General features: G+C 28.5%; 49 protein-coding genes, 1 other RNA gene and 1 riboswitch (2 of these 51 cut by a window edge). Of the genes, 22 read left to right on the top strand and 28 right to left on the bottom strand.

Annotated elements, in window-relative coordinates:
* From BLT70_RS08170 to BLT70_RS08150, 5 genes are all read right to left on the bottom strand, one after another.
* Positions 1–164 carry the 5' portion of an adenosylcobinamide-GDP ribazoletransferase gene (locus BLT70_RS08170; RefSeq protein ID WP_091893395.1) on the bottom strand. 604 nt of this gene lie to the left of the window's left edge, so the window shows 164 of its 768 coding nt (coding positions 1–164); the start codon lies at positions 162–164; its stop codon lies beyond the left edge, outside the window.
* 12 nt (positions 165–176) lie between these two features.
* Entirely contained in the window at positions 177–1214 is a 1038-nt protein-coding gene (gene cobT / locus BLT70_RS08165) for a nicotinate-nucleotide--dimethylbenzimidazole phosphoribosyltransferase (RefSeq protein WP_091893393.1), read from the bottom strand.
* On the bottom strand, positions 1214–1717 hold the full coding sequence (locus BLT70_RS08160) for a bifunctional adenosylcobinamide kinase/adenosylcobinamide-phosphate guanylyltransferase (RefSeq protein WP_091893391.1): 504 nt from the start codon (positions 1715–1717) through the stop codon (positions 1214–1216). Before BLT70_RS08160 ends, cobT begins: the two co-directional genes overlap by 1 nt.
* A gap of 501 nt (positions 1718–2218) precedes the next feature.
* A complete protein-coding gene (locus BLT70_RS08155) occupies positions 2219–3067 on the bottom strand; it encodes an IS3 family transposase (RefSeq protein ID WP_231962852.1) in 849 nt (282 codons plus the stop codon).
* The gene (locus BLT70_RS08150) at positions 3013–3471 is read right to left on the bottom strand and encodes a helix-turn-helix domain-containing protein (RefSeq protein ID WP_091893387.1); all 459 of its coding nucleotides are present in this window, start codon (positions 3469–3471) and stop codon (positions 3013–3015) included. The genes BLT70_RS08155 and BLT70_RS08150 overlap by 55 nt, the downstream gene beginning before the upstream one ends.
* Before the next feature lie 308 nt (positions 3472–3779).
* Positions 3780–3971: riboswitch (cobalamin riboswitch) on the top strand.
* A gap of 34 nt (positions 3972–4005) precedes the next feature.
* Between BLT70_RS08150 and BLT70_RS08140 the strand changes: the two genes are divergently transcribed.
* The gene (locus BLT70_RS08140; RefSeq protein ID WP_091893385.1) at positions 4006–5883 is read left to right on the top strand and encodes a TonB-dependent siderophore receptor; all 1878 of its coding nucleotides are present in this window, start codon (positions 4006–4008) and stop codon (positions 5881–5883) included.
* A 5-nt stretch (positions 5884–5888) separates the two neighbouring features.
* Complete coding sequence (locus tag BLT70_RS08135) at positions 5889–6971, top strand: YncE family protein (protein ID WP_091893383.1); 1083 nt, start codon at positions 5889–5891, stop codon at positions 6969–6971.
* Between the two features lie 65 nt (positions 6972–7036).
* Here the strand turns inward: BLT70_RS08135 and BLT70_RS08130 are convergent, their stop codons facing one another.
* From BLT70_RS08130 to BLT70_RS08120, 3 genes are read right to left on the bottom strand one after another with little or no spacing between them, the layout of a single operon-like run.
* Positions 7037–7552 carry a hypothetical protein gene (locus BLT70_RS08130; RefSeq protein WP_091893381.1) on the bottom strand — a complete coding sequence of 172 codons (516 nt, stop codon included), beginning with the start codon at positions 7550–7552 and terminating at the stop codon, positions 7037–7039.
* A gap of 4 nt (positions 7553–7556) precedes the next feature.
* Positions 7557–8276 (bottom strand): DUF3307 domain-containing protein, encoded by a 720-nt coding sequence (locus tag BLT70_RS08125; protein ID WP_091893379.1) that lies wholly within the window; start codon positions 8274–8276, stop codon positions 7557–7559.
* A 2-nt stretch (positions 8277–8278) separates the two neighbouring features.
* A complete protein-coding gene (locus tag BLT70_RS08120; RefSeq protein WP_091893377.1) occupies positions 8279–8893 on the bottom strand; it encodes a SatD family protein in 615 nt (204 codons plus the stop codon).
* Positions 8894–9184: 291 nt separating this feature from the next.
* Here BLT70_RS08120 and BLT70_RS08115 point away from each other — a divergent pair, with 291 nt between their 5' ends.
* From BLT70_RS08115 to BLT70_RS08070, 10 genes are all read left to right on the top strand, one after another.
* On the top strand, positions 9185–11506 hold the full coding sequence (locus BLT70_RS08115; RefSeq protein ID WP_091893375.1) for an ATP-dependent helicase: 2322 nt from the start codon (positions 9185–9187) through the stop codon (positions 11504–11506).
* 142 nt (positions 11507–11648) lie between these two features.
* Entirely contained in the window at positions 11649–12299 is a 651-nt protein-coding gene (locus BLT70_RS08110; protein WP_091893373.1) for a DUF4290 domain-containing protein, read from the top strand.
* Positions 12300–12305: 6 nt separating this feature from the next.
* Positions 12306–13616 carry a UDP-N-acetylglucosamine 1-carboxyvinyltransferase gene (gene murA / locus BLT70_RS08105; protein ID WP_091893371.1) on the top strand — a complete coding sequence of 437 codons (1311 nt, stop codon included), beginning with the start codon at positions 12306–12308 and terminating at the stop codon, positions 13614–13616.
* 198 nt (positions 13617–13814) lie between these two features.
* Entirely contained in the window at positions 13815–14363 is a 549-nt protein-coding gene (locus tag BLT70_RS08100) for a nucleotide exchange factor GrpE (protein ID WP_091893369.1), read from the top strand.
* Between the two features lie 67 nt (positions 14364–14430).
* Positions 14431–15570 (top strand): molecular chaperone DnaJ, encoded by a 1140-nt coding sequence (gene dnaJ, locus BLT70_RS08095; RefSeq protein ID WP_091893367.1) that lies wholly within the window; start codon positions 14431–14433, stop codon positions 15568–15570.
* 191 nt (positions 15571–15761) lie between these two features.
* Positions 15762–16069, top strand: an RNA gene (gene rnpB, locus BLT70_RS08090) — RNase P RNA component class A.
* A 232-nt stretch (positions 16070–16301) separates the two neighbouring features.
* Entirely contained in the window at positions 16302–19082 is a 2781-nt protein-coding gene (locus BLT70_RS08085; RefSeq protein ID WP_091893365.1) for a bifunctional aconitate hydratase 2/2-methylisocitrate dehydratase, read from the top strand.
* Between the two features lie 144 nt (positions 19083–19226).
* Positions 19227–21494, top strand: a complete 2268-nt coding sequence (locus tag BLT70_RS08080) for an aconitate hydratase (RefSeq protein ID WP_091893363.1) — start codon at positions 19227–19229, stop codon at positions 21492–21494.
* Between the two features lie 108 nt (positions 21495–21602).
* Positions 21603–22274, top strand: coding sequence for a Crp/Fnr family transcriptional regulator (locus BLT70_RS08075; RefSeq protein WP_091893361.1), 672 nt, complete (start codon positions 21603–21605; stop codon positions 22272–22274).
* Positions 22275–22349: 75 nt separating this feature from the next.
* Positions 22350–23234, top strand: coding sequence for an anti-sigma factor (locus BLT70_RS08070; protein ID WP_091893359.1), 885 nt, complete (start codon positions 22350–22352; stop codon positions 23232–23234).
* Positions 23235–23380: 146 nt separating this feature from the next.
* Here the strand turns inward: BLT70_RS08070 and BLT70_RS08065 are convergent, their stop codons facing one another.
* The gene (locus tag BLT70_RS08065; RefSeq protein WP_091893357.1) at positions 23381–23725 is read right to left on the bottom strand and encodes a hypothetical protein; all 345 of its coding nucleotides are present in this window, start codon (positions 23723–23725) and stop codon (positions 23381–23383) included.
* A gap of 138 nt (positions 23726–23863) precedes the next feature.
* Positions 23864–26071, bottom strand: a complete 2208-nt coding sequence (locus BLT70_RS08060) for a DNA mismatch repair protein MutS (protein WP_091893355.1) — start codon at positions 26069–26071, stop codon at positions 23864–23866.
* Between the two features lie 79 nt (positions 26072–26150).
* Here BLT70_RS08060 and ung point away from each other — a divergent pair, with 79 nt between their 5' ends.
* Positions 26151–26813 carry a uracil-DNA glycosylase gene (ung, locus tag BLT70_RS08055; RefSeq protein ID WP_091893353.1) on the top strand — a complete coding sequence of 221 codons (663 nt, stop codon included), beginning with the start codon at positions 26151–26153 and terminating at the stop codon, positions 26811–26813.
* Between the two features lie 310 nt (positions 26814–27123).
* On the opposite strand, the gene BLT70_RS17130 is transcribed toward ung, so the two are convergent.
* The 9 genes from BLT70_RS17130 to BLT70_RS08015 form a co-directional block, all read right to left on the bottom strand.
* Positions 27124–27261 carry a hypothetical protein gene (locus BLT70_RS17130; protein WP_157691863.1) on the bottom strand — a complete coding sequence of 46 codons (138 nt, stop codon included), beginning with the start codon at positions 27259–27261 and terminating at the stop codon, positions 27124–27126.
* Positions 27262–27280: 19 nt separating this feature from the next.
* On the bottom strand, positions 27281–28141 hold the full coding sequence (locus BLT70_RS08050) for a substrate-binding domain-containing protein (protein WP_091893351.1): 861 nt from the start codon (positions 28139–28141) through the stop codon (positions 27281–27283).
* Positions 28142–29011: a nucleoside phosphorylase gene (locus BLT70_RS08045; protein ID WP_091893349.1), complete on the bottom strand. Its 870-nt coding sequence runs from the start codon at positions 29009–29011 to the stop codon at positions 28142–28144. It lies immediately after the preceding gene.
* Positions 29012–29956 (bottom strand): DUF1835 domain-containing protein, encoded by a 945-nt coding sequence (locus BLT70_RS08040; protein WP_091893347.1) that lies wholly within the window; start codon positions 29954–29956, stop codon positions 29012–29014.
* Positions 29957–30008: 52 nt separating this feature from the next.
* Positions 30009–30332, bottom strand: a complete 324-nt coding sequence (locus tag BLT70_RS08035) for a translation initiation factor (protein WP_091893345.1) — start codon at positions 30330–30332, stop codon at positions 30009–30011.
* Between the two features lie 69 nt (positions 30333–30401).
* Positions 30402–31349: an isopenicillin N synthase family oxygenase gene (locus BLT70_RS08030; RefSeq protein ID WP_091893343.1), complete on the bottom strand. Its 948-nt coding sequence runs from the start codon at positions 31347–31349 to the stop codon at positions 30402–30404.
* Between the two features lie 61 nt (positions 31350–31410).
* Positions 31411–32133, bottom strand: coding sequence for a DUF6048 family protein (locus BLT70_RS08025; protein WP_091893341.1), 723 nt, complete (start codon positions 32131–32133; stop codon positions 31411–31413).
* A complete protein-coding gene (locus BLT70_RS08020) occupies positions 32114–32602 on the bottom strand; it encodes a DUF6452 family protein (RefSeq protein ID WP_091893339.1) in 489 nt (162 codons plus the stop codon). Before BLT70_RS08020 ends, BLT70_RS08025 begins: the two co-directional genes overlap by 20 nt.
* A gap of 186 nt (positions 32603–32788) precedes the next feature.
* Positions 32789–33076, bottom strand: coding sequence for a 4a-hydroxytetrahydrobiopterin dehydratase (locus tag BLT70_RS08015; protein WP_091893337.1), 288 nt, complete (start codon positions 33074–33076; stop codon positions 32789–32791).
* Between the two features lie 149 nt (positions 33077–33225).
* On the opposite strand from BLT70_RS08015, the gene BLT70_RS08010 reads away from it, so the two are divergent.
* Complete coding sequence (locus tag BLT70_RS08010) at positions 33226–33570, top strand: hypothetical protein (protein WP_091893335.1); 345 nt, start codon at positions 33226–33228, stop codon at positions 33568–33570.
* Positions 33571–33578: 8 nt separating this feature from the next.
* On the opposite strand, the gene rlmD is transcribed toward BLT70_RS08010, so the two are convergent.
* From rlmD to BLT70_RS07990, 4 genes are all read right to left on the bottom strand, one after another.
* On the bottom strand, positions 33579–35030 hold the full coding sequence (gene rlmD, locus BLT70_RS08005) for a 23S rRNA (uracil(1939)-C(5))-methyltransferase RlmD (protein WP_091893333.1): 1452 nt from the start codon (positions 35028–35030) through the stop codon (positions 33579–33581).
* A gap of 196 nt (positions 35031–35226) precedes the next feature.
* Positions 35227–37530: a T9SS type A sorting domain-containing protein gene (locus tag BLT70_RS08000; protein WP_091893331.1), complete on the bottom strand. Its 2304-nt coding sequence runs from the start codon at positions 37528–37530 to the stop codon at positions 35227–35229.
* Between the two features lie 108 nt (positions 37531–37638).
* Complete coding sequence (locus BLT70_RS07995; protein WP_091893329.1) at positions 37639–39276, bottom strand: tetratricopeptide repeat protein; 1638 nt, start codon at positions 39274–39276, stop codon at positions 37639–37641.
* 358 nt (positions 39277–39634) lie between these two features.
* Complete coding sequence (locus tag BLT70_RS07990) at positions 39635–40012, bottom strand: c-type cytochrome (RefSeq protein ID WP_091893327.1); 378 nt, start codon at positions 40010–40012, stop codon at positions 39635–39637.
* 278 nt (positions 40013–40290) lie between these two features.
* Here BLT70_RS07990 and rocD point away from each other — a divergent pair, with 278 nt between their 5' ends.
* Positions 40291–41535 carry an ornithine--oxo-acid transaminase gene (rocD, locus tag BLT70_RS07985; protein ID WP_091893325.1) on the top strand — a complete coding sequence of 415 codons (1245 nt, stop codon included), beginning with the start codon at positions 40291–40293 and terminating at the stop codon, positions 41533–41535.
* 102 nt (positions 41536–41637) lie between these two features.
* Positions 41638–42081, top strand: a complete 444-nt coding sequence (locus tag BLT70_RS07980) for a DUF5362 family protein (RefSeq protein WP_231962846.1) — start codon at positions 41638–41640, stop codon at positions 42079–42081.
* 61 nt (positions 42082–42142) lie between these two features.
* Here the strand turns inward: BLT70_RS07980 and BLT70_RS07975 are convergent, their stop codons facing one another.
* From BLT70_RS07975 to BLT70_RS07960, 4 genes are all read right to left on the bottom strand, one after another.
* Positions 42143–44797: an AsmA family protein gene (locus tag BLT70_RS07975; protein ID WP_091893323.1), complete on the bottom strand. Its 2655-nt coding sequence runs from the start codon at positions 44795–44797 to the stop codon at positions 42143–42145.
* Between the two features lie 198 nt (positions 44798–44995).
* Complete coding sequence (locus tag BLT70_RS07970) at positions 44996–45328, bottom strand: CCC motif membrane protein (RefSeq protein ID WP_091893321.1); 333 nt, start codon at positions 45326–45328, stop codon at positions 44996–44998.
* Between the two features lie 10 nt (positions 45329–45338).
* Positions 45339–45632, bottom strand: coding sequence for a DUF2752 domain-containing protein (locus BLT70_RS07965; protein WP_231962845.1), 294 nt, complete (start codon positions 45630–45632; stop codon positions 45339–45341).
* A 47-nt stretch (positions 45633–45679) separates the two neighbouring features.
* On the bottom strand, positions 45680–46003 hold the full coding sequence (locus BLT70_RS07960) for a YbaB/EbfC family nucleoid-associated protein (protein WP_091893317.1): 324 nt from the start codon (positions 46001–46003) through the stop codon (positions 45680–45682).
* A 143-nt stretch (positions 46004–46146) separates the two neighbouring features.
* On the opposite strand from BLT70_RS07960, the gene BLT70_RS07955 reads away from it, so the two are divergent.
* The 3 genes from BLT70_RS07955 to BLT70_RS07945 all read left to right on the top strand — a co-directional run bounded on the left by BLT70_RS07955 (position 46147) and on the right by BLT70_RS07945 (position 50791).
* Complete coding sequence (locus BLT70_RS07955; RefSeq protein WP_091893315.1) at positions 46147–48246, top strand: S9 family peptidase; 2100 nt, start codon at positions 46147–46149, stop codon at positions 48244–48246.
* A 228-nt stretch (positions 48247–48474) separates the two neighbouring features.
* Positions 48475–49470, top strand: a complete 996-nt coding sequence (locus BLT70_RS07950) for a PLP-dependent cysteine synthase family protein (RefSeq protein ID WP_091893314.1) — start codon at positions 48475–48477, stop codon at positions 49468–49470.
* A gap of 73 nt (positions 49471–49543) precedes the next feature.
* Positions 49544–50791 carry a pyridoxal phosphate-dependent aminotransferase family protein gene (locus BLT70_RS07945; RefSeq protein ID WP_091893312.1) on the top strand — a complete coding sequence of 416 codons (1248 nt, stop codon included), beginning with the start codon at positions 49544–49546 and terminating at the stop codon, positions 50789–50791.
* A gap of 123 nt (positions 50792–50914) precedes the next feature.
* Here the strand turns inward: BLT70_RS07945 and BLT70_RS07940 are convergent, their stop codons facing one another.
* Complete coding sequence (locus BLT70_RS07940; protein WP_091893309.1) at positions 50915–52867, bottom strand: ATP-binding protein; 1953 nt, start codon at positions 52865–52867, stop codon at positions 50915–50917.
* Positions 52868–53210: 343 nt separating this feature from the next.
* Between BLT70_RS07940 and BLT70_RS07935 the strand changes: the two genes are divergently transcribed.
* The 3 genes from BLT70_RS07935 to BLT70_RS07925 all read left to right on the top strand — a co-directional run.
* Positions 53211–55220, top strand: a complete 2010-nt coding sequence (locus BLT70_RS07935; protein ID WP_091893308.1) for a M13 family metallopeptidase — start codon at positions 53211–53213, stop codon at positions 55218–55220.
* 156 nt (positions 55221–55376) lie between these two features.
* Positions 55377–56705 carry a TolC family protein gene (locus BLT70_RS07930; RefSeq protein WP_091893306.1) on the top strand — a complete coding sequence of 443 codons (1329 nt, stop codon included), beginning with the start codon at positions 55377–55379 and terminating at the stop codon, positions 56703–56705.
* Positions 56706–56716: 11 nt separating this feature from the next.
* Positions 56717–57671: the 5' portion of an efflux RND transporter periplasmic adaptor subunit gene (locus BLT70_RS07925; RefSeq protein ID WP_091893304.1), read on the top strand. Its footprint extends 254 nt past the window's final position; the window shows 955 of its 1209 coding nt (coding positions 1–955); it begins with the start codon at positions 56717–56719; the stop codon falls past the right edge of the window.

Here is a 57671-nt window from a genome sequence, read left to right as displayed (position 1 = left end):
AAGTAGTATATAAACGCAGCAATAAATCCTATTAAAATACCTACTAAAGAAAAGTAACGATTGCTTTTATTTAGCATTTCTGATGAATGTCCTACCCATTTTGGGCATGGAATTCTGGTAAAGAATAATATGGCAGTTAAAAAATAATGGACTTCTTTTTTCATAGATTTAAATACTTAAGCTTCGCTTATATTGGCACTTTCAAAAGTTGCCATTTCGTTTAAAAATAATGTTGCAGATTCTATAATTGGTAGCGCAATTGCAGCGCCAGTTCCTTCTCCTAAACGTAAACCTAAATTTAAAACAGGTTTTACGTTTAAATAATCCAATATTTTTTGATGCCCTTGTTCGCCAGACGAATGTGTAAAAATACAATAATCTAATACGTTTTTATCAATAGCATTTGCAGCTAATAATGCAGATGTTACAATAAAACCATCTATTAAAATAGTCATTTTTAAAGCAGCAGCTTCTAAAATAGCACCAGCCATCATTACAATTTCGAAACCACCAAAAGTTGCGAGGGCTTCTGTTGGTGAGTCTATGTTTTTTATATGTTTTTCGTAAACTTCTTTTAAAATTGTCTTTTTTTGTTGAAGACCTTTATCATCTAAACCTGTTCCTTTTCCAACACAATTTTCTATATTAATTGATGTAAAATAGCTCATTAAAAGTGCCGCAGAAGAAGTGTTTCCAATTCCCATTTCTCCAAAACCAATCGTATTACAATTTTTATGAAACAAAGTGTTTACAATTTCTTTTCCTTTTTCTAAAGCTAAATTACATTGTGCAGTTGTCATGGCTTTTCCTAAAGAAAAATCCTTTGTCCCTTTAGCAATTTTTAGAGAAATTAAATCATTATTTTGATCAAAATCTGCATTTACACCAGCATCGACAATTTTTAAATTGATGTTATTTTGTTTACAAAAAACATTAATTGCTGCTCCTCCGTTTAAGAAATTAAACACCATTTGTTGTGTTACTTCTTGTGGATATGGACTTACACCTTTCGTCTTTGTAATACCATGATCTCCTGCAAACACAACAATTGTTGGTTCTATAATTTTTGGTGTTAGTGTGTTTTGAATGCTTCCTATTTTAATTGCAATTGTTTCTAAAAGCCCTAAAGAACCTAAAGGTTTTGTTTTAAAATCTATTTTTTTTTGAAGCGCTATTTGTATTTCTTTACAAAGAGGTTTAATTGTTGAAGTCATTATTTTAATTTTAGGGGTAATCCAGAAACCATAAAAGTAGCCTTGTTAGCTTTTTTTGCAATAAATTGATTTACCCAACCTTGTAGTTCTGTAAATTTTCTTCCAGATTCTGTGGTAGCATGCAGTCCCATGCCTATTTCATTAGAAATAATGATGATATTGGCATCAATTTCTACTAGTTTTTCTATTTCTTGTTTGGCTAATTTTAAAGATTCTTGTATGTCGTATTTTGTATCAACATAAAAATTTGTTAACCATAATGTTACGCAATCAACCACTACAGTTGATTTATCAGCAATAACAGCACTAATATTTTTTTCCTCTTCAAGGGTCGTCCAACAATCATCTCTATCAGAAATATGTTTGTCTACTCTTGCTCTAAAATCTTCATCCCAAATTCTAGATGTTGCCAAATAAATAGGTGTTTTAGAAATGTTTTCCGCCATTTTTTGAGCGTAACTACTCTTACCAGATCTTTCACCTCCAGAAATATAATGAATCATAATTTTAAGAAATTTTAGAATTACAAAGGTTAAAAACATTTTTTTAAAAAGGAAAGAATTTCTAAAATAAGTATTTAAGTTTGTTTTTTAAAATATATAAAAATGATTGCTTTTTCTTTTATGCCAGCAGTTACCCGAATGATTTATGATATTGGGTTTACAAAAATATTTTAATCGGATTTATTTTTGAACGCTTAAAATTGAGTTGAAAAAAAGTAAGTTGCAGTACGTTATTAGTAATGTGGATCTATGTCTTATTTAATTGTAGTCGTTGGATTTCTCATCTAATTGGGGGCAGGCGGTATAGATCTTTTATCATATCCGTCGGGGGATAGTATTGTTATTTCTTGGGGTAAAATTATAAAGTACAATCCAAAAATATTAATTATGGGGTTGTATTATACTGATATAGGTTGACCTTTTTTTTTATTAATTTACCCGTTCAAACTATTTTTTTTAGCCGTTTAGAAGGCAAAAAAATAATTTGAACTAGCTTTTAGATTAAATTTTAAGTTCAGGTAAATTTACTTTATTTTTTCGATATGATTTGTATTTGATGTTAGGATTTAAATGTACGTCAGCAGGATTTCTTAAATCTAGGCTAAAATGCTTTCTCAAATTATTGTATATATCTACAGCTTGTTTTGTGATTTCTTGAGCAATAGCAGTGTTTTTAATACAGTTTCTAAGTCCATATTCATATTTTAAAGTTCTATTAATTCTCTCAGCGATTGCATTTTCGTAAGGATCATATTGTTCTGTCATACTCATTATCATTCCATTTTCTTCGGCAAATGCTGTGTATTTAGGATTACAGTATTGAAAACCTCTATCGGAATGATGAATTAGTTTTTCATTAGGATATTTTCTGTTTTTAATAGCCATAGCAAGAGCTTCTGTACAAAGAGATGTTTTCATGTTGTTATCTAATTTATAGCCCATAATTTGCTTGGAATAAGCATCTGTTACGATTGCTAGATAATTGTGTCCATTTTCTGTTTTAATGTATGTTATATCGGTTACCCAGAGTTGTTCTGGTCTATTAGGCACTTGGTCTTTAATCAGGTTTTTATATTTTCTAAATTGATGATTCGAATCTGTTGTTGTCACGTAATTTTTAAGCTTAGGGACGAGCAAATTATGGAGCCTTAAAAAGTCGTAAAATTTATCTCTTCCCATCTTTATGTTTTGTTTTATGAAGTCAGATTTTAGTTCATCATACAGCTTAATACCACCAGTTCTCATGCCTACTTTTTTGCGATAATCTAGTACCATTACAATAAGTTTATCATAATTTATTTGTTTGATTTCTTGCTCTTTACATCTTTTGTAGAAGGCTTGTTTACTAATCCCAAAACATTCATAGAACCACTTTCTTTTAAACGGTTTTTCTTTTTTAGCTCTATCTCTTTTACTAATGTTTTGGGCAGCGACTTTTTTGATAAATCGACTCCTGTAATGATTTCCATATCGGCAATAATATCTTGCTGAAAGTCTTTGATAAACTCAAGGGCTTCAATACGTTCCTTTAATTTTTTTATTTCGTTTATTTTGCTCATTCCTGTATTTTGTTGCACTAAAGTACTATATTTTTTAATCCAATAGCCAATGGTAGTTCTAGGAATGTCATATTTTTTAGAAGCGAAGTTGGTTGAGATCTGACCATTTTGAATTTGGTCAACGACTAATAATTTAAGCTCTAAAGTTACTTTTTCGTAAGTTTTTTTTCGGCAGTGTTCATTTTGTGTTTTCATAAGTGACTATAATTAAGTGTTTAATTTTTAGTCAACCTATTTCAGGAAAGTATAGGTTATGGAATTTCTAGAACTTTAGAGGATATGAAGTTTTTAGAAAGTAAACCAGAATGAAAAACATTTAAAGCAGTAAAAAAGGGAAATGTATTTATTGCAGATTTAGATATGTTAACGCAATCTTCTGCAAATGCTTTAGTAAACGGAATAGAATGTTTGGCTAAAATGATTCATCCAGAGTATTTTGAAATTTTAATGAATTAGCTCAAAAATTTATAAATTTTAAGTATTGTAATACTTAAAAATAATCTACATTTACCGAAAATTAAGGTTTTGTTCTTTTTGAGAACAAATTAAAAGGGAATTCGGATAAATACCGAAGCTGTTCCCGCAACTGTAAGCTATTAGCTTGTAATTAATCTTTATGTCACTGTCTTTATTTAGATGGGAAGGCCAATTACAAGACGCAAGCCAGGAGACCTGCCTAGATTTAAAACATTATAACAATTAAAACTTTCGGGATAAAAGTTATATATTATGAAGAGAGGCGTACTTTTTACTGTATTTTTTATTATTACCCATACTGTTTTGTCTCAAAATGATTCGATAAGAAATATTTTGAAAGAGATTGTTGTGGTAACTAAAATAGAAGAAGCAAATAAAGTAATTGGCCAAAAAAAAATAGAATTAGGATCAATTCAAATTATTAAAAACCCTATAAACTTTACTAATTTATTAAGATTTAACAGCCCTATTTCTTTTAGAGATTATGGAAACGGAGGTGTTAGTACTGCGCGCTTTAGAGGTACTTCTGCATCTAATACGGCTGTTTTATGGAACGGGATTTCTATTAACGCAATGGGTAGTGGTCAAACAGATTTTAACTCATTATCTGCAAGTATTTCAGATGAAATTATTGTTAATAGTGGAGGTGGAAGTGTAGATTATGGTTCTGGTGCTATTGGTGGTACGGTACATTTGAACGACAATTTATCGTTTAAAAAACATAAAGATTTTAATTTATTTTCTTCTTACGGCAGTTTTAATACTACTTCTAATTTCTTTAAAGCACATATTGGTACTGGTAAATGGGCTGTTAAATTTGCAGCAACTTTAAATTATTCTGATAACGATTATACTTTTATAGACACTCGTTATAAAAATAATGACGGTAGTTTTTTGAAAAATGAAAATGGAGTTTATAAAAATTATGGAGTAAACTTTAGTGTAGGATATAAATTCTCTAATAAAAATAAGCTTTATTTTTATACAACGGGTTATTATGGAGATCGTTTGTTTTCTGATGGATTACCAAATCCATCCGCTGGAAGCGAAAGAAATGAAGATTTTAACCAGAGAAATTTATTAAAATGGACATCTTCTTTTTCTAATTTTACACAGACGTTAAATGTTGCTTATTTAACACAAGAATATAGATATTATGATGATAAAAATGCATCAGATTTTGTTTTTGGAAAATCAAAAAACTATAACTTTAATTATAATTTAAAATATCGATTTTCTAATTATTTTAAAGTACTTACTTCTTTTATTTATGATGAAAACATAGGTACTACTAATGATATTTTATCCAAAAAAAGAACATTTTTTGCTGCTTTAGCAAAAGTAACATATAAACCAACTGAAAAATTAACAACAGCAGTTAGTTTTAGAAAAGAATCTAATTCAGATTTTGAAGTTCCTTTATTAGTTTCGGTTGCTGCAGAACAAGAATTAAGTAATAGTTTACTGTTAAAAGCAAATTTATCTACAAATTATAGAATACCTACTTTTAATGAATTGTATTGGCCGGTGGTAGGTAATTTAGATTTAATACCAGAGGAATCTGTTCAGGGAGAACTAGGCGCTACTTTTAAGAAAAAGAATCTAAAAATTACTTCTTCACTTTTTTATATTCATTTAAAAAATAAAATTTTATGGTTACCTACTGTGTTTTCTAACTTATGGAGACCAAAAAATGTAGGAGATGTTACACATAGTGGAGTTGAAACTGCCATAAAATTATCTAAAAAAATTAATAAGCATTCTTTTAATTTTTCTACAAATTATACGTTTACGATGGCAAAAAATAAAGAAACGGATACTTTTTTGCCCTATGCGCCAAAACATCTGTTAAATTTCAATTTTGAGTATGACTATAAAAAAATGTCTTTTTTTATGCAGCATTTATATCAAAGTAAAGTATATACAAATGAAATTAATTTAGACTTTTATTCATTAGAATCTTTAAATGTTACCAATTTTGGTAGTGATTTAAAGGTGTTTGAAAATAAAAAAAATACAATAAAAATAGGTTTTAAAGTAAATAATATATTTAATAATGTGTATTATTTTTCAAATTTACGTCCTATGCCTGGAAGAAATTATAATATTAATTTAAACTATAAATTTTAATACAAATGAAGATTACAAAATCAATTTTTAAACTATTCTTAATTAGTTTAGTTTTTACATCATGTTCAAATAATGAAGAAGAATTCCCAGAAATATCGGGTAATTATAAAGACGGAGTTATTGTTAGTGCAGAAGGTAGTTTTGGTAATAAAGATGGTTCTATTTCTTATGTAAATGAGAACTTAAATAGATTGGCAACTAATTTTATGTATACAGGTGTAAATGAAGCACAATTAGGTGGTTTAATTCAGTCTATGGCTTTTAGTGATGATGAAGCATTAATTGTTTTAAATGACGTTAATACTATTGTAGTTGTAGATAGAATTACTTTTGAAAAAAAGTATGAAATAACATCTGGTTTAGATAACCCAAGATATATAGCAATTGTTGACGATAAAGCATATGTTACAAATTGGGGACCTGATACTTTTAATACAAATGATGATTATTTAGCTGTTATTAACTTAACTACAGGTACTTTAGAAGCGTCAACTATTTCTTTAAGTTATGGTGTAGAGCAAATAGTAGCTAATAACAATAAGTTATATGTTACTCACACAGGTGCATGGTCTTCTAATAATATTGTTTCTGTTGTAGATTTATCAGCAGGAAATGCAGTTACTGAAATAGAAGTAAATGATAATCCAGATGATATTATTGTAGATAATTCTGGTAATTTAATTGTTTTATGTGAAGGAAACACGCTTTATAATGCAGATTGGTCAGTAGCAGGTATCACTACTTCTTCAATTTCATTCATAAACACATCAACAAATACAGTTACAAATAAAATAGAGTTTGCCGATCAAGAAAAAGCATCTTTATTGTCTTATGAAAACGGTACTATATACTATTATAAAGGTGCTGATAGTACTGTATATTCTATTAATGAATCTGCTACTACTTTAGCAACATCTGGTATAAATACTGGTAGTATTTATGGTATGTCTGTTAAAGATAATAAGTTATTTACTACAAGTTATAGTTTTACAGCTTTAAGTAAATTAATGGTTACAGATTTATCTACAAAAGAAGCAATATATACATCACCAGTAGGTTTAGGTGCTTCAAAAATCTATTTTAATTAAGTTAAATCTTTTGAAAAGTAAATTTAATAAAAAACTCTTCTTAGAATTTTCTAAGAAGAGTTTTTTTATTTTAATAATTTTTTAACTTCATTTTTTATAAATGAAATAGCAGTTTCTGTTTGTGGTAATGTTTTAGTGTATTCCATTAAAACATTTTCTCTCAACTCATTGGCAGAATTAGAATTTTCTGCAACTTGTTTTAATTTATTGGTAATAGCATTTTTTGCAGCAACTATAGAAAGCCAAGTGTTATTAGATAAGTAGATTTGTTGCACCAAATTATGCTCAAACTCTTGTTCTATATTTGCAATTAAAAGTTGTAAATAATCATCTGTTTTATCAGTAAGCGGTTTAATTCTTAATAACATTTTTACAGGATTAATACGCTCGCAAAATAGCAACATTCTTTCATAAGCTTGTAATTTTATTGGCAAAGATTCTTTCTTGTTTTGCGCCAAAAGTTCTAATTTCTTTTCAGAATTTTGATTGTTTAAAAATCTGTTAAACATATAATAAGCTACGATTCCTGTAACAGTAGCAGGTAAAATATATGCAATACTTTCTAATAATTTATCTTCCATTTAATTACAATGCGTTTAAAACATACAAATATAGAACTCCTAAAAGTATAGCAAACCCAAAACTTAATAAAGTTCCTATTAAAATATATTCTGTTAGTTTTCTATCTTTTGATGACGTTAAATCTCCAAATCTAAAAACAGATTTAGCAGCTAACAAGAAACCAATGGCTTCCCAGTGATTTGTAATCACAAAAATAAAGACAAATAACCGTTCTAAAATACCTATATAACGACCTGCTTTAGCAAGAGAATCATCATTTTCTGTTTTCTTTTCAGGATTCCATTGTGTAATAATTATTTTGATGATAATTGCTGATACAGAGCTTGCTAGTAGAATAAAAATGAATAATAATAGAAGTTTATCAGTAAAGAAGTTTTCTATGGATATTGAAAAATCAGTATATAAAGTACTTATTAAAAATAAGGTTAAAAGATGTAAAATTTGATCAACAAAAAACCAAATTCGTTTTGTTTTCTTTTTCTGAAGATACAGTTTTAGTACATCAATTATATAATGAGAAGTAATGATTAGCAGAAATCCTAACCAATATTCCTTTAAATTAAATTGAAGAATTAGTAATAATAAAAAAGCGTGAACAGCAATATGAACGTACAATTTTACTGATTTCACTTTCATTTCTTCTTTGTTTTTTACCCATTTTTCTGATTGAAAAACAAAATCGCCTAAGATATGTGCCAATAAAAATTTCAAAAATAGAATCATATTTATTCATTTTTATTTTGAATGATTAATTTTCTAAAGCGTTTTTCTAATTTCATAATGGATTCAAAACCAGATCTTTTATAACGTTCACTTACGCTACCTTGAGTAATTCCTAAAATTTCTGCTATTTCTTTTTGAGTTCTATTTTTTGATTCTAAAGACAGTTTAAAAACTTCTGCAGAATTTTTTGTCCAAGAATCCATAGTTAATAAAGCTAAGTCGAATTCAATATTTAATTCCTCATCAACTTCTTGCCAAGGAGTTTTTATGGCAATTGTTTGCTTCTTTAAATAGTTGTCAAAAGCGTAACCCGAATTTATAAATGCTTCGCCATTCGATTCTGTAATTTTATCAACATTAAACTCTTTTTTACCAATTCCGATGCCAATTCTAACATCAATATTTTCTGATGATTTTAAATGAGATTTTAATTTTAAAGCAGCATAAAAAGCATTTTCACAATTTTCTATTTCTAATTGAAAACTATCACCTCTGTAAATCTGCCAATATTTAGGAGATTCTCCAAAAGTATCTAAGGTTCCTTTTAAGGTTTTCATCCAAAAAAGTTCATCATTTTTTCTAGAATTGATAATATCACCTGTTAAAATGCTAGTCATTAGTAATTATAATTTTTAGCGAATATATAATTTATTCTTATTAATAACAATAATATCTGCTTAAAAACCTATATTTTAAATTATAGGCTTAAAGACCTATATTGTGCATTATCTGTTTAAGAGCAGATAATTTAGAATGTAATAGTTTACACTAAAGCATTCATTAAAATAGAGAAGTAAGTATAATAAATTTATAAAATAATAAGTTGTGAATAAAAAAAAGACAATCAATCTTTTAAAAGGAATAGAATTCTTAATTTCACACTTTCAAATTTTTACAAAACAAATCTATTGAATACGTATTTAAATACTTTAAATGAAGCGCAGAAACAAGCTGTAATTCAGAAAGATGGACCAATGATAATTATTGCTGGTGCAGGTTCTGGAAAAACACGAGTTTTAACATACAGAATTGCACATTTAATGCAGCAAGGTGTAGATTCTTTTAATATTCTATCATTAACATTTACCAACAAAGCTGCCAAAGAAATGAAAGCAAGAATTGCAGGTGTTGTTGGTGCAAGCGAAGCTAAAAATTTATGGATGGGAACTTTCCACTCCGTTTTTGCTAGAATTTTACGTTCTGAAGCAGATAAATTAGGCTTTCCATCAAACTTTACAATTTACGATTCGCAAGATTCGGTTCGTTTAATAACTGCAATTATTAAAGAAATGAATTTGGATAAAGAGCGATATAAAGCGAAACAAATTTTAGGTAGAATTTCATCCTTTAAAAATAGCTTAATTACAGTAAGAGCGTATTTTAATAATTCTGATTTACAAGAAGCAGATCTACATGCAAGCAGACCAAAAGTTGGTGATATTTACAAAGAATATGTAGACAGATGTTTTAAATCTGGCGCAATGGATTTTGATGATTTATTACTAAGAACTAACGAGTTATTGGCGCGTTTTCCAGATGTTTTGGCAAAATATCAAGATCGTTTTAGATATATTATGGTCGATGAGTATCAAGATACAAACCACTCGCAATATATAATTGTAAGATCTTTGGCAGATAAATTTGGAAATATTTGTGTGGTTGGTGATGATTCTCAAAGTATTTATAGCTTTAGGGGGGCAAATATTCAGAATATTTTAAATTTTCAAAAAGATTATCCTGATGTAAAAACCTTTAAACTAGAACAAAATTATCGTTCAACAAAAAACATTGTAAACGCAGCAAATTCTGTTATAGAAAGAAATAAAACTAAATTAGATAAAGAAGTTTGGACAAGTAATGATGATGGAGATTCTATAAACGTAATGCGCACAATTTCTGATGGAGAAGAAGGGCGTTTTGTGGCACAATCTATTTGGGAAAACCAAATGAATCATCAATTAAGTTCAGATGATTTTTGTGTTTTATATAGAACAAATTCGCAATCTAGAGCTATTGAAGATGCTTTGCGTAAAAAAGGAATCGATTATAAAATTTATGGTGGAATTTCTTTTTATCAGCGTAAAGAAATTAAAGATATTTTATCTTATTTACGAATTTTAATCAACCCGAATGATGAAGAAGCTTTTAAAAGAATTATCAATTATCCGGCAAGAGGAATTGGTGCAACAACTATAGATAAGCTAACAATAGCTGCGAATCATTATAAAAAATCTATTTTCGAAATTATAAAATATATTAATAAAATAGATATCAGTATCAATTCTGGAACAAAAAATAAGCTTCAGAATTTTATGAATATGATGTTGCGTTTGCAAATAGAATCGCAAACAAAAAATGCTTTCGAAATTGCAGAAACTGTTGTAAAAGAAACTAAGTTAATTAAAGATTTAGAAAAAGATGGAACTCCAGAAAGTGTTAGTAAAGTAGAAAATGTTCAAGAACTTTTAAACGGAATTAAAGATTTTATTACGGATAAAATTGAACAAGGAGAAGATGCATCTTTAACTACGTTTTTAGAAGATGTTGCACTAGCTACAGATTTTGATGCTAAAACAGATGATGATAAACCAACCGTGTCTTTAATGACCATTCATCAATCTAAAGGATTAGAATACATGTATGTTTATATTGTTGGTTTAGAAGAAAATTTATTTCCATCAGCAATGAGCATGAATACCAGAAGTGAGTTAGAAGAGGAGCGAAGGTTGTTTTATGTGGCGTTAACAAGAGCAGAAAAAGTGGCATATTTAACCTATGCGCAAACACGTTATAGATGGGGTAAATTAGTAGATGCTGAGCCAAGTAGATTTTTAGAAGAAATCGATGATCAATATTTAAATTATATTACGCCTAAATCTACAAATCCAACAATAAATAATTTTATTGATAAAAGTATTTTTGATGATGCTCCTAAAGGAATTCGTTTTCAAAAACCAATTCAGCGTAAAAAAATGGAACGTGATTTGGTTAAAAAGAAAGAAATTGTCATTCCAAAAAACATGAAAAAAGTTTCTCAAACATCAGCTAAAGCTAATTTGTTTGATGGTAAAGTTGTAGTTGGTAATATTGTAGAACATAATAGATTTGGTACTGGAGAAGTACTTTCTTTAGAAGGAAATGGGCCAAATAAAAAAGCAGAAATTAAATTTGGTACAGTTGGTAAAAAGAAATTATTACTACAATTTGCCAAATTAAGAGTTATTGGTTAAAAATCTTGTATAAAACAAAAAATAAATCGTTATTTTGCAACGTTTAATAACTACAAGTAACAAATTATCAGTTCGGGTATTTTCTATTAATTATAAGTAAAAAGAAAATGTATCGAGAACATACTTCACAAAAAATAAATAAATGACATTCGATTTAGAATATAACTCAGAAAGACCACTAATGATAATTCCAGAATATGGTAGACATGTTCAAAAATTAGTAAATCATTGTGTAGCATTAAAAACCATTGAAGAACGAAATGAAATGGCGAAAGCTATTGTAGATGTTATGGGAAATTTACAACCACATTTACGCGATGTTCCAGATTTTAAGCACAAACTTTGGGATCAATTATATATAATGTCTGATTTTAAATTGGATGTAAAATCTCCTTATCCGCAGCCATCAAAAGAAGAATTACAAGAAAAACCAGAACCATTAGCATATCCAAAATCTGCTTCTAAGTATCGTTATTATGGTAAAAATATACAAACCATGATAAATGTAGCTTTAAGTTGGGAAGAAGGCGAAATGAAAGAAGCATTGGTTTTTTCAATTGCAAATCACATGAAAAAATGTTATTTAAATTGGAATAAAGATACGGTTGATGATGCTGTAATTTTTAAACATTTATTCGATTTATCTGATGGAAAATTAGATTTAAGAAACTCTAATGAAGAACTTTCTGAAACGAAAAATTTATTAAAGAAAAGAAATTCTCAAGGTCAGAATTCATCAAAAAATAATTATAAGAAGCCACATAACAATCAACATAAAAATAGAAAAAGATAATAAAGAATGGCATCATTTAAGATTGAAGGCGGACATAAATTAAGCGGGACAATAACTCCACAAGGAGCAAAAAATGAAGTTTTACAAATACTTTGTGCAGTTTTATTAACTCCAGAAAAAGTTGTAATTAATAATGTTCCAGATATAATAGATGTAAATAAACTAATTTTTATTTTAGGAGAATTAGGTGTTAAAATAGAAAAATTAAGTAGAAATTCTTATTCTTTTCAAGCAGATGAAGTTAATTTAGAATATTTAGAATCTAAAGATTTTAAAAAAGATGGAAGTTCTTTAAGAGGTTCTATTATGATTGTTGGTCCTTTATTAGCCCGTTTTGGAAAAGGATATATTCCACGTCCAGGAGGTGATAAAATAGGAAGAAGAAGATTAGATACCCATTTTGAAGGTTTTATTAGACTTGGCGCAAAATTTAGATATAATAGAGAAGAACATTTTTATGGCGTAGAAGCTGATGAGCTAATTGGCACAAAAATGCTGCTAGACGAAGCTTCTGTAACTGGTACAGCAAATATTTTAATGGCATCTGTTATGGCAACAGGAACTACAGAAATTTATAATGCAGCTTGTGAACCTTATATTCAACAATTATGTAAAATGTTGAACTCTATGGGGGCAAAAATTTCTGGAGTTGGTTCTAATTTATTAATTATAGAAGGTGTCAAATATTTAGGAGGATGCGAACATAAAGTCCTTCCAGATATGATTGAAATTGGTTCTTGGATTGGTGTTGCGGTAATGACACAATCAGAATTAACCATTAAAGATGTAAGCTGGGAAAACCTTGGGCAAATACCAAATGTGTTTAGAAAGTTAGGTATTAAATTTGAAAAAAGAAACGATGATATTTACATTCCAGCACAAAAATCATACGAAATACAAAACTATATAGACGGTTCTGTTTTAACGGTTGCAGATGCGCCTTGGCCAGGTTTTACGCCAGATTTATTAAGCATCGTTTTAGTAATTGCTACACAAGCAAACGGAACTGTTTTAATACATCAAAAAATGTTTGAAAGCCGTTTGTTTTTTGTTGATAAATTAATTGATATGGGAGCAAAAATTATTTTGTGCGATCCTCATAGAGCAACAGTAATAGGGTTAAATCATAAGTCAAATTTAAAAGCAACTAAAATGACTTCACCAGATATTAGAGCAGGTATTTCTTTATTAATTGCCGCATTATCAGCAAAAGGAACAAGCATAATTAATAATATAGAACAAATAGACAGAGGTTACGAAAACATAGAAGCTCGTTTAAAATCTATAGGGGCTAAAATTCAAAGAATAGAAGATTAAAAACTGGTTTTTTAGAAGCTATTTCCCGCTTTACACTATATCTTTTTTCCGAAAAAGAAAAAAGGATGTCGTTTCAATCGGGGCTAGGCTAATTTACAAGCCAATTAATAACATAAAAAATAGTGTCAGTTTGACACTATTTTTTTGTTGGCAACATTTTTGCAAATAAAGAAGAGATAATTTAACGGTTACAAAGAAATGAGTCAGAAAGAAAATATAAAAGAGGAAGAGTTGAATAACGAACAAGAAAACGCTCAAGTTGATGAAAATCAAGAAATTGAAGCAGAAGTTGTAAAAGAAGAACCAACAACAGAAGAATTAGTTCAAGCAGAAAAAGATAAATTTTTACGTTTATTCGCAGAGTTTGAAAACTATAAAAAAAGAACTTCTAGAGAAAGAATAGAGTTATTTAAAACTGCTGGTCAGGAATTAATGACATCTTTACTGCCAATTGTAGACGATTTTGAACGTGCTTTGGCACATATTGAAGATGATAAAGAGGCCGAAGAGTTAAGAAAAGGAGTTTTACTAATCTATCAAAAGTTCTATAATACTTTAGAACAAAAAGGGTTATCAAAAGTAGAAACCAAAGAAGGTGACGTTTTTGATGCAGAAATTCACGAAGCAATTACACAAATTCCTGCTCCATCACCAGATCTAAAAGGAAAAGTAATAGATTGTGTAGAAAACGGATACAAATTAGGAGATAAAATTATACGTTATCCAAAAGTAGTAATAGGACAGTAAATTACAATTAACAATGTACAATTACCAATAATCATTGATTGTTGGTAATTGATAATTGAAATAAAGAATGGCAAAACAAGACTTTTACGAAGTATTAGGAATTTCTAAATCTGCTTCTCAAGCAGAAATAAAGAAAGGATATAGAAAAATGGCAATTAAATATCATCCAGATAAAAACCCTGATGATAAAACAGCTGAGGAAAACTTTAAAAAAGCTGCTGAAGCTTACGAAGTTTTAAGCGACGAAAATAAAAAAGCACGTTATGATCAATATGGTCATGCAGCTTTTGATGGTCCTCAAGGCGGTGGTGGCTTTGGCGGAGGCGGTATGAATATGGATGATATTTTCAGTCAGTTTGGAGATATTTTTGGTGGCGGTGCTGGTGGTTTCGGCGGCGGTTTTGGTGGTTTTGGCGGTGGAGGCCAAAGACAAGCTAGAGTAAAAGGAAGTAATATGCGTATTCGCGTAAAACTTACTTTAGAAGAAATTGCAAAAGGAGTAGAGAAGAAAGTTAAAGTTCGTAGAAAAGTACAAGCTGATGGTGTAAAATATAAAACTTGTACAACTTGTAATGGTTCTGGGCAAGTAATGAGAGTTACCAATACCATTTTAGGTAGAATGCAAACAGCAACTACTTGTAGTACTTGTTCTGGATCTGGAGAAATTATAAGTTCAAAACCAAGTAATGCAGATGCACAAGGTTTAATTGTTAAAGAAGAAACAGTTTCAATAAATATTCCTGCTGGTGTTACAGAAGGTGTTCAATTAAAAGTTGGCGGAAAAGGAAATGATGCTCCTGGAAATAATTCTATTTCTGGGGATTTATTAGTTTTAATAGAAGAAGTGCCACACGAAACTTTAAAAAGAGAAGGAACTAATATTCATTATGATTTATATATTAATTTTTCTGAAGCTGTATTAGGAACTAGTAAAGAGGTTGATACAGTTACAGGAAAAGTTAAAATTAAAATAGATGCAGGAACTCAATCTGGAAAAATTTTAAGATTAAAAGGAAAAGGTTTGCCAAGTATAGAACGTTACGGAACAGGAGATTTTTTAATTCATACAAATGTTTGGACACCACAAGAGTTAAATAAAGAACAAAAAGCATTTTTTGATAAAATGTCTGATAATGAGAATTTTACACCAAATCCAAATAAATCAGATAAATCATTTTTTGAGAAAGTAAAAGATATGTTTTCTTAAAAAAAATCTTAATATTCACAAATTACTGTTAATTTTTAACATAAAATTATAAATAATATTTTTTTTAATATATCTTTGAAGTGTTGTTGAGAAATCAATAACACTTTTTCTTTTTCATAGCAATTTTTCCCACTCAAAATTTAATTTTGAGTGGGTTTTTTATAAAAATAAAGTTCTTTAATAAAATAATAGTAGCAGACTTATCTTATCGCCCTAAACTTGATTTAGGGAGGAAAGTCCGGACACCAAAGAGTACTCATAGCGGATAACATCCGTCCAGCGTAAGTTGAGGACAAGTGCAACAGAAAGCAAGTACAGTTAGGCTGTAGTGAAACCAGGTAAACTCTATGAGGTGCAATGCCATGTATATTAGAGCTTGAGAGCTACTCGCTCGATTCTAAAGGGTAGGCAGATTGATTCTAAAGGCAATTTTAGAACTAGATAAATGATAAGAGCCTTTTATAAGGTACAGAATTCGGCTTATTAGTCTGCTATTTTTATTTTTAAAAATTTCTTGCAAATAACTTAAAATGCTTCTTTTTATTGAATTATATTCACAAATATTTAAAATAAGTTTTATTTATTCATTAATTCGAGCAATCTATTATTTTTAGTTTAAAGTTGATATAAAAAATGTAAGTTTGTCTTTAAAATAAAATAAAAACTTATACAGTATTACTTTTTTGATTTTTATAGAATTAAAAGTTTTACGCTAACTAAAGATTTCTTTCATGAGTATGTATCAAGATTACCTTAAGCAGATAGAAGACAGAAAGGTTCAAGGCCTTCATCCGCAACCAATTGATGGCGCTGAATTATTAAGTGAAATCATTGCACAAATTAAAGATTTAGAAAATCAGTATAGAGAAGAATCTCTTAACTTTTTTATCTATAATGTATTGCCAGGAACCACCAGTGCTGCTGGTGTAAAAGCTAAATTTTTAAAAGAAATTATTTTAGGAGAATCAATTGTTAAAGAAATTACTCCATCTTTTGCTTTTGAACAATTATCTCACATGAAAGGCGGGCCTTCTGTAGAAGTTTTATTAGATTTAGCTTTAGGAGATGATGCAGCAATAGCTAAAGAAGCTGCAGAAGTTTTAAAAACACAAGTTTTTCTTTATGAGGCAGATACTGCACGATTAGAAAAAGCATATAAAAATGGAAGTGAAATAGCTAAAGAACTTATAGAAAGTTACGCTAAAGCTGAGTTTTTTACGAAACTTCCAGAAATTGATGAAGAAATTAAGATTGTTACTTTTGTAGCAGGAATTGGAGATATTTCTACAGATTTATTATCTCCAGGAGGTGATGCACACTCTAGATCAGATAGAGAATTACACGGTCAGTGTTTATTTGAACATAACAAAGAACAACAAAAAGAATTATTAGAATTGCAAAAGCAACATCCAGATAAAAGAGTGATGCTAATTGCAGAGAAAGGTACAATGGGTGTTGGTTCTTCTAGAATGTCTGGTGTAAATAATGTTGCTTTATGGACAGGAGTAAAATCTAGTCCATATGTTCCTTTTATTAATATTGCTCCGATTATTGCTGGGACAAACGGAATTTCTCCAATTTTCTTAACAACTGTTGGGGTAACAGGTGGTATTGGTATTGATCTTAAAAACTGGGTAAAAGTTAAAGATGCAGAAGGAAATACAGTAAGAGATGAAGCTGGTGATCCTGTTTTAGAAGAAGCGTATTCTGTAGCAACAGGAACGGTACTTACAGTAAATACAAAAGAGAAAAAATTATATAATGGAGATGTAGAATTAATGGATATTTCTGCTTCATTAACACCTCAAAAAGCAGAATTTATAAAAGCTAAAGGTTCTTATGCAGTTGTATTTGGTAAAAAATTACAAACTTTTGCTTCAAAAGTTTTAGGAATTGATGTAGTCCCAGTTTATGCACCATCAAAAGAAATTTCTATTGAAGGGCAAGGATTAACTGCTGTTGAAAAAATATTTAATAAAAATGCTGTTGGTACAACTCCAGGTAAAGTTCTGCATGCTGGTTCAGATGTTCGTGTAGAGGTAAACATTGTAGGTTCTCAAGATACTACAGGTTTAATGACTTCTCAAGAGTTAGAAATGATGGCAGCTACAGTTATATCTCCAATAGTAGATGGAGCTTATCAATCAGGTTGTCATACAGCTTCTGTTTGGGATAATAAATCGAAAGCAAACATTCCTAGATTAATGAAATTTATGAATGATTTCGGATTAATTACAGCAAGAGATCCAGAAAACAAATACAAGCCAATGACCGATGTAATTCATAAAGTTTTAAATGATATTACTATTGATGATTGGGCAATAATTATTGGAGGAGATTCTCATACAAGAATGTCTAAAGGTGTTGCTTTTGGTGCAGATTCTGGAACAGTTGCTTTAGCACTTGCTACTGGAGAAGCTTCAATGCCAATTCCACAATCGGTAAAAGTAACATTTAAAGGAAATATGGCTAGCTATATGGATTTCCGTGATGTGGTTCATGCAACTCAGCAACAAATGCTTACTCAGTTTGGTGGAGATAACGTATTTCAAGGAAGAATTATTGAAGTTCATATAGGAACATTAACTGCAGATCAAGCTTTTACATTTACAGATTGGACTGCAGAAATGAAAGCAAAAGCTTCTATTTGTATTTCTGAAGATGCTACTTTAATTGAGTCTTTAGAGATTGCAAAAGGTAGAATCCAAATTATGATTGATAAAGGAATGGACAATCATTTAAATGTTCTTCAAGGATTAATTGCTATAGCTGATAAAAGAATTGCTGAAATTAAATCTGGCGAAAAACCAGCATTAACTCCAGATGCAAATGCTAAGTATGCTGCAGAAGTTGTTATTGATTTAGATTTAATTGAAGAGCCAATGATAGCAGATCCAGACGTAAATAATGCAGATGTTTCTAAGAGATATACACACGATATTATTAGACAATTGTCTTATTATGGCGGTACAAAACAAGTAGATCTTGGTTTCGTAGGATCTTGTATGGTACATAAAGGTGATATGAAAATATTGGCTCAAATGCTTAAAAATGTAGAAGCAGAATATGGTAAAGTTGAATTTAAAGCACCTCTTGTAGTTGCGCCACCAACTTATAATATTGTTGATGAATTGAAAGCAGAAGGAGATTGGGATGTTTTAGTAAAATACTCAGGTTTTGAATTTGATGACAGTGCGCCTAAAGCAGTTGCACGTACAGGATATGAAAATATGTTATATTTAGAGCGTCCCGGTTGTAACCTTTGTATGGGAAATCAAGAAAAAGCAGAACCAGGAGACACTGTAATGGCAACTTCAACACGTTTATTTCAAGGAAGAGTTGTAAAAGATTCTGGAGAGAAAAAAGGAGAATCTTTACTTTCATCAACTCCAGTTGTTGTATTATCTACAATATTAGGAAGAACTCCTAATTTGACAGAATACAAAGTTGCAGTAAAAGGTATTAACCTTACTCAATTTACTCCACCTCACAAATTATTAGTTAGAGCTTAAAAGATAATTTAATTATAATTAGAAAGCCTGAATTTATACTCAGGCTTTTTTTTATGCCCTTAAAGAATGAAAAAATTTCTTATAATTATTCTAATTTTTGTACATTAGTGTACTTAATATAAATAACAAAAAAAAATAAATCTTATGGCTTTTGATATTGAAATGATTAAGCAAGTTTATGCTTCTATGTCGGAACGTGTAGACGCTGCTCGTAAAATCACAGGTAAACCTTTAACGCTAGCTGAGAAAATTTTATACTCGCATTTATGGGATGTAACTCCAGAAAAGGCATATGTTCGAGGTAAAGATTATGTGGATTTTGCTCCAGACAGAATAGCTCTCCAGGATGCAACTGCACAAATGGCATTATTACAATTTATGCAAGCTGGTAAAAGCAAAGTAGCTGTTCCTACAACTACTCATTGTGATCATTTAATTCAAGCTAAAAACGGAGCATCTTCAGATTTACAAACTGCTTTAAATACAAGTAATGAAGTTTTTAATTTCTTAGAATCAGTTTCTAATAAATATGGATTAGGTTTCTGGAAACCAGGAGCAGGAATTATACATCAAGTTGTTTTAGAAAATTATGCATTTCCGGGAGGAATGATGATAGGTACAGATTCTCATACAGTAAATGCTGGTGGTTTAGGTATGGTTGCAATTGGTGTTGGTGGTGCTGATGCTGTTGATGTAATGGCAGGAATGGCATGGGAATTAAAGTTTCCAAAACTAATAGGAGTTAAGTTAACAGGTAAACTTTCTGGTTGGACAGCACCAAAAGATGTTATTTTAAAAGTTGCTGGTATTGTTTCTGCTAAAGGAGGAACCGGAGCAATTGTTGAATATTTTGGACCTGGAGCAACCTCTATGTCTTGTACAGGAAAAGGCACAATTTGTAATATGGGAGCAGAAATTGGTGCAACAACTTCTACTTTTGGTTATGATGAATCTATGGAGCGTTATTTGCGTGCTACAGATAGAAGTGATGTTGCAGATGAAGCAAATAAAGTAAAAGAGTATTTAACTGGTGATGCTGAAGTATATGCAAATCCAGAGCAATATTTTGATGAAGTTATAGAAATAGATTTATCAGAATTAGGTCCTTTATTAAATGGTCCTTTTACACCAGATTTATCTACAAAAGCTGGTTCTGATATGACTGAAATTGCTAATAAAAATTCTTGGCCATTAAAAGTAGAATGGGGCTTAATTGGTTCTTGTACAAATTCATCTTATGAAGATTTATCAAGAGCATCTTCGATTGCACAACAAGCTATTGATAAAGGTTTAGGAATTAAAGCTAAATTTGGAATTAATCCTGGTTCTGAAAAAGTAAGATATACTACAGAAAGAGATGGAATTTTAGAAACATTTAAAGCATTAGGAGCAACTATTTTTACAAATGCTTGTGGTCCTTGTATTGGTCAATGGGCACGTTATGAAGATCCAAAAAATGCACCAAAAAATTCAATAATACATTCATTTAATAGAAACTTTGCTAAACGTGCAGATGGTAATCCTAATACACATGCGTTTGTTGCATCACCAGAATTAGTTGCTGCAGTTACTATTGCTGGTCGATTAGATTTTAATCCGATGAAGGATAAATTAATCAATAAAAATGGAGAAGAAGTAATGTTAGATGAACCTACTGGATGGGAATTACCTCCAAAAGGTTTTGAAGTTAAAGATGATGGATATTTAGCGCCAGAAGAAGATGGAAGTGGTGTTTTAATTAAAGTTAATGAAACTTCAGATAGATTACAATTATTAGATCCATTTACTCCAATAGGAAGTGATATTTCTGGAGCAAAACTTTTGATAAAAGCGCACGGAAAATGTACAACAGATCATATTTCTATGGCAGGACCTTGGTTGCGTTATAGGGGGCATTTAGATAATATTTCTAATAATTGTTTAATTGGTGCAGTAAATGCTTTTGGCATGAAAACTAATTTTGTTAAAAATCAATTAACGGATGAATTTGGAGGTGTGCCAGATACCGCAAGAGCTTATAAAGCTGCAGGTGTAAAATCTATAGTTGTTGGTGATCATAATTATGGTGAAGGTTCTTCTAGAGAACACGCGGCAATGGAGCCAAGACATTTAGGTGTTGTAGCTGTTTTAGTAAAATCTTTTGCTAGAATACATGAAACAAACCTTAAAAAACAAGGAATGTTAGGTTTAACATTTGATAACGAAGCTGATTATGATTTAATTCAAGAAGATGATACCTTTAATTTTATTGATTTAAATGAATTTGCTCCTGGTAAACCTTTAACCATTGAAGCTGTTCATGCTGATGGGACTAAAGATTTAATTATTGCAAACCATACTTATAATCAAGGACAAATTGAATGGTATAATGAAGGTTCTGCTTTAAACTTAATTAAAAAGCAAAACGCATAAAATAAAAGTTGTTTAAAAGGAAACTCTCGAAGAAATTCGGGAGTTTTTTTTGTAAGCTATAGTTGCCTTTTTAGACTTTTATAATAAATAACTTTAAAGCAATTTTTTATGACAAACTTATGGTTCTTTGATAATGTAAATTTATTTAATCTTCTTTGTCCTCATAAATTTAAAGATTATAAAAAATATCACTCTTTTCATGCTTATAAAAAAAGCGATTATATTTATTTTGAAGAAGATGCTGCTAGTAAAGTTTATTTAATTGAAAAAGGAAAAGTAAAACTTGGGTATTATAATGAAGATGGTACCGAAATTGTAAAAGCTATTTTAACTAAAGGAGAATTGTTTGGAGAAAAAGCTATTTTAGGACAAGAATTAAGAAATGAATTTGCTCAATCTGTAGATGTATCAACATCTATTTGCCCTATAGGAGTAGAAACGATGCATGATTTAATGCGTGATAATAAAACTTTTAGTTTAAAAATTTATAAATTCTTAGGACTTCGTTTTAAAAAGTTAGAAAGAAGATTACAATTAATATTATTTAAAGATACTAGAACTCGATTTTTAGAATTTACAAAAGAATTATGTGAAGAATATGGTAAAGATTGTGAAAAAACGGGAGATAAAGTAATTGAACATCCTTATACACAAAAAGATATTGCTTCATTAATTGGTACTTCTAGATCTAATTTAAATGTACTTATGAATGAGTTAAAAGAGGAAAACATCATTAATTTTAATAGAAAAGAGATAAGATTACTTCAAAAAATAATATAAGTGTTAGCTAGCTAACACTTCATGATTCTTAATGCTTATAACTTTGTCATCAACATTAACATAAATATTAATAAGATGAAAAAAGTTTTAAATTTAGCATTTGCTTTTACAATTGCAACATTCTTTGTTGCTTGTAGCGACGACGAGAACACATTAGCAACAACAGGAGATTTAACCGTAGATTTAACAGGTTTAGAAGAGTTAGGATCAGATTTCGTTTACGAAGGATGGTTAATTGTAAATGAAAATCCAGTAAGTACAGGTACTTTTACAAGTGTCTCTTTTCCTCAAACGTATACTGTAGGAATTAATGATTTACAAACTGCAAGTAAATTTGTATTATCTATTGAACCTGCAGGAGAAACAGGAGAAGCAGCTTTAGAACCAGCAGCAACAAAAATTTTAGAAGGAGATTTTTCTGGTAATTCTGCAAATGTATCTTCAACAGGAATAGTAGGAGACTTTAGTACTTCTTGGGGAAAATATATTTTAGCAACACCAACAGATGCTGATGATACAAATGAAGCAAGTGGAATTTGGTTTTTAGATAATTCTGAAACAGCAACAGTAGCTGGTTTATCTTTACCAACTTTAACAGATGGATGGAAATATGAAGGATGGGTTGTTTTAAACGGAACACCAGTTAGTACCGGTACATTTTCTGCCGTTGATTTAGCAGATGATAATGCAGCGATTTCACCTTATAAAGGAACAACTGGTAATGGACCAAGTTATCCTGGAGAAGATTATCTTATGGGTTCTGCAGCAGGCGTTAATTTTCCTACAGATTTAAAAGGTGCAACTGTTGTAATTTCAGTAGAACCAAGTCCAGATAATAGTGCTGCACCTTTTACTTTAAAGCCTTTAGCTCATGTTGTTCCTGCTGATGCAATGAACCATACTGTAATTTCAATGGGAGCAGGACCATTAGCAGTTTTATCAGGAAGTGTTTCAAGATAACAGAAAAGAATACAATCTACTATTATGTTAATGGTTGATTTATATGAAGGGCAATTATGTGTTTATAATTGCTCTTTTCTGTATATAAAAATACCCAATACAGTATAAAACTAATATTGGGTAACAACTAACCGAAAAGTTGTATTTTATTTAGTATTTATTTTTAAAGGCATAATATAAATCTCTCCTTTTTTAGCTCCTTTTACTATTACTTTTTTGTAATTCAATTTATGTTTAATAATAGATTTTAATTCATTAATTTTAGAATCTACAGAAACAATAACTATTTCATTTTCATTATTAATTATAAATGAAATTTCAGCAGAACTAGCTTCATCTAATTCTAAATACAATTCAGAACCTAACATAGAAACAATTTCTGTTCTAATCTCTTTGGTAATTTCTGATGGCTTTTTTTTTGATGCTGTAGTTGAAAATGTTGTTGCTAAAGTAATCGCTAAAATTGCTGCAAAAGTTTTTAAATTTCTCATAATAAGTTTGTTATTTAAGTTTATATATGAGTAAGACTACTAAGTTTTAAAAAGGTTTCATTTAAAAAGGCACTTTAATAAATTCTTAACAAGATTTAACTAAAATTAAGAATATAAAAAAATAGATAAAAAAGAGAGTTATTTTTTTGCTTTTTCTACCAGTTCTAATTTATCTACGGATGTTTTTGTTGTAAAAAAACCATAGTTAATAGTAACTTTTTTTCTGTCAATTTTATCAATTGTGCCAACAGAATTAGAATCTATAATTCTTACTCTATCATTAACTTTATAGTTGTATTCAGATTTTTCTTTGGCAATTTTAATGGCTTCAATTTTCTTTTCTTTTCTAACTTCTACTACTTTTTCTAAAACCTCTTTTTCTATAGTTTTAATAATTTCTTGTTGCTTTTTTTCTACAACTTTTGCTTTTTGCTTTTGAGCTTTTGTTTTAGGTTTTTGAGGATTTTTCTTTAAATGTTTTACTTTTTCATCTGTAACCCATTTATTAAAATTACTAGTTAATTCTTTTTTATTGTTAGTTTGAAAGTATTTATTTATCAATTCGTTCATCTTTCTACCTAGAGAAAGCATTTTTTGATTACTATCATACAACTCTTGAAAACCAGCTAATTTATCTTGAATTTTTTGTTCTTTTTCTTGTAAATTATCTAAATGCCTTTGTCCTTTTGTTTTTTGTTTTTCTAAATTATCAGAGTTTTTTTGAAGTCTATTTCTTTCTTTCTGAAGATTAGAAATTGTTTTATCTAAACGAACCTTTTCTGTTTCAACTCGTTTTTTTGCTTTGTTGATAATATTAAAAGGAATTCCGTTTTTTTGTGCAACTTCAAAAGTAAAAGAACTTCCTGCTTGACCAACAAATAATTTATATAAAGGCTCTAAAGTTCGCTCATCAAATTGCATGTTTGCATTTGTAACATTTTCTAATTCGTTTTCCAAAACTTTTAGGTTAGAATAATGAGTTGTTATAATTCCGAATGCTTTATTATGATAAAATTCTTCTAAGAAAATCTCTGCCAAAGCCCCACCTAATTCAGGGTCAGAACCGGTACCAAATTCATCAATTAAAAACAATGTGTTTTCATTACATTTTCGTAAAAAATTACGCATGTTTTTTAAACGATAACTATAAGTGCTTAGTTGATTTTCTATTGATTGATTATCTCCAATATCAGTTAAAACAGTACCGAAAATATAAGTTTGACTGCGTTCATCAACAGGAATTAAAATTCCACTTTGCAACATAATTTGCAATAAACCAATCGTTTTTAAAGTAATACTTTTTCCGCCAGCATTAGGACCAGAAATAACAATAATTTGTTGTTTTTCATTTAGTTCTATTGTTTGAGCAACAGTATCTATTTTTTGTTTCTTATTCTTTTTCCATAAAATGGGATGATATGCATTCTTAAAAAATATCTTTTTTTCTTTTGATATTTTAGGCAATATAGCATTCATTTCTAATGCATATTTTGCTTTTGCACCAATTGCATCTGTATGAATTAAAAAAGTAATATATTCTTTTAATAAATAAACAAAAGGGCGAATTGTTGTTGCTAAAGCGCGTAAAATTTTTACAATTTCTTGCTTTTCTTCATAAATTAAATTCTGATATTCTCTGCTATAAGAAAGTGTTGCTTGCGGAGCAATATAAACGATGTTTCCAGATTTTGAAGCACCGAGTAAACTACCAGCAACTTTTCTTCTGTGCATAGCAGAAACAGCTAAAACTCGTTGATTATCAACAACGGTTTCTTTAATATCATCTAAATGTCCTGCAGAAATTGCTTTGGTTAAAGCACTTGTAAAACTAGCACCAATTTTTCCGCGAACATTATTAATATCTTTTCTAATTTGTTTTAAATCAGATGAAGCATTGTTTTTTACTTCGCCAGAAATATCAATAATTTTCTTAATTTCATCATCAATAAAAGTGGTAAACTCAATTTTTTGAGAAAGTTCAAAAAAAGTTGGAAACTGAATTTGAAATTTTTTAAAAAATTTTATCAGCTCATTTACAGTAAGTGAAGTAGTTGCTATTTTTAAAAAAGCGTCTGTTTCTATAAAACTATTTTCAATAGCTAATCGTTTTACACTTTCTGTAATATTGTCAAAGTTATGATTAGGAACCCTGTTTTCACTTGTAAATGAAGTTACATATTCATCTACTAAATGAAGTTCTTTAATTAAAACTTTTTTATTGTGAATAGGTTTAATTTCTAAAACTTTTTCTTTTCCTAAGCCCGAAAGACAAAACTCTGAAATGTGTTGTAAAACCGTTGAAAATTCTAAATCTTGTAATGTTTTATCTGATATGTTCGTCCTCAAATTTGTATTTTTGAATTATACAAGACCTATAAAAATTAAAAATATAAAAGGTCTATTTTAACAACAAAAATAAGAAACTATGCAAGTAAAAATAGCTGATACTTGGAAAAATATTTTACAGCCTCAATTTGAGAAACCTTATTTTAAAGAACTCATAGATTTTGTGAAATCAGAATATCAAAAACATACTTGTTACCCACAAGAAAATGACATTTTTGCTGCTTTTGATTTTTGTGCTTTTGATGATTTAAAAGTGGTAATTATTGGTCAAGATCCTTATCATGGAGAAAATCAGGCAAATGGTTTGTGCTTTTCTGTTAAAGATGAAATTAAACATCCACCGTCATTAGTTAATATTTTTAAAGAAATTTCCACGGATTTAAATCAAGAAATTCCACAAAGTGGGAATTTAGAAGAATGGGCAAAACAAGGCGTTTTATTACTAAATGCAACGCTAACTGTGAGAGCTCATGAAGCTGGAAGTCATCAGAAAAAAGGTTGGGAAACTTTTACCGATGCTGTTATCAAAAAGATTTCTGATGAAAAAGAAAATATTGTTTTTTTGCTTTGGGGAAAATTTGCAGAAAGTAAAACGAAACTTATCAATATAGAAAAACATACAATTTTCACAGCTCCACATCCTTCTCCTTTAGGTGCTTGGAGAGGTTGGTTTGGAAGTAAACATTTTTCTAAAACAAACAAGTTTTTAAAATCTATTGGTAAAAAGGAAATTAATTGGTAATTAAAAAAGAAAAGATAAGAATTTACGAATTTTAATGAAACAAAAGTTCTCGATACAATTTTCTCCTAAAGTCGAAAATCACTCGAACTGACAGTATGTTTAAACTCTGTGTAAAATAATAAAATATATTTGTACTCGAACTCACATACTGTCAGTTCGAGTGAAATTCTTTTTTTAAGAATTTTGTATCGAGAACACAGTCATAAAATTTAATTCGTGTGGTAATAAAAGATACTGAAACAAGTTTAGTCCAAAAAAAAATCCGCTAAAACGCGGATTCATTGAATTTGAAATTAAGAAACAAGTTAATTTATGTTAAATCAACTTGTTGTAATGTTATTTGGTTTGTTTCATTATCAGCTAAACCACAAGATTGAGATGTGCTTCTGCAAGAAGATAAACAACTGATTCCTAAAATACAAACTACAATAAATACTGCTTTCTTCATGGATTTAATTTTTTAGAATTTAAATGTACATATTTTTTATGAATTCTCCTGAGTTTTTCTTCTTTTCAATAACGTTAAACTTTACCATTTTATTTTGAATACGTGTAATTAAATTTTTGGTAATTGTTTTTCCGGCATTCCATTCTGTTATTTTAAGCCATTTTTGGATGTCATCAATCTTTTGCTCGTATCTTTCAGCTAAAATTTCATCAAGATTATCTATTTTTTTAAAGTCTTTAGTTTCTGCATTTATAATGTCTAAAACTTTTTTAACTTCCTCAAAATTATTTTCTAAAACTTCATTTCTAACGGCAACAACAAAACATGGCCAAGGAGTAGGGCAGTCGTCAATTCTTCTAAAAGTTCCATTATCTACCAAAGGTTTTGTAGTAAAATGTTCCCACATAAAATATTCGGCATCTCCATTTGTAAGCGCATCAATACCACCTTGTAAATTACCAACAACCTTAAATTTTAATTTTTGTATATCCCAATTTTGATTGTAAGCATTTACAATTGCCATTAAATGCGAGCCAGAACCAAATCTACTAATTGCAATTGTAGCGTTTTCTAAATCTTCAATTTTATTAAACTTCGATTTTGATCCTACATGAATTCCCCAAATTAAAGGAGATTTTACAAAGGTTTGCACAATTTTAGAAGGATTTCCGTCGGCAATATCTTTAATAATTCCTTCTGTTAAAACAATAGCAATATCAACATCTCCATTTCTTAACGCCTTGCACATTTGTCCAGTACCACCAGGAAAATCTTGCCAGCGTAAATTAATATTATGTTTGTTGTATTCTTTATTTTTAAGAGTGATATACCAAGGATAATTAAAATGCTCTGGAACACCACCAACTTTTAAGTTGGTCATTTACTGTATTAATTTTTCTAATGTATAAATAATTAAATCTGCAATTACTTTTCCAGGGTTTTTACTAAAAGTTCCGTTAGCTCTATTTGCAATAATTGCATTTATAGAGCAGGCATTATGCCCTAATAATTTAGATAAACCATAAATGGCAGAAGTTTCCATTTCTAAATTAGTAATTCTATGACCGTTAAAATTAAAGCTATCAATTTTATGATTTAATTCTGCATCTTGAATTGCTAATCTTAAAACTCTTCCTTGTGGTCCATAAAAACCACCAGCAGTTGCTGTAATACCAGTATATGTTTTTTCTGATGTAATTTTTGTCTCTAATTCTTTAGAATTTTTAATAATTACAGGATAAGATTTTTTATCGCTCCAATTTGTGTGAGAAACAAAAGCTTTTTCTATATCTGGGTTTGATATTTCATCAATTAGATAGGAGTGAAGAAGCCCATTTAAATCTAAACCATGAGAACCTATTACAAAAGAATCTACAGGAATATCTGCTTGTAAAGAGCCAGAAGTACCAATTCTAACAATGTTTAATTTAGTTAATTTTTCTTTAGGTTCTCTAGTTTTTAAATCGATATTTACTAAAGCATCTAATTCATTTAAAACAATATCTATGTTATCTGGCCCAATACCAGTAGAAATAACAGTAAATTGTTTGTTTTTATAGGTTCCTGTTGTTGTTTTAAATTCACGTTTTTGTGTAGTAAATTCAATAGTATCAAAATGTTTAGAAATTTTATCTACTCGATCTTGATCACCAACAAAAATAATAGTTGTTGCAATATTTTCAGGTCTTAAATTTAGATGATAAATACTTCCATCAGGATTTAAGATTAATTCAGATTGTTTTATACTCATTTATGATGTAATTTGAAGTAGTTTATTTGTTTCATTATGAAACAAAAAACTGTATTTTTTTGAGCCTCCAAGATATGAAATGTCATTTCTTAACTGGCCATAAAAATTTATTTGATTGTCTAAAACTTCTTTTCCTTTTTTAGAAAGCTTTACTGGATTAAAAGAAGAAAATAATTTATCGAGTGTTTTTATACTATACTCGTATTGTAAATCTCCAAAGCCGTAAACTTCTTGATCATTTATTAATTGATGAACTAATTCTTTTTTTGATGTTAGATTGTTTTTCTCAGCAGTTTTTAAAATAGTATTTTCAATTTTGTTTAATCCGTTTTCTATGGATGGAAAACGTTGTAAATGTGCCTCTATTGCAGATGCTAAATGTTGAAAAGGCGACATAGGATTAAATTTGTACACCGTTTCTAAACGTAAAGGAGAATCTGAACAATACAATTGCCAAATATAATCTGCATATTCAATATCGTCTTGGTTAAGTGTAACTCTATTTTTAAAATGTTGTAGAATTTCTTTTTTATTTAATTGAGACAAACCTAATAATTTGTTTGAACCTTTGACTTTACCACTAGAAACCAAGGTAATTTGATGTCCTTTTCTATAGCGTTTTAACCAACTTATTACTGCTAGCATGTTAATTTGACAAAACAAATCATGTTCAAACCATAATACAATTTCATCTTGTTCTTTTTGACTACAAAGATTTCTATATTCTTTTAAAGTATAATCTATAAATTTCTTTTTGCTGATATTATAAGACGATTTTAAAAAATCAAACCTAGTTTTCCAGAAATTTTCGCTACCAATATCTGAGGTTGTTTTTCCTTCAGAAAGCATTTCTCTCCAAGTAATAAACTCACCAGAAAATTTTAATTTTTTGAGATAATTAGTAGTAATATCTCCATTAGTGATGTGTAAAATAGATGCCCCCATAATTTTTACAAAACGTTTAAATATTTATTTTATTATACTGATTTAAAAGTGATTATCCTCCAACTCTTTTTACATTAAATCCTTTGTTTTTTAGCATTGTCATTATTTTATCTCTAAAATCTCCCTGAATTATAATTTTATCATCTTTAAAACTACCACCAACAGAAAGTTTAGTTTTTATTTCTTTAGCAAGCATTTTAAAATCTTTGGTTGCACCAGTATAACCTTCTAAAATAGTAATTGGCTTTCCTTTTCTTTTTTCATACTTACAAATTATTGGATCATCTTGTAACCAAATTGTCGATTTTTCAACTACTGGTTCTTCAGATTCAATATGTTCTGGAAATAAATTTTTTAATTGATCTTTAAAATTCATTTTTTTGTTTGAAGTTAGTAGTGGCAATAACCAATGAGTTTATAACTGTAAACTAAGCTAACTGAATACTTATTTTTTTAATCCTAATTCTCTTAAACGTTCATCTAAAAATTCACCTGCTGTAATATCACTAAATTGTTTAGGGTTATTTTCGTCTATACAGTTTTCTAAAACATTTAATTTCATATCAGAAATTGGATGCATAAAAAACGGAATTGAATAACGAGAAGTTCCCCACATTTCTTTTGGAGGGTTTGTAACTCTATGAATTGTAGATTTTAGTTTATTGTTACTGTGTCTAGACAACATATCACCAACGTTAATCATTAATTCATCTTCTTCTGCTACAGCATCAATCCAATCTCCTTTATGATTTTGAACTTGTAAACCTTTACCTTGGGCGCCCATTAATAAAGTAATTAAATTAATGTCTCCATGTGCAGCAGCTCTTTCGGCTCCTTTTGGTTCTGTTTTTATTGGTGGATAATGAATAGGGCGTAAAATACTATTTCCGTTTTTAATATAATTATCAAAATAAGTTTCTTCTAAACCTAAATGTAAAGCCAACGAACGTAATACATATTTGGCTGTTTTTTCTAACATTTGGTATGTTTCCTTACCAACTTCATTAAATTTAGGTAATTCTTCTACAATTACATTTGCAGGATATTCATCTGCATATTTAGAAGTTTTGTCTACATATTGTCCAAAATGCCAAAATTCTTTTAAATCTCCTTCTTTTTTTCCTTTTGCAGATTCTTTTCCAAAAGAAACATATCCTCTTTGACCTCCAATTCCTGGAATTTCATATTTTTCTTTTATATCAGTAGGTAATTCAAAAAAGTTTTTAATTTCTGAATATAAACTTTCTACTAATTCTGTATTTAAAAAATGACCTTTTAAAGCTACAAATCCTATGTTTTCATAAGCATGACCAATTTCATCAATAAATTTTTGTTTTCGGGTTTTATCGTCTGATAAAAAGTCTGCTAAATTTACACTAGGTATTTTATTCATATTTAATAATTTAAAAAAGAGGGATAAATTTACTAAAAAATAAGTAACAAAAGACTTATTTTTATTTTTTCTTAAAAGGTATCAAGTAACTAATGGTATAATTGAACCCAAAACCAGTACTTGTTTCATAGATTGTATTAAAACCTGGCGCGTATAAAGTTTTAAAATTTTCTGGTTCTTTTGTACTCATCATAACTTTATAAGAAATACTTGCACTAACAAACAAATTATTAAAAGTTTCTACTTTTAATCCGAATAAAAACTCTGTCCAATGTGCATTTAAACTTGATGCTGTAACTGGTGTATCTATTAAATCTGCAGGAAAATAAGTGCTATTAACATTTGGAGTATAACTATTTAAAGTCTGATCAAAAAGGCTAAAACCATATCTAAAACCCACAAAGATTTCGTTATTCATATCTAACCAATTTTCATAAGCATTATAGTTAATACCAAGTCTTGCATAACTTCCTTTTACGGTTGAGTTTGTATAATCTTCATCTGTAGTTTCTTCTTCATAACCTAATTCTGCAGCCACAAAAAAACGTTTAGAAATTCGGTAATCTCCAACAACCTCAAAGCCACTATAAGAACTACTAATACTTGATAATATAGGTTTACTAATATCCATTCCTAAACGAAATCCATAGGCAGATTTGTAAACAATAGTGTCTTTTTTAGGTTCTTTAATTTCACTTTTTGGTTTTTCTGGCTTTCTAGGATTTTGAGAAAATCCATCAACTAAAACAAATAAAAAGAAAATACTAATGAAATATTTGTACATGTGCTGAATTTTGATCTTCTATTATTGTTAATGTTTCTGGTGTAAATTCTTTAATCCAATTTGTATTATCAGATGAAAAAGTAACGTCATTAAAGATCACTTTATAACCACAAGATCTTGAAACGTATACATCTTCTGGAGTATAATTTATTGTGAATGTCGTATAAAGATTATCAGCTTTCGCACCATCTTCTTCATTTATTTTTAGATGATAAATAGTTTCTGTTGTTAACGAATTTAAAGGAATAGCAATACTATCTGTAGTTATACTTGTGTAATCATCTATAGTATCTTTTCCTTCTGCCCAAACGGATAAAAGCTTCGCCGTTTTTAATGTTTCTTGATTTGTTTCATCATAAAAACGTAAAACTAAATTTGGAGTAATTGGGTTTTTAACACAAAAATCATCTTTTTCACAAGTAGAAAAAATGATCGTAATTAGAATTAAAATAGGAATGATTTTTTTCATTAATAAAATTAAAAAATAAATTCAAAAGTAGTAAATAAACTCAATTAAAAAGCGAATTCATGAAATATTTAAAAGTTAAAAAATGCCAATTCTTAGGTAAATATTAGAAAGTCAGTGTTTGACTATATCCGAAGAAGGGATTCATAAAACTTTTAGAAAAAATAAATGAGTTTAAAAAACAGCTAATTATTCTACTTCTACAATTTTATTGATAGCTTCTGCTAAAGCAAAATCTAGTTCTGTAACACCTTGTGCATCATGTGTTTTTAGCGTAATATCTAAAGTATTGTACACATTTGTCCATTCTGGATGATGATTTAAAGCCTCACATTCAAACGCAATTCTGTTCATGGCAGACATGCAATCTTTAAAACTACCAAACTCTAAATCTGTGTGCAAAGCTTCATCATAATATTCCCAATCTGGTAAAGATTCTAATTTTAATTCTATTTCGAATTCTGTGAGTTTTTTCATCTGACAAAAAATAATTTAATTGATTTTTTAAAAGTAAAGATAATCTTTTTAGTCTTTGTTTTACATTGAAATATACCTACATCTAGGTATTTTAATAAAGTTTTTTTTTAAATATTTTTGATTTTATTAATTTATAAAAATTTTATTTTATGAAATCTATAAAAAAAACAATTTTATTATTTACTCTCTTGACACTTTATAATTGTTCAGAATTAAATTCTGCACTCTCAAACGTAAATAGAGGTATGGGAGGAAAGTGCAGGGTTTACATAGCAGAAAATTATCTTTATGACAGTTCAAGTGATAAATGGTTGTCTGGAAAATATTATACTAAAGATAGAGACGGTAACGACATTGATTATAAAGAAGATAGTTGGATTTCTAGTTGTGGAAAATATTATGCAAATAAAGGCGTTTTTAGCACCTATTACAGAACTAGTCCTTATTCTAATGGTAAATATAAGTTTGTAGTTTCGTGTTCTAGCTGGTATTAATAATTTAATTATCTCTCAAATAAAACCACAGTTTCTATATGACTTGTGTGTGGAAATTGATCTACTAAACTAATTTTTTTAATTTGATAACCAGCTTCAGCCAATAATTCTGTATCTCTTGCTTGTGTTGCTGGGTTACAAGAAACATACACCATTCTGTCTGCATTTAAATTGATTATCTTTTGTAATGTTTTTGGTGCAATTCCTGCTCTGGCTGGATCTAAAATAATTGTTTTTATTTTATCTTTATATTCAGGGTGTGCAACTAAGAATTTACCAACATCTGCAGCATAAAACTGTAACCCTTCAATATTATTTCTTTTGGCATTTTTTTGTGCATCTTTTATTGCTGATGCAACAATATCTACCCCAACAATTTTTGCGTTTTCACTTCTAGAAGCCACAATTTGACCAATAGTTCCTGTTCCGCAAAATAAATCCATTACAACAGTATTATCTACTTTAGATTTATCTTCTAAAACATATTCAACAACTTTAGAATACAATTTTTCTGCACATTTAGGATTTGTCTGAAAGAAGCTTTTCATGCTAATTTCAAAATTTAAACCTAACAATTCTTCCACAATTTTATCTTTTCCGTACACTAAATTGATGCTGCCAGAAGTTGCAATGGTTCTATCTCCAGTTTCATCATTAATTGTATGTAACAAACCAGCAACTCTATTGCCAAATAATTCAACCAAATAATTTGCGAATTTTTTTAAATCGAAATTTGGTAATTCAGGTGAAGTTGTCACTAAATTGAATAACAATTCATTGGTTTTGTAAGATTTTCTAACCACAAAATATCTAAAAAAACCAGTTTTTTTTGGTCCATGCCAAGGTTCTAAACCTGTTTCTAAACAATAGTGTCTAATGTTTTTTAGATTGTCTTCCATTTGTTTATCAAATAAACCAGAATCTTTCTCTAAATTATCTCCCATCCACCAAACACCACGTCTTTTAAAACCTAGTGTAAATTCATCTTTATCAGTTTTATTAATACGATCGTAACCAATTGCAGAAAAACCATATTCCATTTTATTTCTATAATGAAATACGTTTGGAGACACTACTAATTCGTCAAATAAATCTTCGATATTTTCAACTTTACCAATTCTTTTAAATAAAGATAAAGTGCTTTCTTTTTTATACTGATGTTGTAATTCTATGGGTAATTGAATGTAAGGTGCGCCAGGAATGTCTTGAAACGGAACTTCAACTTCATTTTCTGATGGTTCTAAAACATCAATTAATTTTGCTTCTGCATATTTTTTACTAGACTTGCTTATTTGTGCTTTCACCAATTGTCCTGGTAACGTATTAGGAACAAAAATAACAAAACTGCCTTCATCAGATTTTATTCTGGCAATTCCTTTTCCGCCAAAAGCGTAATCTTCAATTCTAAGTTCTAAAACTTGATTCTTCTTTACAAATTTATTTCGTTCTCTACGTGGCATATTTCAAAATTATAGGATTGCAAAATTAGGAAAAGAAATTTGATTGAACTCTTTTAAAAGTATGAAAGAAGAAGTAACTATTTATACTTTTTGTAAAACCTTAATTTTGATAGAATTTTACCTTAAAGTTTTAATAATAAAAAGCCCTTAAAAATAGAAATTTTAAGGGCTTTTATTGTTTTAAATATTAATTAACTTATTGTTTTATTATTCGTTTAAAGAATATAGTATTATTGTTGTCTTTTATTCTTAAAGAATAAATTCCGGCAGCTAAACCAGAAACATTAATGCTTTCTTTATTTTTAAATTCTAAAACTTTTTTTCCTGTTAATGAATAAATGCTAGCATAAATAACTTTTGAGTTATTTAATTTAATATTTAAAACATTCTGAAAAGGGTTGGGGAAAATAGTTATTAAACTTGTGCTGTTTATCGGATCAAGAACTGATAAACTACTAAGGTCAATAATATATTTTAAAAGGCCTAAATCGCTACTACCAATATAAGCTGTTATAGTATCTTTTTCAAAATGAAAAGCAGAAGAATAAGCTTGTATACCTAATAATTGTTCGTTATTAATTGTTTCCCAATTAGCTCCATAATCTACTGAATAGTATAAAGTGAACTTGGTGTATAAAGAATTATAAGTTGATGCAATTATAGCACCACTTGTTTCTGAAGAAAATTCGACTTTGTTTACTAAATCTTTGGTTTTTTTTACCCAATTTTCTCCATTATCCTCAGAAATAAAAATACCTTTTGAAGTTGCTAATGCTAAAAAATCATTGTTTTTTGGATCTTGTTTTAAATCAAAAATGATATCAGATTCGTCTAATTCATCTAAACCTTTACTATTGTTTTCCCAAGTTTCTCCCTCATCAATTGAAGAATATACTTCGTTTCCAATAGACAATGTTATTTTACCTGTGTTGTCTATAATAATTCCGTAAATAAAATTTAAAGTAGGAAGTTTAATGTCTATTTGTTCTACTTTATTAATATCGGTAAAATCTATTTTTTTTAAAACAGTTTCACTTGCTTCATAACCAGCAAAAGCAGCAAAAATTGTTTCTGTATGATTAGGGAAAGTTGCTTGAGCTGTAAATTTATTTTTAAATAAACTTAACAATTGATTCTTTGTAGCCCCATTATCATTACTTACATAAAGTGCTGATCCAAAAAAACTTGAACTAAAACTATAAATACGATTTGGGATGATTTGATCTACTAAAGTTTGACTTTCTCCACCACTAGAAAAATTATTAAGAGGCAAAATATTATAAGCAGTTTCTTTACCTGAGTTTAAGTCTCTGTGAATATGACCCTTTTGAACTCCATAATACAAGTTTGTATTAGTTTCATTTTTAAAAATAGCAGTGCTACCAGTACTAGTAAAATATGGTGAATAAATTTTGCTAACTGTTTGACCTCCCTCGCTTGAAAATAATGGAATGTAATTTGAACTTATAATTACTTCTTGATTATTTTGTGGATTGTAGCTTGCATTTAACCCGTAGTAATAACTATCTGTGTTATCATCTGGGTAAACTGTATTTTCAAAAGTATTTCCACCATCTTCTGAAATAGCAATCTCATTTTCTTCTAAAACAATAATTTGAGAAGGGTTGTTCTCATTAAATTCTATAACGGTAATATTGTTTAATGTGCTAGTTGTCCATCTTATAGAAATAATATCAAATGTATTACCATTATCAACAGATTTGTATAAGTTTTCTTCATTACCACCAAAACTAATACCTGTTCCTAAAAAAATAGTTTCATCGTTTGAAGGATCAAAAGCAATAGGATCTAGAACAATTCCTGGTAATTTTTCTGTAAAATTTCTACCAGCGTCATCAGAAATAAAAAGACCTCCGTCAACTTCAAGTTTTCCATTACCTCTTGTTAAAAATATTTTATCAGGATTATTAGGGCTAATAGCAACTTTATTAATAAAAACGAAATCATTATCATTTGTATAATAAATCATCTCCCAATTAGCACCTCCATCTGCTGTATAAAAAGTTTTACCTTCTGTTTCAAAACCAACAGGAAATTTTGTAGCCACAATTAATACGTCCATATCATTGTCATAAAAATCATAAGATACTAAATAACCTAAATCTTTTTGGTTGGGCAAAGGATAAGTTTTAATAATAGATGCAGATGAAATTTCATAAACCATTACAGCATTTACTTCAGTATTAGGTAAATGTGCTGAAAACGTTAATGATTTTCCATCAGAAGAAAGTTTCATGTCTTTTATACTAGCTCCATAATAAATAAGTGAGTACAATACTTGCCAATTTTTACCATTATCTTCTGATACTATAATGTGGTTGCCAAGAGTTACAGCATATACTTTATTTGGGATAGTTGCATCGTAAGTAACATTAAATATTCTTCCAAATTCATCAGATCCATCAACTTCAAGTTGCCCAAAAACAGACTGAAATGTTAAACATAAAATAAATAATAAAAGAGTAATTTTTATTTTCATAATTAAAGTGATTTTAGTGAATGACAATATTGAAATATAAAATTCATATAAACTAAAATTACAGAATAATTACCGTGACAAGAAAAAGAATTAATGTGACAATTAACATTAAATACTTGATATGTAGGTATATAGGTCTAAATTGTATTTTAACTCCATTTTAGAGCTAATTCGTTCTTTTCTTTTTCTTGAAGCTTCAATAGTTATATTAAATAAAGAAGCTATTTCTTTATTTGTTAAATTCATATAAAGATAACTGATATATCTAATATCATTTGCAGTAAGTTTTGGGTGTTGCTTTTTTAATTTGGATATGAATGTATGATTCACTTGTTCAAAATGAGTTAAAAAACTTTCCCATTCAGTATCACTCTTTAAAAGATTTTTTAATTCAGTTACTTTTCTTGAAAGAAAAACATTTTTAGAAACTTCTGTTTGGCTAGATAAAGAGTTTATTACTTCTTTTAATAATTCATTTCTAGCTGAAACTTGTAGCGCTTTTGCGGCTAACTTTTGGTTGCGTTTTTCTATTTCATTTTTTAATCGTTCTTGTTCTAAAAGAGAAAAAGCTTCTTTGGCATAAAGTTGTTTTTCTAACACTAAATTGTCACTTTTCTTTTTCTGAAGTTCTAATTGAATTATTTCTTTACTTCTATCATCAAGTATTTTTCTTTGTTTATTTTTTATAGAGCTATTTCTAAGCGCCCAAGTAATTAAGCAAATAATGAGAAGTAAAATAGTTAACAATCCGTAAAATAAAAAGCGATCTTCTTTTTGTTTTTCTTGATTTTTCTTTAGTTCTTGTTTGTAGTTTGCAATTTCAAACTTTACTTTATTGGTTTCAAATAGATGACCATTTTTAATCTTATTTAAAGAATTTGTTAGTGCAATTACAGAGTCTTTAGCTTCTATTGCTTTATCAATTATGTTGCTTGCTTTGTAAACTTCTGCCAATTGATTAAATGCCGATATTCTATTTTCAGAATTTAGAGAAGCCTCTAATGCAGCTTTAGCATAGCTTGTGGCTAGTGATAATTTTCTTGATTCTTTATAAATGTTAGAAAGTAAAATTAATATAGATATTCTTTCTTCTGAGTATGAAATACCTTTTAAATTCGGTAGAATTTTAGTTGCTAAAACTTTAGCTTTTTCAAACTCTTTTCTTTTATAATAATTATCTACTATTGCAGTTTCTGCTAATATTAAAAGAGAAGGTTTGTTTTTAAATATTTTTTTTCCATTTTCTAAATAATTTAAAGCAACATCTAATTTATTTTGTTGGTTAGTAACAATACCTAAATTAATTGAATACAATCCTTTTTTAGTCTCTAGATTATTTTCTAACGCAAGTTTATAGGCTTTGCCAAAATATTCTTCTGCTTTTTTAAACTCATTTTCTTTACTATATAAAATTGCTATATTATTTAAAACAATCATTTCTTCATTTTCATCAAGATGTTTAAGAGCTATAGTATATGCGTCAAGATAATTGTTTAAAGCTTCCCCATAATCTAACATTGAGTAATAATTAGCACCAATGTTATTTATCGCTAAGAATTGTTGTTTATACCAATGTTTTTCTTCAGCTATAGAATTAGCTTTAGTTAATAGTTCTAATGACAAAGAATACTCTTTATTATTCATTGCTTTTACTCCTTTAACTAGTAAACTATCTAAACTTGCTTTATTCTGAGCAAAAAAAGTGGTACTTAAAAGAATTAAAAGATATTTAAAAATAGACTTCATACAAATAAGAAATAATTGCTAAATTAACTTTTATTAAAAAAAAACATAATTAATAATGTGTTTTATTTTAAAGAATATTTAATGTTATTGCTGTTTTTGTAGATATAATGTTTGTTTTAAGTGAATCAATTGGTTTTTATAGATAAAACCATAATTTATTTTTAAAAATTATATTCCTTTCAACAATCTCTAAGTTTTTTAAAATTTTAAGATATCAATAAGTGCTAAATGATAATTACTATTAAAATAATTTGAAACTTTTATAATAGTTGTTCGGTTGTGTTATGTAGATGATTATAAACAAAAAAGAGTTTCTCCCTTTATAGAAGAAACTCTTATTATTCAGTTAAATATTTTGCTATTTAATACTCATTATGTAATCATACAGAGCTTTTAAATCTACTGCTTTCATATTTTTTGTAATACCTAAACTAGCATTCATTATTGCTATTTGACCAGGATCTTTATCAACAATAGGTTTGTTTTTACCTTTTAAAAAAGCTATTAAATCCCCTTTTTCAGTTTTATATTTTGTTGCAATATCTTTTACCGAAGGTCCAATAACTTTAGTTTTTTCTTGATGACAACCTGTACATGCATTTTTTTTAAAAAGCCTTTTTCCTTTGTCAATAGAAGATTGCGGAATTGTATTTAAAATTTCTTTTTTTTCTGTAAAACTTACTATCAGAAAAGAAACACAAACAATAAAAGCAAGACTAAATATGACTTTTTTCATAATAACTGTTGATTTTTAGTGTACAAGACAAATTTAAAGAATATTTTTTTTTAATCATTATAAAATGAAACTAATATTTAGTAATTTGCGGCTATTCGGGGATGATTTCTTTCCCACGCTGAATTTTCAGTTTCACTGAAAGGATAAAGGTAGAATAGGAATGGTTATTTTACTCGTTTAGCGAGTTTAATTATTAATTTTTTTTGAAAATATAAAAATAATGTTTTCAAATATTGTTTTTAGGTTAAACTAAAAACATAAAACTTAAATTATTTAAAATGGCTGTTTTAGACAAATTAACTTCGCAAGAAGCAATCGAATTAGAAAACAAGTATGGCGCGCACAACTATCATCCACTTCCAGTGGTTTTGAGTAGAGGAGAAGGCGTGTATGTTTGGGATGTTGAAGGAAAAAAATATTATGATTTTTTATCAGCATATTCTGCAGTAAATCAAGGTCATTGTCATCCTAAAATTGTAGATGCAATGATACATCAAGCAAAAACCTTAACCTTAACTTCAAGAGCATTTTATAATGATATGCTAGGTAAATATGAAAAATTTGCCACAGAATATTTTGGTTTTGACAAAATTTTACCAATGAATACAGGAGCAGAAGCTGTAGAAACTGCTTTAAAAATCTGTAGAAAATGGGCGTATGAAGTAAAAGGAATTCCAGAAAATAAAGCAGAAATTATTGTTTGTGAAAATAATTTTCACGGAAGAACAACTACTATTATTTCATTTTCTAATGATCCTGTTGCTAGAAAAAACTTTGGTCCATATACAAAAGGATTTGTAAAAATTGAATATGATAATCTGCAAGCTTTGCAAGAAGCATTAGAAAGTAGTAATAATATTGCAGGTTTTTTAGTAGAACCAATTCAAGGAGAAGCAGGTGTTTACGTACCTTCTGAAAATTATTTATCAGAAGCTAAAAAAATGTGCGAAGAATACAACGTATTATTTATTGCTGATGAAGTGCAAACAGGAATTGCAAGAACAGGTAAATTATTAGCTGTAGATCATGAAAATGTAAAACCAGATGTTTTAATTCTTGGTAAAGCATTAAGTGGTGGTGCTTATCCGGTTTCTGCTGTTTTGGCAAATGATCATATTATGAATGTAATAAGACCTGGAAATCATGGTTCTACATTTGGAGGAAACCCAATTGCAGCAGCAGTTGCAATGGCGGCTTTAGAAGTTATTAATGATGAAAATTTAGCAGAAAATGCAGAGAAATTAGGTGTTATTTTTAGAGAAGAGTTAACTGCTTTTGCAGAAACTAATAGCTTGGTAAAATCTGTTAGAGGTAAAGGTTTATTAAATGCAATTTTAATAAATGATACAGAAAATAGTTCTACAGCTTGGGACATTTGTATAAAACTAAGAGACAATGGTTTGTTAGCTAAACCTACACATGGTAATATTATTCGTTTTGCACCACCTTTGGTAATGACAGAAGCACAATTAAGAGATTGTGTTGCTATTATTAAAAAGACTATTACAGAATTTAAAAAATAATTTTTTTAAAAAGATAAATATTTTAGCCAGTAACTTATGTAATGCAAGTTTCTGGCTAATTTTTTTTGTCTATTTTTGATATATAAATTAATATATTTGATTATGATAGGAAACCCAATTACACAATTAGAGCAATTAACGATAAATACAGAAGCAAAATCCTTTTTAAAAGAAACTGCAAAATGGGCATTCTTTTTATCTATAATAGGATTTATAGGAATTGCTTTTTTAGTAGTTTTGGCTATTTTCTCTGGAGTTATTTTTAGCGCTATTCCGCAAGCAAAAGAAGTTCCTTTTGATCTTGGTTTGGCTATGACAATTGTATATTTATTATTTGCAGTTTTATACTTTTTTCCGGTGTATTATTTAATGCAATTTTCTAATAAAATGAAAAAAGCTTTAGCAACAAAAGATGATACTATTTTAGCAGATGCTTTTAAAGTTTTAAAATCTCATTATAAATTTATTGGTGTTTTTACAATTATTATATTGTCTTTATATGCAATGCTAATTGTAGTTTCTGTAGTAACAGGATCTCTTTTGTAAGAAAAAATATTGATGAAAAAAAAGAGGAAGTTTATTTTAAACTTCCTCTTTTTTTATCTAATTAATTATTTTTCTTTTTAAACAAACCATTAATAACATTTTTCACTTTGTCTTCATTGTTCGTTTTTGTTGTATCTTTTTTATCACCAGTAATTATATTTATCAACTTGTCTTTGGTGCTTGTGCTTGTAGAATCTTTTTTAGTGTCACCACCAACTAAATTAAGTAGTTTATCTTTACCAGAATTTATTAAATTTTGCTTTTGCTGTTCTACTAAATTTTTAACCAAGTTAGCTGTAGCGTCTTTTATGTTTGTTGTAAAACTAGGACTGCTAAAGCTTCCGTTTAAACTTGCATTAACAGGAATACTTGTAATTTTTTCTGCATCTTTTGATGATAATTTTGCAATTAGATTGGTTACTTCTGTGCCTAAATATTTTACAGGAACATCAAACTTAATATCATAATTCATTGTATTATCAAAACCATGTTTTCCACCAATTTCGATACCAATATCTTGATATTTTAAAGGAATTGGCTTAACAGTTACCGTTCCGTTTTCGAATGATAAATAAGCATTAATTCCGTCTAAATTTAATTTATCAGTATTTAAAAATGAAACTTTTTCGCTTAATAAACTTAACGCTTTAGAATTACTAGAGTTTAATGTTGGATTTAATAGTTTTCCAAATAAATCTCCAGAAATAGTTTTTAAATTTGGAGTAAAGTCATCACTTAAATTTCCAGAAACATTTATTGTAGAATTCATTTTACCGTCAATTGTTTTGGCAATAGGCGCAATGGCTTTTAACATGTCTAAAGTGCCAAAAGAATCTGCTATATTTAATTCTTTTAAATTTAAATCCATGCTAAAACTATAAGTATCACCTTTTGTAGAAACGTTACCTGTAAAACCAATGTTTCCTCCAAAAACTTCTGTTTTTAAATTTTCAAGATTTACAGTTTCGTCTTTAATATAAATAGTTCCAGAAACATTTTTTAGGTTGATATTATCATAAACAACAGTTGTAGCAGTTGCGTTAAATTTGCAATCTAAAAAAGCAGGGATTTTTATTTTTTCTGTTTCTTCTTTTTTATCAACAGTAGCAGTAGTACTCGTATCAGTAGCTAAAAAATCTGACACTTTAAATGTATTTGAATTTAAACTAAAGTTCCCTTTTAGTGTTTGATCTTTAAAAATAAAACCATAAAAATTATCTAGATTTCCTGTAATAGAAATATCAGAATCTCCAGTTTTTGCATCAAATTCATTTAATTTAATGCTGTTTGTGTTAAAAGTAATGGCCGTTTTATTAATGTAAAAAGGTTTCGCAACATCTTTTCCATCATATTTAAAATCGTTTACTTTTACTTGACCAGCATTTTTAATGTTTTCATAATTTCCTTTATCAACAGAATTCATGTCAAAATTGGTGGTAATATCAGCATTTAAAATTCCAGCTAATTCTTGTTCAATTGGTGCAGGATACACTTTACCAATATTTGCTAAATTTATGGTTCCTTTTGCTGTTAAGTTTATTTTCGGATTTGTTGTAATATCTTTAATATTTCCGTTGGCAGCAAAAACATCAGTATCTATTTTAAAAGTTAATTTATTTAGGTTGATGTAAGTGTCTTTTATATTTCCTGTTTTATTGATAACTCTTGTATCAATATTGATTTTTTGTACAGATTTTGGCAAATCATTATACTTAAACATTGCATCTTTTGAAGCAAAAGAAATATCAAAAGCAGGAATTGTAGTTTCTGATAAAACACCTTTTACAACGCCATTTAAATCAAAATTACCTGCTGTTTTTATCGCATTTAAATCTCCTGAATATTGTTTAGGTAAAAGCGCTAACAAGTTTTTAAAATCTGATGTTGGTGTTTTAAAAGTGATGTCATAAACCTGTGTTTCATCAAGCATTTGAATAAAACCATTAAATTCTAAAGGCAACTGATTGATATAACCTGTATTTTCTTTAAAAGTATATTTGCTATTTTTTAAATCTATTCCTAAAACAGCATTTAAAGAAATTGCAACATTGTTAAAATAATTGGTATTTTCATAATCAAAAGAAAGTTTTGCTGTGGTTTTTGTATCTAAATCTAAAATTTCTTCAGCAAAATTACCTTTTCCATAATGATAAATGCTGTCTAATTTCATTTTCATATTAGAACTTCTGTCCAAATACATAAAACTCATGTTTTCAAATTCATAATCTTGAATGTTTAAAGAAAATGAATCTGATTCTGAACCGGTTTCTTCTGCTGTCTCATTTTTTAAAGCAATATCATAATTACCAATACTTTCTGTATTAAAAATGATGTTTATTTGTCCGTTTTTAGAAGAAAAACTTTTAAGTTCAAGCGCTTCCTCTTTATCTTTAAAGAGTTCGGTAATACTCATACTTACACTTACCTCTTTAGTGCTAAATAATGTATCGCCAATAAAAGGAGCTTTATTTGCAACTACAACATCTTTTACAGTTAAACTAGCTAACGGAAAGTTCTTAAAAAAACTTAATTCAGTATCTTTAAAAGTTACGGTTGCATTTATATTTTCGTTAATAGTTGTAGATACCATTTCTACAATTTTATCTTTAAATAGAAACGGAATAGCAACCAATGCAATTATTAAAATTAAGAAGACTGCAACTAACCATTTTAAGACTCTTTTTACTAAAGAATTTTTCTTTATTTCTTTGTTCATATTTCTATTTAATTATCATGTAAACCAAATGCAAATTTATTGTTTACAGCAGATAAACGTGTTTATTTTTCGTTAAATTGTTTACTTTATAAAAAATCAAACAAATAAGAATCTTATTTTTTATGATTTAAATATTTATTGTAAAAAAAATGCAATTCAATAAAGAACTGCATTTTTATTATAAATAGATTCTTAGTTTTATTGACCAAAAATTTCCATCATTCTTTCTTGCATTACTTCTTCGTTTTGTAAGTTTTCCCAACCAATTTTAGAGATTACCCAAACAATAAGAAGTATAAAAATTAGATTTAAAATAATACCTATAATTCCTAATATTTTACCTGCACTTGCGTTTCCAGAACTTGCATAATTTTCAGGATTATTTTGATAAACTTTTAAAGCTTTGTTACCTAAAACAAATGCGGCAATACCTAAAGGCAAACCTAAAACTCCATAACAGATACAGGTTAGTAACGAGAAAATTCCTAAAACTAAAGAGACCGTTGCATTTGGTAATGTTTGTTTTTCCATATTATTTTTTCTATAAATTAAAAAGAGGTTTCATTTTGATATAATAGCTTATTACAATTATCAAAACATTAACAATCGCTAAAATAATAATAATTTTTTTACCATTTTTAAACTTGAACTTTAAATGTAGTAATAAAAAAAAAGCCATTATCAATATTGTAAAAATTGCAGGATACAAATTAAAAGCAGCTGTAAAATCACCTTTTATAACAGAAAGTAAAGATCTTTGAAAACCACAACCTAAACAATCTATTCCAAAAAGTTTTTTGTTTAAACATGGCAACATGTAATCTTCTAAACTCAAAATTTAAATGTGTGTTTTTTGATATTGTTCAAGTATTTTTATCAAATTTATTTAAACATGTCCATTCCTGGAATGTTTGGCATTCCTTTTTTTGCTGCAACTGCCATTTCGGCTTCATTAATTTTTGATGCTTTTTCAATCGCTTTATTTAATGTGATAATTAAAAAATCTTCTAATTCTTCTTTATCACCAAGAAGTGTTTCATCTATAGAAATTGATTTTATTTCTCTGTTTGCTGTTAGCGTTACTTTAATTTTTTTATCAGCAGAAGTTTCATCAACCAAAACAGAATCTAATCTCGACTTTGTTATTTCTACTTCTTTTTGAGCTTCTTTAAGCTTATTCATCATTCCTGATAAGTCTCCAAACATATTTTTTATTTTAATATTTAATAGATTGCAAAATTACTAAATTAGTAATAAAGTTAAATCAAAAAAAAATGAGAAAAATATGTGTAACAACAATATTAATAAGTCTTATTTTTGCAACCGCTTGTAAAAATGATACGAAAGATATGAAGAGTACAGATGCACAGTTTCCAATTGCTGATAAACAGCCTACAAAACTAGAAAAACATGGAGATATAAGAATTGATAATTACTTTTGGATGCGTTTATCTGATGCCCAAAAAAATGCAATTGTAAAAGATGAACAGACACAAAAAGTAGTTGATTATTTAGAGGCAGAAAATGCATATTTTGATAAAGTAACCGATTATACTAAGAAATTTAAGGAAAATTTATTTCAAGAAATGAAAGGTAGAATTAAAGAAGATGATTCTTCTGTGCCTTATAAAGATAACGGTTATTATTACATAACTCGTTATGAAATAGGGAAACAATATCCTATTTATAGCCGAAAAAAAGACAATTTAGAAGCACCAGAAAAAGTTCTTTTTGATGTAAATGAATTAGCAAAAGGTTTTGAATATTTTAAATTAGGAGGATTAAATATTTCGCCGGATAATAAATTAGCCGTTTTTGCAACAGATACAGTTAGTAGAAGACAGTATTTTTTACGAATTAAAAACTTAGAAACAGGCGAAATTTATAAAGATATTATAGATAATACAAGTGGTGGTTCTGTTTGGGCAAATGATAATAAAACTATTTTTTACACCAAGAAAAATCCAGAAACATTAAGAAGCGAGAAAATTTTTAGACATGTTTTAGGAACTCCAGCATCTGAAGATGTAGAAATTTATCATGAAGAAGATGATACTTTTGGAACTTATGTAACCAAAACAAAATCTGATGAATATATTATTATAGGTTCTCATAGTACACATTCATCTGAAGCACAATTTTTAGATGCGAATAATCCAACAGGAAAATTTAAATTAATTCAAGCAAGAGAAAAAGAGTTAGAATATGATATTTCTCAATATAAAGAGCATTTTTATATTTTAACAAATAAAGATGGTGCAACCAATTTTAAATTGATGAAAACGCCTATTTCTAAGCCAACAAAAGAAAATTGGGTAGATGTAATTCCGCATCGAGAAGAAACGTTATTAGAAGATTTTTCTATTTTTAAAGAGTATTTAATTCTAGAAGAACGTACAAATGGCTTAAATAAAATTAGAATTAAACGTTGGGATAACAAAGAAGATTATTACTTGCCTTTTAATGAAGAAACTTATTCTGCTGGTGTTTTTGGTAATCCAGAGTTTGATACTGATATTTTAAGATATGCTTATAATTCTTTTACAACACCAAGTTCTGTGATTGATTTTAATATGAAAGATCAATCTAAAGATATTAAAAAAGAGCAAGAAGTTTTAGGAGGAAAGTTTCATAAAGAAAATTATGAAAGTAAACGAGTTTGGGCAACTGCAAGAGATGGAAAAAAAGTTGCTGTGTCATTGGTACATCATAAAAACACCAAACTAAATGAAAATACGCCATTATTACAATATGCTTATGGTTCTTATGGTCATACAGTTTCTGATAGTTTTTCTACAACTCGTTTAAGTTTATTAGACAGAGGTTTTGTATTTGCTTTGGCTCATATTAGAGGAAGTCAATATTTGGGTAGAGAATGGTACGAAGATGGAAAAATGTTTCATAAAAAAAATACGTTTACAGATTTTGTAGATTGCTCTAAATATTTAATTGATAACGGTTATACTTCTTCAAAACATTTGTACGCAATGGGCGGTTCTGCAGGTGGTTTGTTAATGGGTGCTGTTGTAAATATGAATCCAGAATTGTACAATGGTGTTATTGCTGCGGTTCCTTTTGTAGATGTAGTTTCTACAATGTTAGATGATAGTATTCCTTTAACTACAGGAGAATATGACGAATGGGGAAATCCTAATAACAAAGATTCTTATGAGTATATAAAATCATATTCACCATACGATCAAGTTGGGCATCATGCATATCCAAATATGTTAATTATTACAGGTTTTCATGATTCTCAAGTACAGTATTGGGAGCCAGCAAAATGGATTGCAAAGCTTCGTGAGTTAAAAACGGATACCAATTTATTGATGTTACATACAAACATGGATTCTGGTCATGGAGGAGCTTCTGGACGATTTGAAGCTTTAAAGGAAACAGCAGAAGAGTTTACTTTTTTATTAGCACTAGAAAATAAATTGGAATTGTAAAAAAATAAGTGTTAAAATTCAATTTTTATAATTCAATTAGGTTGTGTATTTTTGCACTCGATTAAAAAAATGAAACGTCATTGCGTTTGACTTCACTTTTACATAGCTTTTAATAAAGTGTGTTTTAAAAAGTAATAAAGCAATATCACAAAAAAAAGAGTATTTCTTAATTACTGATGATAGAAGTTAAGGTACTTGCAATGACGTTTTACTTTTTAAAAAGTTAGAATGACAAGAAATCAAGGTATTACCGAGAATATTTTAAAACTAGTAGGAGAAACTCCTCTCGTTAAATTAAATAACATAACGAAAGATTTAAAAGGTTCTTACTTTGCAAAATTAGAGGCTTTTAATCCTGGGCATTCTGCAAAAGATAGAATTGCTTTACATATTATAGAAGATGCAGAAAAAAAAGGAATTGTAAAAAAAGGATTTACAATTATAGAAACTACATCTGGAAATACAGGTTTTAGTTTGGCAATGATAAGTATTGTTAAAGGCTATAGATGTATTTTAGCAGTAAGCGATAAATCATCTGTAGATAAAATAGATATGTTAAGATCAATGGGAGCAGAAGTACATATTTGTCCTGCAAACGTTGCTCCAGATGATCCAAGATCTTATTACGAAGTTGCTAAAAGAATTCACAAAGAAACAAAGAGATCTGTATACATTAATCAATATTTTAATGAGTTAAATATAGAAGCACATTATAGATCTACAGGTCCAGAAATTTGGAAACAAACTGAAGGTAAAATTACGCATTTAGTTGTTGCAAGCGGAACAGGAGGTACAATTTCTGGAACAGGAAAATATTTAAAAGAGCAAAATCCGAATATTAAAATATTAGGTGTAGATGCTGTTGGTTCTGTGTTAAAAAAATACCATGAAACAGGTAAGTTAGATCCAAAAGAAATAAAACCTTATAAAATTGAAGGTTTAGGTAAAAATTTAATTCCTACTGCAACAGATTTTGATGTAATAGATGTGTACGAAAAAGTGACTGATAAAGAAGCAGCTTTTACATCAAGAGAAATTGTAAAAAGCGAAGGTATTTTTCCAGGTTATACATCTGGTGCTGTATTACAAGCAGCTAGACAATATGCAGATTCTGGTATGTTCGATGACGAAAGCTTTGTGGTACTTATTTTTCCGGATCATGGCTCTAGATATATGAATAAAATATACAATGATTCTTGGATGAAGAAACAAGGATTTCTATAAAAATAATACTTATCAACTATTTTGAATAACTGTAAAAAAAGCAGTTAATTTGTAATACTTAAAAACAAAGAACATGACGAAAGATTTATTTGAAAGAATAAAAGAAGACAAAGGTCCTTTAGGAAAATGGGCAAAACAAGCCGAAGGATATTATGTGTTTCCTAAACTAGAGGGACCTATTTCTAATAGAATGTCCTTTAACGGTAAAAAAGTAATTACTTGGAGTATTAATGATTATTTAGGCTTAGCTAGTCATCCTGAAGTTTTAAAAGTAGATGGAGCAGCTGCTACAGAGCATGGAATGGCTTATCCAATGGGAGCTAGAATGATGTCTGGACATACAAAATATCATGAACAATTAGAAAAAGAATGTGCAGAATTTGTTGAAAAAGATGCTGCATATTTAGTAAACTTTGGATATCAAGGTATGGTTTCTGCTATTGATGCTTTAGTTTCTAAAAACGATATTATTGTGTATGATATGGATACACATGCTTGTATTATTGATGGTGTAAGATTACATGCTGGTAAACGTTTTGTATATCGTCATAACGATATGGAAAGCTTCGAAAAAAATATAAAGCGTGCCAAAAAAATGGCAGAACAAACAGGTGGAGGAATTTTAGTGATTTCTGAAGGTGTTTTTGGAATGCGTGGAGAACAAGGTCGTTTAAAAGAAATTATTTCGTTTAAAAAAGAATATAATTTTAGATTGTTAGTAGATGATGCTCATGGTTTTGGAACTCTTGGCAAAGATGGAAAAGGAACAGGAGTAGAGCAAGGTGTGCAAGATGAAATAGATGTTTATTTTGCAACTTTTGCAAAATCAATGGCTGGTATTGGTGCTTTCTTTGCTGGTGATAAAGATGTAATTCAATATTTACAATATAATATGCGTTCTCAAATGTTTGCAAAATCATTACCAATGGCAATGGTTAAAGGAGCATTAAAACGTTTAGATATGTTGCGTACAATGCCAGAGTTAAAAGAAAAATTATGGCAAAATACGAATGCTTTACAATCTGGTTTACGTAACGCTGGTTTCGATTTAGGAACTACACAAACTTGTATAACTCCAGTATATTTAAAAGGAGATATTCCAGAAGCGATGGCAATGGTAAATGATTTACGTGAAAACCACGGTGTTTTCTGTTCTATTGTTGTGTATCCTGTAATTCCTAAAGGGTTAATTATTTTACGTTTAATACCAACAACAACACATACACAAGAAGATATAGATTTAACTATTAAAGCCTTTTCTGCAATTAGAGAATTATTAGAAAACGGAACTTATAAAAAGATTGCAGCTTCAATGATGTAATTTTTAGACTTTAAATATTAGAAAACCGAACAGAAATGTTCGGTTTTTTTATGATCCAATATTTTATTTTAAATATGAGAGAACGCTGTTTTGTATTAGATGGTTATAAATATTTCTTGGTTTTTATTTAATTCTCCAACTAAAATTCATTTTAATGCCCATTCCTTTTTCTGATTCTATAGAGATAATTCCATAGTTTTCCGAAATAATTTTCTTTACAATTGCAAGGCCAATACCTGTGCTTTTAACATCTTCATTGACATCTAATTGACTAAACATTTTAAATATTTTATTATGATATTTAGGGTCGATTCCTGGGCCATTATCACTTACAGAAAATATATATTCATTATTTTGTTTTACAACAGATATATGTATAATAGTGTGTTTTTTATCGTTATATTTTATGGAATTACTTAGTAGGTTTTGAAAAACATGATTTAATTCAATTTTGTTAGCATAAATTTCTAAATCCTCATCAGGAAGATGAATTGTGTTTTTTTGTTGATTGTCTACAACTCCTATAACTTTATGCAATAAATCATTTAGTTTAAACCATTCTTTTTGTTTATTCCCTTTGGCTACTTTAGAATATTCTAAAAGGCCATTAATTAAAGCATCCATTCTTGCAACCACATCTTTTAATAAGTTTATATGGTTTTTTGTATCAGCATGTAAAGTAGTTTTAAGATCTTCTTCAATAAATGAAACAAGTGCATGTACAGACACTAAAGGCGTTTTTAAATCGTGAGAAACAATATGATTAAAATCGTCTAATTCTGCATTATAATTTTCTAAAAGTTTTAAATTTTCTTCAAGCTCAAGGTTTGCTCTTGATAGTTGATTTGATTGTGTAGAAATTTCTTTTTTCTGTTGTAATGCAATTTCTTTTGAATGTTCAAGTTCTTGAAATGAATCTGAAAAACGTTTCATTAAAAGCATAGAAAGGAGTAAAAAAACCAGTATATATCCAAAATTTACATAAATTATGGCATTTCCGTTTTCTCCTAAAAAGAAAAAAACATGTATGTAAAAAATAATAGAACCTAATATTATACTTAAAAGAAGCAAAATAGATTCAAGTCGTTTTGCAATAATTGCTTTTATAACTACTAATGTAACATAGATTAAATTAATGATCATTAGTATTAAAAACGGAATAAGTAATTTTGTGAAATGAGGAGGAGATAAAGAAAAAATAAGTATTACAAGTGCTAAAAAACTAAAAACAATAATTTTAGAATACGCTCTATAAATAAAATTATAGAAAATATTATTAAAAAATAAACTTCCTGATGCTCCTGCTAAAAACAAGGTAATATATTCAAACTTCGTTAATAAAATAAAGCTAATAGAATCGAAAATAACTGTAAAAGGAGCATATCGATCACTTAAAGATATATAAGATAAAGAGATACAAAGAATAGCAAAATAAAGAATTGCCTTGTCTTTGTTCCAATATATTAAATAGAAAAATAAAAAGAAAACACCTATAAAACCTAAGCACCCAATAAAAATCATGTCTGCCATAATTCTTTTAGATTTTAAATCATGCAAATGATTACTGGCACCTAGTATTAGTGGTTTGTCAAGACCTCCTTTATTATGATAATAATTAGCAACTTGAATAACAATTTCAAAATTATTTTCATCAGTATTTAACGGAATAATTTGAGAAAATCGTCTATGAATTGTTTTAGATCTCGTTTTACCAACGTGACCCATTTCAGAAAAAAAATGGCCATTTATCCATATTCTAGAAGATGAATATGCGGAGGGAATATATAATGAGACGTGAGGTCTATTTTTGTTAATTCTAAAATTTAATCGATAAGTAGCATATCCAAAAGAAGGTGATCTATCAGTTTTGGGAAGATTAAATTCAGTCCAATCTTTAAGTGTTACAATTTTAAAAGGTTTGTAATTATTAAAATTTCCTGGTATTATTAAATCGTTCCAATAAAATTCCCAATTAGTATCGAGATAAATTTCAGAATCATCGTTAATTTGCGTATCTCGAAGATCTATTATATTAGTTTTCTCTTCAATTAGCTTAAAAGCAAAGGAATATTGCAAAAAAAATAATAAAATAAAACAACTTATAAACCTCAAATTATGATATTTTATTAACTAATTATTTCTTTTAAAAATTATTGTGTACAAAACTACTTTTATATTTCGGTTGACTAAAGTACTTATAATTTATATAATTTTCAATGATTAAAATAAGATTTAAAATTATAGCAGTTCATAAAACAATAATTTCTAACTTATAGGGTTGATTTATAGTTATTAACTGCTTTTACTTTTTGTTAAGTTTTTTTTAACAAAATAATTTACACGGTATTTATATAGTAATCAAAACTTTTATTACATATTTTAAATAACTGTATATTTGTTTTAAATCAAACCAAATAGTATGAAAAATACAGTCTATTTTTTGTTATTAATTGCAACATTCATTTCTTGCAATTCTTTAGATAATACATCTAAAAGTAAAATAGATTTTGAAGGAATTTCTGAAAACATAAAACCCGGAGATAATTTCTTTGAACACGTTAATAAAGTTTGGTTAGATTCTGTTGTTATTGCTGATGATCAAGTTGGTGTTGGTTCGTATAGTTTTTTGAACATTCCCCAGAAAAAATTATTAGAAAATATTTTAATAGAAGTATCCGCAGAAAACCATAAAAAAGGAAGTATTGAACAAATGGTTGGTGATTTTTATACTTCGGGCATGGACACAATTAACATTAATAAAAGAGGTTTTGAGCCTTTAAAAGCAACGTTTAATAAGATTGATGAAATAAATTCTGTTGCTTCTTTAATGGTTTTTGTAGCTAACGAGATGAGTTTAGGAACTCAGTCAATCATCAGTATGTATGTGTCGTCAGATAATGAAAATAGTAATGTAAACATGCTTCATTTTGGGCAATCTGGTTTAGGTTTACCAGATCGTGATTATTATTTTAAATCTGATGAAGCAACGGTTGCTATCCAAGATGCATATAAAAAATACATTAGCACATTATTTACTTTATCTGATGAAAATGAAGCTGAAAGTAAAGCAGCAATTGTATACGAAATTGAAAAAAAGTTAGCAGTATCTCATAAAACAAGAATTGAACGTAGAGATATTAAAGCCAATTTCAATAAAATAAATGTTATCGAACTTTCAAAAAATGAGCCTAATATTGGTTGGGCAACTTTATTAAAACAATTAAATTTAAAGGCAGATTCTATAGATATTGAACAACCTAATTATTATAAAGAGTTAAATTCGATGTTGGTTTCAATTCCTATTTCTAATTGGAAAATATATTTAAAAGCGAACACTTTATCTATTTATGCAAATATATTAAGCAAACCTTTTCAAAATGCAAGCTTTGAGTATACAAAAGTTTTATATGGGCAAGATACGCAGAATACACGTGCACAATTAATGGTTAAAAAAGTTGATAGACAGCTAGGTTTTGCTCTCGGCCAGTTATATGTAAAACGCTATTTTAACGAAGATGCAAAACAACGAGTTTTAGATTTGGTAAATAATTTGCAGAAAGCATTTGAAAACAGAATCAATCAATTAGATTGGATGAGTGATGCAACAAAAAAACAAGCGAAAGAAAAATTATATACAATTACTAAGAAAATTGGTTATCCAGATGTTTGGAGAACTTACAACGCAAACATTGAAAAAGATGCATATTTTGAAAATGTTGTTGCTTTAAATAAAAATGCATATCAATATAATATTGCAAAATTAAACAATCCGCCAAATAGAGATGAATGGGGTACAACGCCAGCAACAGTTACAGCTTATTACAATCCGCCTTTAAATGAAATTGTTTTTCCTGCCGGAATATTACAATTTCCATATTTTGATATTACTGCTGATGATGCTGTTAATTACGGTGGAATAGGAATGGTTATTGGTCACGAATTAACGCATGCTTTTGATGATCAAGGTGCGCAATTTGATAAAGATGGAAATGTGAAAAACTGGTGGACAGATGAAGATTACACCAAATTTAAAGCCAAAACACAATTAATGATTGATAGATATAATTCGTTTACAGTATTAGATTCACTTAAGATAAAAGGAGCTTTAACAGTTGGAGAAAATACTGCAGATAACGGCGGAATTGCAATTGCGTATGATGCTTTTAAGCTTACAGAACAAGGTAAAAGCGATACTAAAATTCAAGGTTTTACACCAGATCAGCGTTTCTTTTTATCAATAGCAAGAATATGGCGTGTTAAAACAAGAGATGCTTATTTGGCAAATTATATTAAAACAAATCCGCATTCGCCACCAATTTGGCGTGTAAACGGACCTTTAATGAATTTTGATCCTTTTTATGATGCATTTAATGTACAGCCAGGAGAGAAAAATTATAAAACTGATGCTGAAAGAATTAAGATTTGGTAAAAGTCTATTTAAAATACTAATTTCTAAAAATTAAAGTAAAAACCTCATCGATAAAAATATCCTTTTAGTATAGTTAATTAACTTATACATCTATTACAGTTTTATAAGATTAGATATAGTTTCACATTTGTAGTGTTAATTTAAAACATTAAAAAAATGAAATTATTTCTGATTATAGCAAGTTTCTTTATTTTGCAATTATCTTTTGCTCAAGAAACAGCTAATACAACACAAAAAATATGGTCTTTACAAGATTGTATTGATTATGCTTTAGAAAATAATATTACTATTAAAGACGCAATATTAAATAAAAATATTGCCGAAATTGATTATAGTACTTCTAAATCATCTAAACTACCCAACCTTTTTGGTAGTGCTTCACAAAGTTTTTCTAACGGAAACACGATCGATCCTATTACTAGTAGTTATGTAACAGAACAAATACATAGTACAAATGTGGGGATTAATACTTCTATGACTTTATTTCAAGGAAACCAAATAAATAACCAAATAAAACAAAATAAAATTTTATTTGATCAAAGTATTTTTGAAGAAGAAGTAGCAAAAAATAACATTGTTTTAAATATTTTAGAAACCTATTTACAAACTTTATACAGTAAAGAAAGTATTGTAATTGCTCAAAATAATTTAATAGCTTCAGAAGCAGAAGTTTTAAGAGCAAAATCTAGATTAGATGCAGGTACGATTGCTTTAAGCGATTATACAGAAGCTCAAAGTCAAGCAGCAACAAACAAATACAATGTTATTAGTGCAAAAAATGACTATCAGCAATACATAATTGTATTAAAACAATTGTTAGAATTATCGCCAATAGACGAAATGGAAGTTGAATCTGTTGATGAGAATTTAGATTTATTAAATATCGAATTAAATAAAGTAGAAGTTTATAAAAATGCATTAGGTTATTTGCCCGAAATTCAATCAAGTAGTCTAAATGTTGATGCAAACAAAAAGCAATTAGAGATAGCTAAAGGAGGATTCTTACCAACGTTAGCATTATCTGGTAGTTTGGGTTCTGGTTATACTAGTATAAGTGATAATACTTTTTCTGATCAGTTTGATGTGAATTTTAATCAGAAATTAGGTTTGTCTTTAACGATTCCTATTTTTAATAGAAATCAAACAAAAGCAGCAGTAAAAACTGCAAACATTAATATTGAAAAAGCAGAAATACAAAAACAAACAACAGAAAAAGAAGTGTATAAAAAAGTTGAAACTGCTTACCAGAATGCAATGTCTGCACAAGAGCAGGTAATAGCTGCCGAAGCATCTAAAGAAGCTGCAAAAGATAGTTATCAATTAGCGCAGAAAAAATATGAGTTAGGAGATTTAAGTACTACAGATTTAGTAATAAGTCAAAACACGTATACTAATGCACAACAAAATTATTTACAAGCTAAATACTTAAATATTTTATATCATCAATTATTACAATTTTATCAAGGAAACAAAATCAAACTATAAACAATATTCTCATGAAAAATAATAGAACAATCATAATAAGCAGTATTTTAATTTTGGTACTTGCTATTGCAGCTTACTTTTTCTTTAAAAATGATGATGCTATAATTATAGAAGCTAAAACAATTACAGCAAAGAAATCTAATGTAACTACCATGGTTACAGCAACTGGTACTATAGAACCTATAAATCAAGTTGATGTTGGTACACAAGTATCTGGAGTTGTAGAAAAAATATATGTAGATTATAACAGTGTTGTTAAAGCAGGGCAATTAATTGCAGAATTAGATAAAACGAATTTAAAAGCTTTTAAAACACAAGCACAAGCTTCTTATGACAATGCAGTAACGCAAAGAAATTATATGAAAACAATTTACGAAAGACAAAAATCGTTGTATGATAATCAAGTAATTAGTAAATCAGATTTTGATGAAGCAACCTATAATTACAAAACTGCAAAAGGTACAGTTACTCAACGTTTATCAGATTTGCAAACTGCAAATACTAATTTAGGTTATGCAAATATTTATTCGCCAATTGATGGGGTAATCTTGTCTAGAGATATAGATGAAGGGCAAACTGTAGCTGCAAGTTATAGTACACCAACATTATTTACAATTGCTCAAGATTTAAAAGAAATGCAAGTAGAAGCAGATGTAGATGAGGCAGATATAGGAACAGTAAAAGAAGGACAAAGAGTAGAGTTTACTGTAGATGCTTATATAGGAGAAACATTTAATGGAGTAGTAACTCAAGTGCGTTTAGACCCAACTGTAACTTCTAATGTAGTAACTTATACAGTTGTAATTAAGGCAGATAATGAAGATTTAAAATTAAAACCAGGTTTAACAGCAACTATTTCTGTATATACTTTAGAATTAAAAAATGTTTTGTCCGCAGAAGCTAAGGCAATTAATTTTAAACCAGAAGCAGAAATTTTATCAACCTATAATTTACATCATAATTTAC

The sequence above is a fragment of the Polaribacter sp. KT25b genome (assembly GCF_900105145.1).
GTDB lineage: Bacteria > Bacteroidota > Bacteroidia > Flavobacteriales > Flavobacteriaceae > Polaribacter.
This window is presented reverse-complemented; position numbering and strand designations above follow the sequence as displayed.

What these genes read in the sequence shown, in the direction of transcription:
- cobT (WP_091893393.1), bottom strand. Translation starts at nt 1,214, where the DNA reads ATGACTTCAACAATTAAACCTCTTTGTAAAGAAATACAAATAGCGCTT.
- BLT70_RS08160 (WP_091893391.1), bottom strand. Translation starts at nt 1,717, where the DNA reads ATGATTCATTATATTTCTGGAGGTGAAAGATCTGGTAAGAGTAGTTAC.
- BLT70_RS08150 (WP_091893387.1), bottom strand. Translation starts at nt 3,471, where the DNA reads ATGAAAACACAAAATGAACACTGCCGAAAAAAAACTTACGAAAAAGTA.
- BLT70_RS08140 (WP_091893385.1), top strand. Translation starts at nt 4,006, where the DNA reads ATGAAGAGAGGCGTACTTTTTACTGTATTTTTTATTATTACCCATACT.
- BLT70_RS08135 (WP_091893383.1), top strand. Translation starts at nt 5,889, where the DNA reads ATGAAGATTACAAAATCAATTTTTAAACTATTCTTAATTAGTTTAGTT.
- BLT70_RS08130 (WP_091893381.1), bottom strand. Translation starts at nt 7,552, where the DNA reads ATGGAAGATAAATTATTAGAAAGTATTGCATATATTTTACCTGCTACT.
- BLT70_RS08125 (WP_091893379.1), bottom strand. Translation starts at nt 8,276, where the DNA reads ATGATTCTATTTTTGAAATTTTTATTGGCACATATCTTAGGCGATTTT.
- BLT70_RS08120 (WP_091893377.1), bottom strand. Translation starts at nt 8,893, where the DNA reads ATGACTAGCATTTTAACAGGTGATATTATCAATTCTAGAAAAAATGAT.
- BLT70_RS08110 (WP_091893373.1), top strand. Translation starts at nt 11,649, where the DNA reads ATGACATTCGATTTAGAATATAACTCAGAAAGACCACTAATGATAATT.
- murA (WP_091893371.1), top strand. Translation starts at nt 12,306, where the DNA reads ATGGCATCATTTAAGATTGAAGGCGGACATAAATTAAGCGGGACAATA.
- BLT70_RS08100 (WP_091893369.1), top strand. Translation starts at nt 13,815, where the DNA reads ATGAGTCAGAAAGAAAATATAAAAGAGGAAGAGTTGAATAACGAACAA.
- dnaJ (WP_091893367.1), top strand. Translation starts at nt 14,431, where the DNA reads ATGGCAAAACAAGACTTTTACGAAGTATTAGGAATTTCTAAATCTGCT.
- BLT70_RS08085 (WP_091893365.1), top strand. Translation starts at nt 16,302, where the DNA reads ATGAGTATGTATCAAGATTACCTTAAGCAGATAGAAGACAGAAAGGTT.
- BLT70_RS08080 (WP_091893363.1), top strand. Translation starts at nt 19,227, where the DNA reads ATGGCTTTTGATATTGAAATGATTAAGCAAGTTTATGCTTCTATGTCG.
- BLT70_RS08075 (WP_091893361.1), top strand. Translation starts at nt 21,603, where the DNA reads ATGACAAACTTATGGTTCTTTGATAATGTAAATTTATTTAATCTTCTT.
- BLT70_RS08070 (WP_091893359.1), top strand. Translation starts at nt 22,350, where the DNA reads ATGAAAAAAGTTTTAAATTTAGCATTTGCTTTTACAATTGCAACATTC.
- BLT70_RS08065 (WP_091893357.1), bottom strand. Translation starts at nt 23,725, where the DNA reads ATGAGAAATTTAAAAACTTTTGCAGCAATTTTAGCGATTACTTTAGCA.
- ung (WP_091893353.1), top strand. Translation starts at nt 26,151, where the DNA reads ATGCAAGTAAAAATAGCTGATACTTGGAAAAATATTTTACAGCCTCAA.
- BLT70_RS17130 (WP_157691863.1), bottom strand. Translation starts at nt 27,261, where the DNA reads ATGAAGAAAGCAGTATTTATTGTAGTTTGTATTTTAGGAATCAGTTGT.
- BLT70_RS08050 (WP_091893351.1), bottom strand. Translation starts at nt 28,141, where the DNA reads ATGACCAACTTAAAAGTTGGTGGTGTTCCAGAGCATTTTAATTATCCT.
- BLT70_RS08045 (WP_091893349.1), bottom strand. Translation starts at nt 29,011, where the DNA reads ATGAGTATAAAACAATCTGAATTAATCTTAAATCCTGATGGAAGTATT.
- BLT70_RS08040 (WP_091893347.1), bottom strand. Translation starts at nt 29,956, where the DNA reads ATGGGGGCATCTATTTTACACATCACTAATGGAGATATTACTACTAAT.
- BLT70_RS08035 (WP_091893345.1), bottom strand. Translation starts at nt 30,332, where the DNA reads ATGAATTTTAAAGATCAATTAAAAAATTTATTTCCAGAACATATTGAA.
- BLT70_RS08030 (WP_091893343.1), bottom strand. Translation starts at nt 31,349, where the DNA reads ATGAATAAAATACCTAGTGTAAATTTAGCAGACTTTTTATCAGACGAT.
- BLT70_RS08025 (WP_091893341.1), bottom strand. Translation starts at nt 32,133, where the DNA reads ATGTACAAATATTTCATTAGTATTTTCTTTTTATTTGTTTTAGTTGAT.
- BLT70_RS08020 (WP_091893339.1), bottom strand. Translation starts at nt 32,602, where the DNA reads ATGAAAAAAATCATTCCTATTTTAATTCTAATTACGATCATTTTTTCT.
- BLT70_RS08015 (WP_091893337.1), bottom strand. Translation starts at nt 33,076, where the DNA reads ATGAAAAAACTCACAGAATTCGAAATAGAATTAAAATTAGAATCTTTA.
- BLT70_RS08010 (WP_091893335.1), top strand. Translation starts at nt 33,226, where the DNA reads ATGAAATCTATAAAAAAAACAATTTTATTATTTACTCTCTTGACACTT.
- rlmD (WP_091893333.1), bottom strand. Translation starts at nt 35,030, where the DNA reads ATGCCACGTAGAGAACGAAATAAATTTGTAAAGAAGAATCAAGTTTTA.
- BLT70_RS08000 (WP_091893331.1), bottom strand. Translation starts at nt 37,530, where the DNA reads ATGAAAATAAAAATTACTCTTTTATTATTTATTTTATGTTTAACATTT.
- BLT70_RS07995 (WP_091893329.1), bottom strand. Translation starts at nt 39,276, where the DNA reads ATGAAGTCTATTTTTAAATATCTTTTAATTCTTTTAAGTACCACTTTT.
- BLT70_RS07990 (WP_091893327.1), bottom strand. Translation starts at nt 40,012, where the DNA reads ATGAAAAAAGTCATATTTAGTCTTGCTTTTATTGTTTGTGTTTCTTTT.
- rocD (WP_091893325.1), top strand. Translation starts at nt 40,291, where the DNA reads ATGGCTGTTTTAGACAAATTAACTTCGCAAGAAGCAATCGAATTAGAA.
- BLT70_RS07980 (WP_231962846.1), top strand. Translation starts at nt 41,638, where the DNA reads ATGATAGGAAACCCAATTACACAATTAGAGCAATTAACGATAAATACA.
- BLT70_RS07975 (WP_091893323.1), bottom strand. Translation starts at nt 44,797, where the DNA reads ATGAACAAAGAAATAAAGAAAAATTCTTTAGTAAAAAGAGTCTTAAAA.
- BLT70_RS07970 (WP_091893321.1), bottom strand. Translation starts at nt 45,328, where the DNA reads ATGGAAAAACAAACATTACCAAATGCAACGGTCTCTTTAGTTTTAGGA.
- BLT70_RS07960 (WP_091893317.1), bottom strand. Translation starts at nt 46,003, where the DNA reads ATGTTTGGAGACTTATCAGGAATGATGAATAAGCTTAAAGAAGCTCAA.
- BLT70_RS07955 (WP_091893315.1), top strand. Translation starts at nt 46,147, where the DNA reads ATGAAGAGTACAGATGCACAGTTTCCAATTGCTGATAAACAGCCTACA.
- BLT70_RS07950 (WP_091893314.1), top strand. Translation starts at nt 48,475, where the DNA reads ATGACAAGAAATCAAGGTATTACCGAGAATATTTTAAAACTAGTAGGA.
- BLT70_RS07945 (WP_091893312.1), top strand. Translation starts at nt 49,544, where the DNA reads ATGACGAAAGATTTATTTGAAAGAATAAAAGAAGACAAAGGTCCTTTA.
- BLT70_RS07935 (WP_091893308.1), top strand. Translation starts at nt 53,211, where the DNA reads ATGAAAAATACAGTCTATTTTTTGTTATTAATTGCAACATTCATTTCT.
- BLT70_RS07930 (WP_091893306.1), top strand. Translation starts at nt 55,377, where the DNA reads ATGAAATTATTTCTGATTATAGCAAGTTTCTTTATTTTGCAATTATCT.